Annotated in this window: 53 protein-coding genes and 1 tRNA gene (1 of these 54 cut by a window edge); 39 read left to right on the forward strand and 15 right to left on the reverse strand. The window is 64.8% G+C overall.

Annotated elements, in window-relative coordinates; genetic code table 11:
• Positions 1–349 (forward strand): hypothetical protein (locus KO516_RS06610; RefSeq protein ID WP_216003002.1); only part of this gene is annotated, 349 nt, incomplete at its 5' end.
• Positions 346–5,034, forward strand: coding sequence for an AAA domain-containing protein (locus KO516_RS06615; protein WP_216003003.1), 4,689 nt, complete (start codon positions 346–348; stop codon positions 5,032–5,034). The genes KO516_RS06610 and KO516_RS06615, both read left to right, overlap by 4 nt.
• 138 nt (positions 5,035–5,172) lie before the next feature.
• Here KO516_RS06615 and KO516_RS06620 read toward each other — a convergent pair whose 3' ends face one another.
• From KO516_RS06620 to KO516_RS06625, 3 genes are all read right to left on the reverse strand, one after another.
• Positions 5,173–5,475 (reverse strand): hypothetical protein, encoded by a 303-nt coding sequence (locus tag KO516_RS06620; protein ID WP_216003004.1) that lies wholly within the window; start codon positions 5,473–5,475, stop codon positions 5,173–5,175.
• A gap of 288 nt (positions 5,476–5,763) precedes the next feature.
• Complete coding sequence (locus tag KO516_RS24520) at positions 5,764–5,889, reverse strand: hypothetical protein (protein WP_256444155.1); 126 nt, start codon at positions 5,887–5,889, stop codon at positions 5,764–5,766.
• A 91-nt stretch (positions 5,890–5,980) separates the two neighbouring features.
• A tRNA-Thr gene (locus tag KO516_RS06625) sits at positions 5,981–6,055 on the reverse strand.
• A gap of 114 nt (positions 6,056–6,169) precedes the next feature.
• On the opposite strand from KO516_RS06625, the gene KO516_RS06630 reads away from it, so the two are divergent.
• The 4 genes from KO516_RS06630 (at position 6,170) to hisD (ending at position 9,468) form a co-directional block, all read left to right on the forward strand.
• Positions 6,170–6,331 carry a hypothetical protein gene (locus KO516_RS06630; protein WP_216003005.1) on the forward strand — a complete coding sequence of 54 codons (162 nt, stop codon included), beginning with the start codon at positions 6,170–6,172 and terminating at the stop codon, positions 6,329–6,331.
• The gene (murA, locus tag KO516_RS06635; protein WP_216003006.1) at positions 6,332–7,603 is read left to right on the forward strand and encodes a UDP-N-acetylglucosamine 1-carboxyvinyltransferase; all 1,272 of its coding nucleotides are present in this window, start codon (positions 6,332–6,334) and stop codon (positions 7,601–7,603) included. It begins immediately after the preceding gene.
• Positions 7,600–8,064: a DUF2948 family protein gene (locus KO516_RS06640; protein ID WP_216003007.1), complete on the forward strand. Its 465-nt coding sequence runs from the start codon at positions 7,600–7,602 to the stop codon at positions 8,062–8,064. The genes murA and KO516_RS06640 overlap by 4 nt, the downstream gene beginning before the upstream one ends.
• A 102-nt stretch (positions 8,065–8,166) precedes the next feature.
• Positions 8,167–9,468, forward strand: a complete 1,302-nt coding sequence (gene hisD, locus KO516_RS06645; protein WP_216003008.1) for a histidinol dehydrogenase — start codon at positions 8,167–8,169, stop codon at positions 9,466–9,468.
• Here hisD and KO516_RS06650 read toward each other — a convergent pair.
• The gene (locus tag KO516_RS06650) at positions 9,458–10,123 is read right to left on the reverse strand and encodes an alpha/beta hydrolase (RefSeq protein ID WP_216003009.1); all 666 of its coding nucleotides are present in this window, start codon (positions 10,121–10,123) and stop codon (positions 9,458–9,460) included. The genes hisD and KO516_RS06650 overlap by 11 nt on opposite strands.
• A gap of 11 nt (positions 10,124–10,134) precedes the next feature.
• Positions 10,135–10,257, reverse strand: coding sequence for a hypothetical protein (locus tag KO516_RS24525; RefSeq protein ID WP_256444158.1), 123 nt, complete (start codon positions 10,255–10,257; stop codon positions 10,135–10,137).
• Between the two features lie 168 nt (positions 10,258–10,425).
• Between KO516_RS24525 and KO516_RS06655 the strand changes: the two genes are divergently transcribed.
• The 14 genes from KO516_RS06655 (at position 10,426) to KO516_RS06720 (ending at position 20,665) form a co-directional block, all read left to right on the forward strand.
• On the forward strand, positions 10,426–10,905 hold the full coding sequence (locus KO516_RS06655) for a UPF0262 family protein (RefSeq protein ID WP_216003010.1): 480 nt from the start codon (positions 10,426–10,428) through the stop codon (positions 10,903–10,905).
• 3 nt (positions 10,906–10,908) lie between these two features.
• Positions 10,909–11,355 (forward strand): low molecular weight phosphatase family protein, encoded by a 447-nt coding sequence (locus KO516_RS06660; RefSeq protein WP_216003011.1) that lies wholly within the window; start codon positions 10,909–10,911, stop codon positions 11,353–11,355.
• Positions 11,352–11,750, forward strand: coding sequence for a ketosteroid isomerase-related protein (locus KO516_RS06665; RefSeq protein ID WP_216003012.1), 399 nt, complete (start codon positions 11,352–11,354; stop codon positions 11,748–11,750). Before KO516_RS06660 ends, KO516_RS06665 begins: the two co-directional genes overlap by 4 nt.
• On the forward strand, positions 11,750–12,418 hold the full coding sequence (locus KO516_RS06670; protein WP_216003013.1) for a GNAT family N-acetyltransferase: 669 nt from the start codon (positions 11,750–11,752) through the stop codon (positions 12,416–12,418). Before KO516_RS06665 ends, KO516_RS06670 begins: the two co-directional genes overlap by 1 nt.
• Positions 12,415–13,299, forward strand: a complete 885-nt coding sequence (locus KO516_RS06675) for a carbon-nitrogen hydrolase family protein (protein ID WP_216003014.1) — start codon at positions 12,415–12,417, stop codon at positions 13,297–13,299. The genes KO516_RS06670 and KO516_RS06675 overlap by 4 nt, the downstream gene beginning before the upstream one ends.
• 93 nt (positions 13,300–13,392) lie before the next feature.
• On the forward strand, positions 13,393–13,611 hold the full coding sequence (gene infA / locus KO516_RS06680) for a translation initiation factor IF-1 (protein ID WP_005620785.1): 219 nt from the start codon (positions 13,393–13,395) through the stop codon (positions 13,609–13,611).
• 66 nt (positions 13,612–13,677) lie between these two features.
• Complete coding sequence (locus KO516_RS06685) at positions 13,678–14,253, forward strand: nucleoside triphosphate pyrophosphatase (protein ID WP_216003015.1); 576 nt, start codon at positions 13,678–13,680, stop codon at positions 14,251–14,253.
• Positions 14,250–15,266, forward strand: coding sequence for a ribonuclease E/G (locus tag KO516_RS06690; protein ID WP_216003016.1), 1,017 nt, complete (start codon positions 14,250–14,252; stop codon positions 15,264–15,266). Before KO516_RS06685 ends, KO516_RS06690 begins: the two co-directional genes overlap by 4 nt.
• Positions 15,263–15,451: a DNA gyrase inhibitor YacG gene (locus KO516_RS06695; protein WP_216003017.1), complete on the forward strand. Its 189-nt coding sequence runs from the start codon at positions 15,263–15,265 to the stop codon at positions 15,449–15,451. The genes KO516_RS06690 and KO516_RS06695 overlap by 4 nt, the downstream gene beginning before the upstream one ends.
• Positions 15,448–16,698, forward strand: a complete 1,251-nt coding sequence (locus KO516_RS06700) for an aminotransferase class V-fold PLP-dependent enzyme (RefSeq protein WP_216003018.1) — start codon at positions 15,448–15,450, stop codon at positions 16,696–16,698. The genes KO516_RS06695 and KO516_RS06700 overlap by 4 nt, the downstream gene beginning before the upstream one ends.
• A gap of 148 nt (positions 16,699–16,846) precedes the next feature.
• Complete coding sequence (locus tag KO516_RS06705; RefSeq protein ID WP_216003019.1) at positions 16,847–17,578, forward strand: allophanate hydrolase subunit 1; 732 nt, start codon at positions 16,847–16,849, stop codon at positions 17,576–17,578.
• Complete coding sequence (locus tag KO516_RS06710; RefSeq protein WP_216003020.1) at positions 17,575–18,588, forward strand: biotin-dependent carboxyltransferase family protein; 1,014 nt, start codon at positions 17,575–17,577, stop codon at positions 18,586–18,588. The genes KO516_RS06705 and KO516_RS06710 overlap by 4 nt, the downstream gene beginning before the upstream one ends.
• 9 nt (positions 18,589–18,597) lie before the next feature.
• The gene (locus KO516_RS06715; RefSeq protein ID WP_216003021.1) at positions 18,598–19,365 is read left to right on the forward strand and encodes a LamB/YcsF family protein; all 768 of its coding nucleotides are present in this window, start codon (positions 18,598–18,600) and stop codon (positions 19,363–19,365) included.
• A 364-nt stretch (positions 19,366–19,729) separates the two neighbouring features.
• On the forward strand, positions 19,730–20,665 hold the full coding sequence (locus KO516_RS06720; protein ID WP_216003022.1) for an MYG1 family protein: 936 nt from the start codon (positions 19,730–19,732) through the stop codon (positions 20,663–20,665).
• Between the two features lie 78 nt (positions 20,666–20,743).
• Here the strand turns inward: KO516_RS06720 and KO516_RS06725 are convergent, their stop codons facing one another.
• From KO516_RS06725 to KO516_RS06740, 4 genes are all read right to left on the reverse strand, one after another.
• The gene (locus KO516_RS06725; protein WP_216003023.1) at positions 20,744–22,126 is read right to left on the reverse strand and encodes an aspartate aminotransferase family protein; all 1,383 of its coding nucleotides are present in this window, start codon (positions 22,124–22,126) and stop codon (positions 20,744–20,746) included.
• 95 nt (positions 22,127–22,221) lie between these two features.
• Positions 22,222–23,499, reverse strand: coding sequence for an ArgE/DapE family deacylase (locus tag KO516_RS06730; RefSeq protein WP_216003024.1), 1,278 nt, complete (start codon positions 23,497–23,499; stop codon positions 22,222–22,224).
• On the reverse strand, positions 23,496–24,524 hold the full coding sequence (locus tag KO516_RS06735; RefSeq protein WP_216003025.1) for a histone deacetylase family protein: 1,029 nt from the start codon (positions 24,522–24,524) through the stop codon (positions 23,496–23,498). Before KO516_RS06735 ends, KO516_RS06730 begins: the two co-directional genes overlap by 4 nt.
• Positions 24,521–25,222 carry a GntR family transcriptional regulator gene (locus KO516_RS06740; RefSeq protein ID WP_216003026.1) on the reverse strand — a complete coding sequence of 234 codons (702 nt, stop codon included), beginning with the start codon at positions 25,220–25,222 and terminating at the stop codon, positions 24,521–24,523. Before KO516_RS06740 ends, KO516_RS06735 begins: the two co-directional genes overlap by 4 nt.
• A 127-nt stretch (positions 25,223–25,349) precedes the next feature.
• Here KO516_RS06740 and KO516_RS06745 point away from each other — a divergent pair, with 127 nt between their 5' ends.
• From KO516_RS06745 to KO516_RS06780, 8 genes are all read left to right on the forward strand, one after another.
• Positions 25,350–26,120, forward strand: a complete 771-nt coding sequence (locus tag KO516_RS06745; RefSeq protein ID WP_216003027.1) for a class II aldolase/adducin family protein — start codon at positions 25,350–25,352, stop codon at positions 26,118–26,120.
• A 90-nt stretch (positions 26,121–26,210) separates the two neighbouring features.
• Complete coding sequence (locus tag KO516_RS06750; protein WP_216003028.1) at positions 26,211–27,758, forward strand: ABC transporter substrate-binding protein; 1,548 nt, start codon at positions 26,211–26,213, stop codon at positions 27,756–27,758.
• A gap of 101 nt (positions 27,759–27,859) precedes the next feature.
• On the forward strand, positions 27,860–28,837 hold the full coding sequence (locus KO516_RS06755) for an ABC transporter permease (protein WP_216003029.1): 978 nt from the start codon (positions 27,860–27,862) through the stop codon (positions 28,835–28,837).
• Entirely contained in the window at positions 28,834–29,673 is an 840-nt protein-coding gene (locus KO516_RS06760; protein WP_216003030.1) for an ABC transporter permease, read from the forward strand. Before KO516_RS06755 ends, KO516_RS06760 begins: the two co-directional genes overlap by 4 nt.
• Entirely contained in the window at positions 29,670–31,283 is a 1,614-nt protein-coding gene (locus KO516_RS06765) for an ABC transporter ATP-binding protein (RefSeq protein WP_216003031.1), read from the forward strand. Before KO516_RS06760 ends, KO516_RS06765 begins: the two co-directional genes overlap by 4 nt.
• Positions 31,280–32,197, forward strand: a complete 918-nt coding sequence (locus KO516_RS06770) for a glyoxylate/hydroxypyruvate reductase A (RefSeq protein WP_216003032.1) — start codon at positions 31,280–31,282, stop codon at positions 32,195–32,197. The genes KO516_RS06765 and KO516_RS06770 overlap by 4 nt, the downstream gene beginning before the upstream one ends.
• Positions 32,194–33,585, forward strand: a complete 1,392-nt coding sequence (locus tag KO516_RS06775) for an amidase (RefSeq protein ID WP_216003033.1) — start codon at positions 32,194–32,196, stop codon at positions 33,583–33,585. Before KO516_RS06770 ends, KO516_RS06775 begins: the two co-directional genes overlap by 4 nt.
• Positions 33,586–33,871: 286 nt before the next feature.
• Positions 33,872–35,176 (forward strand): DEAD/DEAH box helicase, encoded by a 1,305-nt coding sequence (locus KO516_RS06780; protein WP_252737449.1) that lies wholly within the window; start codon positions 33,872–33,874, stop codon positions 35,174–35,176.
• Between the two features lie 94 nt (positions 35,177–35,270).
• Here KO516_RS06780 and hisG read toward each other — a convergent pair whose 3' ends face one another.
• Genes hisG through hisS form a run of 3 tightly spaced genes read right to left on the reverse strand, consistent with a single transcriptional unit; the run spans position 35,271 to position 38,508 of the window.
• The gene (hisG, locus tag KO516_RS06785) at positions 35,271–35,963 is read right to left on the reverse strand and encodes an ATP phosphoribosyltransferase (RefSeq protein ID WP_216003034.1); all 693 of its coding nucleotides are present in this window, start codon (positions 35,961–35,963) and stop codon (positions 35,271–35,273) included.
• A complete protein-coding gene (locus tag KO516_RS06790; protein ID WP_216003035.1) occupies positions 35,960–37,045 on the reverse strand; it encodes an ATP phosphoribosyltransferase regulatory subunit in 1,086 nt (361 codons plus the stop codon). Before KO516_RS06790 ends, hisG begins: the two co-directional genes overlap by 4 nt.
• Positions 37,036–38,508, reverse strand: coding sequence for a histidine--tRNA ligase (gene hisS, locus KO516_RS06795; protein ID WP_216003036.1), 1,473 nt, complete (start codon positions 38,506–38,508; stop codon positions 37,036–37,038). The genes KO516_RS06790 and hisS overlap by 10 nt, the downstream gene beginning before the upstream one ends.
• 273 nt (positions 38,509–38,781) lie before the next feature.
• On the opposite strand from hisS, the gene KO516_RS06800 reads away from it, so the two are divergent.
• Complete coding sequence (locus KO516_RS06800) at positions 38,782–38,988, forward strand: SlyX family protein (protein WP_216003037.1); 207 nt, start codon at positions 38,782–38,784, stop codon at positions 38,986–38,988.
• A 12-nt stretch (positions 38,989–39,000) separates the two neighbouring features.
• Here KO516_RS06800 and dnaE read toward each other — a convergent pair whose 3' ends face one another.
• Positions 39,001–42,525, reverse strand: coding sequence for a DNA polymerase III subunit alpha (gene dnaE, locus KO516_RS06805; RefSeq protein ID WP_216003038.1), 3,525 nt, complete (start codon positions 42,523–42,525; stop codon positions 39,001–39,003).
• A 41-nt stretch (positions 42,526–42,566) separates the two neighbouring features.
• Positions 42,567–42,764 carry a hypothetical protein gene (locus KO516_RS06810; protein WP_216003039.1) on the reverse strand — a complete coding sequence of 66 codons (198 nt, stop codon included), beginning with the start codon at positions 42,762–42,764 and terminating at the stop codon, positions 42,567–42,569.
• 262 nt (positions 42,765–43,026) lie between these two features.
• Here KO516_RS06810 and xdhA point away from each other — a divergent pair, with 262 nt between their 5' ends.
• From xdhA to KO516_RS06850, 8 genes are all read left to right on the forward strand, one after another.
• Positions 43,027–44,388 carry a xanthine dehydrogenase small subunit gene (gene xdhA / locus KO516_RS06815; protein WP_216003040.1) on the forward strand — a complete coding sequence of 454 codons (1,362 nt, stop codon included), beginning with the start codon at positions 43,027–43,029 and terminating at the stop codon, positions 44,386–44,388.
• Positions 44,385–46,826, forward strand: coding sequence for a xanthine dehydrogenase molybdopterin binding subunit (gene xdhB / locus KO516_RS06820; RefSeq protein ID WP_216003041.1), 2,442 nt, complete (start codon positions 44,385–44,387; stop codon positions 46,824–46,826). The genes xdhA and xdhB overlap by 4 nt, the downstream gene beginning before the upstream one ends.
• Complete coding sequence (xdhC, locus tag KO516_RS06825) at positions 46,816–47,766, forward strand: xanthine dehydrogenase accessory protein XdhC (RefSeq protein WP_216003042.1); 951 nt, start codon at positions 46,816–46,818, stop codon at positions 47,764–47,766. Before xdhB ends, xdhC begins: the two co-directional genes overlap by 11 nt.
• On the forward strand, positions 47,733–49,253 hold the full coding sequence (locus tag KO516_RS06830) for an ABC transporter ATP-binding protein (RefSeq protein WP_216003043.1): 1,521 nt from the start codon (positions 47,733–47,735) through the stop codon (positions 49,251–49,253). Before xdhC ends, KO516_RS06830 begins: the two co-directional genes overlap by 34 nt.
• Positions 49,254–49,334: 81 nt before the next feature.
• Positions 49,335–50,420 carry an ABC transporter permease gene (locus KO516_RS06835; protein WP_216003044.1) on the forward strand — a complete coding sequence of 362 codons (1,086 nt, stop codon included), beginning with the start codon at positions 49,335–49,337 and terminating at the stop codon, positions 50,418–50,420.
• Positions 50,420–51,328, forward strand: a complete 909-nt coding sequence (locus tag KO516_RS06840) for an ABC transporter permease (protein ID WP_216003045.1) — start codon at positions 50,420–50,422, stop codon at positions 51,326–51,328. Before KO516_RS06835 ends, KO516_RS06840 begins: the two co-directional genes overlap by 1 nt.
• 36 nt (positions 51,329–51,364) lie before the next feature.
• Entirely contained in the window at positions 51,365–52,435 is a 1,071-nt protein-coding gene (locus tag KO516_RS06845) for a BMP family ABC transporter substrate-binding protein (protein ID WP_216003046.1), read from the forward strand.
• Positions 52,436–52,536: 101 nt separating this feature from the next.
• Positions 52,537–53,034 (forward strand): YdcF family protein, encoded by a 498-nt coding sequence (locus KO516_RS06850; RefSeq protein ID WP_216003047.1) that lies wholly within the window; start codon positions 52,537–52,539, stop codon positions 53,032–53,034.
• On the opposite strand, the gene KO516_RS06855 is transcribed toward KO516_RS06850, so the two are convergent.
• Positions 53,031–53,462 carry a DUF1489 family protein gene (locus KO516_RS06855; RefSeq protein ID WP_371742038.1) on the reverse strand — a complete coding sequence of 144 codons (432 nt, stop codon included), beginning with the start codon at positions 53,460–53,462 and terminating at the stop codon, positions 53,031–53,033. The two genes, KO516_RS06850 and KO516_RS06855, sit on opposite strands and share 4 nt — an antisense overlap.
• 136 nt (positions 53,463–53,598) lie before the next feature.
• Between KO516_RS06855 and KO516_RS06860 the strand changes: the two genes are divergently transcribed.
• A complete protein-coding gene (locus KO516_RS06860; RefSeq protein WP_216003049.1) occupies positions 53,599–55,887 on the forward strand; it encodes an adenosylcobalamin-dependent ribonucleoside-diphosphate reductase in 2,289 nt (762 codons plus the stop codon).
• 317 nt (positions 55,888–56,204) lie between these two features.
• Positions 56,205–56,542, forward strand: partial view of a hypothetical protein gene (locus KO516_RS24090; protein WP_252737450.1) — the beginning only. The gene runs 343 nt beyond the window's last position; the window shows 338 of its 681 coding nt (coding positions 1–338); it begins with the start codon at positions 56,205–56,207; its stop codon lies beyond the right edge, outside the window.

Raw genomic sequence — 56,542 nt, forward strand, 5'->3', positions numbered from 1 at the left:
TGGCACACAGATGCCGTCGGGGGCAGTTACAGCATCAAAGCCGCGTGATGGCGGAAAGCGTCTCAGCGGACTCCCCATCATCTTCTCACGGGACCGTTTCCACTGCGCCGCCGGTACGGGTGATTTTCAGATCGGCCTTTGCTGTTGCAAGATCCAACAGTTGGTTTCTGATTGGTTCAGCACAATACTGAATTCACCAAAATTTGCTTTTAACATCAGAATGATCGTCTTCGGGTTGTGTTTGCGGTCAGCTTCAACCAGAACCGCGATTTCAAACCCAACACATCTGTGTCGAAGTCAACCGAACTTAGGGTTTCTTGAAGAATTCAGAGGCCGGGATCTAAAATGAACAAGAAATACACGGTCCAACCGGATGAGGAGCTATCCCCTGACGACCGCCAGAAACTTTCTGGCCTTCTTGGCTTTGCTCAAGGTGTCCTGACCGCGCGCGAGAAGGTCCAGATGACCATGTCAGCAGGGCTTGGTGTCTTTCATGAAGGTGATATGCAGGGACTTCCCGGCCTGCATCTCGATTGCGATGATGGCTCCTGGCTGCGCATCGACAGACAGCGTGAAACCAAACCGCCAGAGCCAGTCGACTACGTCGCCAGCTTCCTGACCGTGGGGCCCACCGATCCCGCCAAGCCGCCGGTCATGAAAAGCGCCATCTCGATCGAGGTTTCGATCGAGGAGGCCTCCGACCTGGAAGAGGCGGGTTTGCTGCGGCCTGAAAACGTAAAGGCGATCATTGCCGATGGTGTCGAGATCGAAAACCACGTCAAGATCGTCCTTCTTGCCGAAGACTGCAAGGAAATGCAGCGGGATTTCCAGCGCTATACCCGTGGCCCTTGGGCTGACTGGGCGCGAAATGAAAAACCGATCCGGAAATCGATCTCCTTTTACAACGACCTCTTCAAGATCCACGCCAGCATCCACACGGCTGAATCCACCCCGCCCGAGCTGGTCTGGGGCATCGGGATCGGCCGATGGGAGCATGCCGGCCAGAGGATCGACATGCCGATCGTGGAACAGCTGGTGGATATCGAGGTCGAAGACGGTGGTGCGATCGCCATCCATCCTCGCGACCTTCCGCCAACCCTCTCGCTGAAGCCCTATCTCGAAATCGAGATCGATGGCTCCCCCAAGCTTCAGCGTGACCTGCAAGATCGTCTTGCCCAGATCATGCAAGGCGACGCGGAGATCTCTCCCTTCACGACCGCACTCGAGCCCATCCTTGATACCGCCGCCTCGAACCTTTCGAGTACAGGTGAGCATATCGACCGGGTTCGCATCGATGCCGGTGAAGCCCTTCCTCGCATCGGCTCCGATCTTAGGATCGCCTCGAGCTGGGCCATCTTTGGCCGGCCGCGATCGCACGAGGCTCGGTCTCAGGATCTCGATGCCCTGCGCAAGCGGATCGCGGATCAGAACATCTCCGTGCCGTCATCCGTCAAGGGCTTCGCAAAGCCGCCTTCCGATGTCGCTCTTGCCGCGGTTTCCGACTGGGGCATCGACAGCACCATTCTGGCCGGGGCAGGGGAAAACACCTGGAACTCCCCGTCCGGTTCCAGAGCATCCGATCGGGAGCCATCCGCCAGCCCTGTGGGCGGGGCGGCTGCAATGCTGAACTCGAGGCGGGTGCATTTCTTCCCTCTCCCCTTCAACGAGGAGCAGGGCAAGATCTCGAGCATGATCGACGACAAGTCGCTCCACGTCGCAACGGTTTCCGGCCCTCCCGGCACCGGGAAAAGCCACAGCATCGCGAATATCATCAGCCATCAGATGGCGACCGGAAAGCGTGTGCTTGTCACCGCCCGGACGCCAGAGGCTATCGCCGCGGTGCGCGAGAAACTTCCCAAGAGCCTCCAGCCCCTCGTCATCGCCTCGGTCGGCACCGACCGCGAGAGCGCACAACAGCTGCAGAATGCTGTCACAGAGCTTTCGAACGAAGTCGTTGGACTGAATATCGACGAAGCTCTCGCCACGAAAGCCATGCTTGAGCGCAAGATCGTCGATTGCGACAACGAGGCTGCGCAGGCGGACCTGAAGCTTGCAGAGATCGCCCGCACCAACCTGGCGCCTCTTGAGTGGCAGGGGAAAACCCATCCCCCGATGGATCTCGTCGAAATCCTCGAAGCCGATGCCGAACAGCATGGCTGGTTCACCGACCGGCCAAAGGATCTCCCGCCTTCGCAGTTGGCAGATCTTCTTCATTACCTCAGGCAGGCTCTGCCCGAGCTCGCTGGCGACATCATCTACGCCGGCGCAGATCTTCCACAGCCGGACGAGTTGCCCGCAACAGCCGACCTGATTGCCGCCCATGATGTGGAGCTTGCCTGGAACTCCCGCGAGGTGGTCGACTACTCCGGCGCAGCTAAAATGGCGCTCGACAGCGCCGGCGCCGAAAGCCAGGCGCGCAACGTTCTCCAGGAACTTGAGGCTTGCGCTGCTGCAATCGAAGAACTGGGTGAACAGGAGCACGATCTCGCAGCTCTCGCCATCCGGAACGAGGCTCCGCTCGACTGCTCCGCGATCGAAAAGATCCGGGACGTCCTCGCCCGGCAAGAAAATCTTGAAGCGATCGCCACTGTTCGTTTCTCGCTCGACGCATGCAGCCTGGAGGATTTTCAGGGCGCGGCGCAACGCGGCGGCGCCGGTCAGAAGCCGGTTGGTTTCTCGCTTTTCGGCGGGGCTCTCAAGCAGGCTGTTGCCAGCGTCCGCGTCAACGGCGAACAGCCCTCAAATGCTGATGACTGGCGCGCAGTCCATGCAGCCTGCCGCCTGAAGAAAAGCAGGGACAGCATCAACAGCGCCCTCATGCCTTTCATCGAGTTCGGTGTCATGGGGTCTGTGCCCCACGAGCCCTGGGCGCTCGCGACATACCTGAAAGACAGGCAGTCAGAAGCAAACCGCGCGCTGGAGATCGCACGACGTCTCGTCCCCATTCGCATAGCGCTGCGTGCTCTCTTCCCTTACGGCCTCGACATCGACGGGCCAATCAAGGCGCTTGATTGCCAGCCTGCGCTCTTCGCCCTGCGCGCCAACCTTCCGGATGCGCACCGCACGCCTCAGGCGCTCACCACCCTCACCGCGATTGCCGGCAAGAAGGCCCTGCCGATTTTCGGTGCCATGCGCGACCTTGCGTCCGCAATCGGCCAACCGGAAACCGATCCTCAGCAGATCGTCACCCTGCGTGGCGAGATCACCAGGGAGATCACGCGCCTCTCCGAGATTGCTTCCCGGCTCAAGCAGCTGGGTGCAGCCCTGAAAGTGCTTTCCGACTGCGGTGCGCCGGAATGGGCCGAGCGCCTGAAAGACGATCCTCTCAACGCACCCTCCCTGATCCCCGACAGATGGCAGGCGGCCTGGAGCTGGGCCATGATGACAACCCGCGTCCAGCACATCATCGAACTCGGCAATGGCGACGAATACCGCAAAGCCAAGGCCGACGCGATGCAGCGGCGACGCAAACACTTCGAAGATCTGATTCGTGTCCGCACCCTGCTGGGCCTCGCCCGGCGCATGACGCCGCGCGTGCGCCAGGCGATGGAAGCCTTCACCCAGGCCATTTCCAAGATCGGAACCGGCAAGGGCAAGAAGGCGCCCCGTTTCATCCGGGCGGCACAGGAAGCGGCACGACAGGCCTCTTCCGCAGCGCCGGTCTGGATCATGCCCGAATACAAGATCCCCGAACAACTACCGCCTGAGTTCGGTGATTTCGACCTGGTCATCCTGGACGAGGCCTCTCAGAGCGACATCACCGCAATCGCGGCGCTGGCACGCGGCAAGAAGATCCTTGTCGTGGGCGACGAGGCACAGGTCTCGCCAAGCGCGGTCGGTATTTCCGTTCAGAAGATCAATGCGCTGCGCGCCGAGTTCCTCGACGGGCTGCCCAATGCCGGGCTGATCGACGAGAACACCTCGATCTTCGAGATGACCAAGCGCATGCACCCCGAGAGCCATGTCATGCTGCGTGAGCATTTTCGCTGCGTGGCGCCGATCATCCAGTTCTCCACCCGCTTTTACAACAATGCCCTGGTCCCGCTCCGGGTGCCGAAGGCCTCCGAGCGCTTCGATCCGCCCTTGGTGGATGTCTACATTCCCGGCGCCGTGCGCCAGGGCAAGACCAACCCCTATGAAGCCCGCTGGATCGTCGACGAGATCGCCAAGATCATCGATGACCCGGCCCATAAGGGGCGCGATATCGGCGTGATCTCCCTGATCGGCGGCGAGCAGGCCGAGAAGATCGGCCGCATGCTGGTCGAAGACGAGCGCATCGGTCCGGAGAAAATCGAGGAGCGCCGGATCATCTATGGCGACGCGCGCACCATGCAGGGGCAGGAGCGTTCCATCGTCTTCCTGTCCATGGTGGCAACCCCTGGCCGGGTGACATCCCAAAGCTCCAAGCCTGACCAGCAACGTATCAACGTGGCCATGAGCCGGGCCCGGGACCGACTTTACCTCGTTCGCTCCGTCGGCCTCGAGGATCTCAAGCCCACCGATATCAAGGCGGACATCCTTCACCACTTCGCCGACCCGATGCCGAATGGCCGGGTCGTTACTGGCACCGAAAGCGCCGACCTCATGGACCGCTGCGACAGCGGCTTCGAGCGCGAAGTGCTGGGCCGGCTCCTCGAGGCGAACTATCGCGTCCGCCCGCAGGTCAAGGCCGGCGGATTCTCCATCGACCTTGTGGTCGAAGGCCACGATGATCGCCGCCTCGCCATCGAACTCGACGGAGATCAATATCACGGGCCCGAAGTCTGGGGCCGGGACATGGCGCGTCAAGCCGCCCTCGAACGCGCCGGTTGGACATTCTGGCGCGTCTTCGGCAGCCAGTGGAATGCCCAGAAGGAGTTCTGGTGGAAGAACCTCGTTGAGACACTCGATCGGATGAAGATCGACCCGATTGGGGCGATCACGATCGACGAGCGCTTCACCGAGACGATTGTCGTCGATATGTTCACCGAAACAGGCGACGCACCCCCGGCCTTCGCGGATCTACCGACCGACGAAGACGCTCACGCTGACTAGGAAGTCGCGGATGCTTCGATGCCGCCGGTGCCAACGCCATCGGTGGCCGCTCTGCGTGACGAGAACGCGACGCCTTCAGAGACGCTGGGCGCTCAGGTCATTATGGCGTCAGCGACACCCGAGGCCTTCGCATCGAGGTCAGGGGGCTGTTACAGTCCGGATGCTGTGGATGACCTCCTTGTCGATGACGGTGATGAAGGTCGTGTCTTTGCTCCGGGCTTCCGCTGTGGGCTTTGGCGCTTGAGTCGGCGTGTAGGTCGGGAACTTTTTCTGAATGCCGGTTTCCGAGTAGTCGCCCTGTGCTCGTGCCAAGTTGACTGTGGATACATCCTCCATCGCCGCTGCGACACGAGCGATCAGACGGGAGCGAGATACCGAATCGACCACGAGGTGATGCCGCGCAAGCACAACATCGGCAAACCCGCCGAAGCGCTCCTCCATTGCGGATTGTTGTGTTGTCGCGGTTGGAATCATCAACTCAGCGTAGGGGCCATGGCGGCCCTCACGGGAATCAGCGTCAAGCTTCGCGACTCGCTTCCAGCGGTCCGGCTCGCCGGGGTTGTCATCGAAGATGTTGAGGAAGTCGGCGAGGATCTCACCGGACAGGGCGACGGCATCCTTGTGCGACAGAGGCTTCGGTCCGGACCTGAGCGCCTCCCAATGCTGCTCAAGCGCCGCTTGGCTTTCGGCCAGTCTTTCGTGCGCAGCGATGCCTTGGCGTGTGGTCAGCTACGCCTGACTGATGCGCTCTGCGACCGGGATGGCAACGGTGGTTTCGCTTGCCTTGCTGGCCACGTCGGTGGGGACGTGAAGCCGGAGGTAAAATGTCGATCCGATCAGGACGGGTTGGGGCATAGCACATCTCATCATGTACCACCTCTATGTACCAGTGAGGCGGCACAAACTCCTGATAAACAGGATTTTTAGTGATTTCAATGCGTTGAAGTGGTGCTGCTGGAGAGAATTGAACTCTCGACCTCTCCCTTACCAAGGGAGTGCTCTACCTCTGAGCTACAGCAGCGCCGTCCACCGTGTGGCCCGTTGTGCCATCTGGTGTGGGCGGGTCTCTAAAGGCAAAGTTCAAAGCGCGCAAGCCCTTCTGGACGGTTTTTTCACGCTGCTTTAAAGAAGGTCCATGAAGCGCAAGACAGCCAGCCCTAAATCAGGGAAACCAGACCGTGAGGCGCGGCTCAAAGCCGCGCTCAAGGCGAATCTTGCCCGGCGCAAGCAGCAGGCGCGGGCGCGGCAGGATGAAAAGCCCCAAGAGGCGCAGAGCAGCGAGAAGGACACAGAATAGATGGATTCCATCGTCGTCACCGGGAACGGCCCGCTTTCAGGCCAGATCCCCATTGCAGGTGCCAAGAACGCCTGCCTGACCCTCATGCCCGCGACGCTGCTGTCGGACGAGCCGCTGACGCTGACCAATGCGCCGCGCCTGTCGGACATCCGCACCATGACCACGCTGCTGCAATCGCTGGGGGCCGAAGTGTCGGGGTTGCAGGACGATCAGGTGCTCGCGATGTCGAGCCACGATCTGACCTCGACTCGCGCCGAATATGACATCGTGCGCAAGATGCGCGCGTCGATTCTGGTGCTTGGCCCGCTGTTGGCGCGTCATGGCGAGGCGCAGGTGTCGCTGCCCGGCGGCTGTGCGATTGGCGCACGCCCCGTCGATCTGCATCTGCGCGCGCTAGAGGCGCTGGGGGCAGAGCTTGACCTGCGCGAGGGCTATGTCCACGCTAAGGCCCCGATCGGCGGGCTGCACGGCGGGATCATCGAATTCCCCTTCGTTTCGGTCGGCGCGACGGAAAACGCGCTGATGGCCGCGACGCTGGCCAAGGGTACCACCGTCATCAAGCGCGCCGCGCGCGAGCCCGAGATCGTCGATCTGGCGCAATGCCTGCGCAAGATGGGCGCGCAGATCGAAGGCGAGGGCACCGACACCATCACCATTCAGGGCGTCGACCGGCTGGGCGGGGCGACTCACCGGGTGGTCACCGACCGCATCGAACTGGGCACCTACATGCTGGCTCCGGCAATCTGCGGCGGCGAGGTCGAATGTCTTGGCGGCACCATCGCGCTGGTCGAAGCCTTCTGCCACAAGCTTGACGAGGCGGGGATCTCGGTCGAGGAAACGCCGAGCGGGCTCAAGGTCGCGCGCAAGACCGGCGACGTGAAGGCGATTGATGTGACCACCGAGCCATTCCCCGGCTTTCCGACCGATCTTCAGGCGCAGATCATGGCGTTGCTGTGCACCGCCGAGGGCACGTCGGTGCTGGAGGAGAAGATCTTCGAGAACCGCTTCATGCACGCGCCAGAGCTGCTCCGCATGGGCGCACGCATCGATGTTCACGGCGGCACCGCTACGGTGACCGGGGTGGACCGGCTGAAGGGCGCGCCGGTGATGGCCACCGATCTGCGCGCCAGCGTGTCGCTGATTCTTGCCGGGCTGGCCGCCGAGGGTGAAACCGTGGTGAGCCGGGTGTATCATCTGGATCGTGGCTATGAACATGTGGTGCGCAAGCTTTCGGGTGTGGGCGCAAAGATCGAACGGGTGAAAGACGCGTGAGTGATGCAAGATTCGAAGACGCTGGCGGCGCGCCGCTGAACCTTGGCGCGATGGACGCCGATGATCTGACCGTGCTGTCGGCGCTGCTTCAGGATGCGGTGCTGACCGCGTCGGACATCGCATGGCAGAAACGCCACCGGCGACTGGCGCTGCTGGTGAACCGGCTGCGGCGCGAGGATGGCATGCATGTCTCGCCCCCCGAACGGGTGCGCGCGATGCTGACGGTCGAAAACGTGCTGGGGGTTTCGGCGCAGGGCGTCACGCCGGGCGACACGGACACGGTGCTGTCGATCCTGTCGGTCAGCTTCGAGCCGGGTGAAGAGGGCAGCGGCCATGTGCTGTTCACCCTCGCCGGAGACGGGGCGTTGAGGGCAAAGGTCGAGGCGCTGGAACTGGGGCTGCGCGACGTCACGCGCCCCTATGCGGCAGTGTCGGGCAAGCTGCCCGATCACGGCGGCTAGCGCTTTTGCCCCGCGCGGCATATGCCGCAAAGATGACGGGGCGGGGTTGCCGGGCTGGCCCTGCCGCCTTAGAGGCTTGCGCAGCTTGCGAAAGGATACGTGATGCCGGTGTTTCTTGACACGTCCGAGCCCGATTTCGAGATTGAATTCGCGCGGCTGCTCACCGCCAAGCGCGAAGACAGCCCCGATGTCGACGACACCGTCGCGGCGATCATCGCCGAGGTGCGCGCGCGTGGCGATGCGGCGCTGCTTGACTATACCGCGCGCTTCGACAGGCTGGAGTTGACGGTAGAGCAGCTGCGCTTTACCCCCGAAGAGATCGCCGCCGAATGCGCCAAGGTCTCTGCCGAGGAACGCGCCGCGCTGGAAAAGGCCGCAGAGCGCATCCGCGCCTATCACGTGCGCCAGATGCCCGATGACGCCCGCTGGACAGACCCGGACGGCGCGACGCTGGGCTGGCGCTGGTCGCCGGTTTCGGCAGCGGGGCTGTATGTGCCGGGCGGGCTGGCAAGCTATCCCTCGTCGGTGCTGATGAATGCGATTCCGGCCAAGGTGGCGGGGGTCGAGCGGCTGTGCATCACCGTGCCGACCCCGGACGGCGTGATCAATCCCGCCGTGCTGTTGGCCGCCCGCATCGCCGGGGTCGACGAGATCTACCGCCTTGGCGGCGCGCAGGCCATCGCCGCGCTGGCCTATGGCACGCAAAGCGTTGCGCCGGTCGACAAGATCACCGGGCCGGGCAACGCTTTCGTGGCGGCGGCCAAGCGGCGGGTATTTGGCAAGGTTGGCATCGACATGATCGCCGGTCCGTCCGAGATTCTGGTGATCGCCGATGCCGACAATGACCCCGAATTCATCGCGCTCGACCTGTTGAGCCAGGCCGAGCATGACGAAAGCGCCCAGTCGATCCTTGTCACCACCGATGCCGCCTTTGGTCAGGCGGTCGCGGCCGAGATCGACCGCCAGCTTCAAGTGCTGGAGCGCTCGGTCATCGCCGGTGCAAGCTGGCGCGATTATGGCGCGGTGATCGTGGTTCGGGATCTGGATGAGGCGGCGGCACTGTCCGACCGCGTCGCGCCAGAGCATCTTGAACTATGCGTCGCCGACCCGGTGGCGCTGTCGGAACAGATCCACCATGCGGGCGCGATTTTTCTGGGGCAATGGACTCCCGAGGCCATTGGCGATTACGTCGGCGGGCCAAACCACGTGCTGCCGACGGCGCGCTCGGCGCGGTTCTCGTCGGGGCTGTCGGTGCTGGATTTCCTCAAGCGTACGACGCTGGCGCAGATGTCGCCGCAGGCGCTGCGCGCCATCGGCCCGGCCGCCGAAACCCTTGCGACGTCGGAAAGCCTTCAGGCCCACGGGCTGAGCGTTACTGCGCGGCTGCGCAAGCTCAACGGCTGATCGCGGCGCTCGTCTGCGCGGCCTCGGGGGTGCCGAGGTCCGGCGCGGGCAGGGCGCTGGCCGGGCCGACCAGCATCAGCATGGCGTCTTCGCAGCGGAAATAGGCGTCATGCACGCTGGCGAGTTCGAAGATGCTCAGCCCCCGCGGCAAGCGCGGGCTGCGCGAGGCGGCAAAGACGCGCGCATGCGTCTCACCAAAGCCGCCGCCTTCCGTGCGCCGCCGCGGTACCGGCACGCGCGAGCTGAGCATGTCCTTGGCGAAGACGATGTCGATCCAGCCCTTCAGGCGGGTCGGGGCCTCGTAGCACTTGGCGATCTCGGCTTCGATCAGCGGCTCCTGCTGGGTCACCAGCCCCAGCATCGACCCCCAAGTGAACAGCACCACGCCGTCATTGCGATCGCCGAATTCCGCCAGCGCATCCACCGCGATGACCCCGCCCAGCGAATGGCCGACCACGTAGATCTCATCGTAGTGCACGGTTGGGTTGGTCTCGAGCTGGTCGAGCAAATCCAGCACCCGCCGGCGGGTCATCGCCCGGATGCCCGCAGGCTGCCCGCTTTGTGGCTCGTCGCGCAGATAGGACTTGAGATAGGCCGAGATGCTGGAAAAACTCTCAAGAAGCCCGGCGCCCCAGACCAGCACCAAGATTGACATCACCGTTTCCGTCAGCAGCTAGTCCCACGCCAGCCATCGGTGTAATGGCTCAGCGCGACGGTTTGCCCGTCACGCTCCTGAGAGCGCATCTTGCGGCCAAAGCCGGGCACCCGCACGAATGCGCGGTTGCTCATGGCGGGTCCCCCTGAAAAGCTGTCATGCGATGAAAACCTGTGGTGTAAATGCGCTGTGAGCTCAGCATGAAACACGCTATGCGGGAATAACCCCGGCGTCGGGCCATCGCGGTTGCGCCGGTAGCGGGGGCGCGCTACCACTTCGCGACCCGCTGAAGGATGCCGCTCATGAGCCACATCTCGCAGATCGTCCTTGACGATGCGAACCTGCCGCCGCCCACGCCCGAGATCGAGCAGGAGCGCAAGGTGGCGATGTTCGACCTTATGGAAGAGAACAGCTTTACGCTGCCAATGCGCGACGAGCGCGAGGTACCCGCCGGGCCCTATACGCTGGCCCTCGCCATCCGCGAAAAGCGCCTCGTTTTCGACGTGGCCAGTGAAAGCGGTGAACCCTGCGCCGAATTCCACCTGTCGCTGTCGCCCTTCCGCGAGGTGGTGCGCGACTATTTTCAGATCTGCAAAAGCTACTTCGATGCGGTCAAGACCGCGACGCCCGGCCAGATCGAAACCATCGACATGGCCCGGCGCGGCATTCACAACGAAGGTGCGCGCATCCTGCAAGAGCGGCTGGAGGGCAAGGCCGATGTCGATGACGCCACCGCGCGCCGCCTCTTCACGCTGATCTGCGTGCTGCATTTCGGAGGCTGACATTTGGCCAGCCTGCCACAATCGGTGCTTTTTTGTTGTGACCACAATGCCGTCCGCTCGCCCATGGCCGAGGGGATCATGAAGAAACTCTATGGTTTTGAAAGCTATGTACAGTCGGTCGGGGTGGTCAACGATCTCGATGTCGACGGTTTTGCCATTTCGGTGTGCCGCGAAATCGGGGTCGAGCTTGATCATCACAAGTCGCGCAGCTTTGAAGAGCTTGAAGAGATGGGAGAGGCGCTGTCGGGGTTCGATCTGATCGTCGCCATGTCGCCCGCCTCGCAGCGCGCGGCGCTGGACCTCACCCGTTTCTACCACTTGACGGTGGAATACTGGCCGATCATGGATCCGACGGGGCTGGGCGAAACCCGCGAGACCAAGCTCAACGCCTATCGCCAGACCCGCGACCAGATCCGAGAGAAACTCAAGAGCCGATGGGGAGCCACATGAGCGCCACCGACACGATCCGCGCCTATTTCGAAGCCTTCAACGCCGGCGACACCGAGGCGATGCTGGCCTGCCTCGACCCGGAGGTGGCCCATCACGTCAACGAGGGGCAGGTGCGCATCGGCAAGGTCAAATTCGCCGAATTTTGCGCCCATATGAGCCATTGCTACGCCGAAAATCTCACCGACATGGTGATCTTCGAAGCCGAGGGCGGCAGCCGCGCCGCCGCCGAATTCACCGTGAACGGCACCTACCTCAAGACCGACGCCGGCCTGCCCGAGGCGCGGGGCCAGACCTACCGTCTGCCCGCCGGATCGTTCTTCAGCCTCAAGGGGGGCAAGATCACCCGCGTGGTGACCTATTACAATCTCGCAGACTGGACCCGTCAGGTTTCTTGATGCGTGTCGAGGTTCTGACAGGCGCCGCGCTGGACGCGGCGCTTGACGACGTAGCCCACCTGCGGATCTCGGTGTTTCGCGCGTTCCCGTATCTCTACGACGGTGATCTCGCCTACGAGAGGCGCTATCTCGAAGCCTATCACGGCACTGAACGGGCGGTTCTGGTCGGGGCCTTCGATGGCACCCGCCTCGTCGGGGCGGCGACCGGCACGCATATGCTGGATCATGCCGAGGAATTCTCCGGGGCCTTCGAGGGTCATGGCATCGACCTGACAACGGTATTCTACTGCGCCGAATCCGTATTGCTGCCAGAGTATCGCGGGCAGGGCGCCGGACATCGGTTCTTTGATCTGCGCGAGGCGCATGGCCGGGGGCTGGGCTGTACCCTGAGCGCGTTTTGCGCGGTGCAGCGCCCGGCGGATCATCCGCTGCGGCTCGCCAGCTACGCCCCGCTCGACCCGTTCTGGCGCAAGCGGGGCTATGCGCCCCTGCCGGATGCGGTTGCGACTTTCCGCTGGAAGGACGTGGGCGAGACGCAGGAAACCGACCACCCCCTGCAATTCTGGATCAGACCTCTCGATCCGCAAACATCTTCTTCTGGCCTTAAATATCCCGGGGTCCGGGGCAGCGCCCCGGCTTCGCTCTCACCAACAGGACTCAAGCCATGAAACTTGCCACCGCCGCCTATCAGATGGATTTCCTCAATAGCTGGGACGATTACGTCGCCAAGCTCACCGAATGGGTGTCCGAGGCGGCCAGCAATGGCGCCGAGCTGATGGTGTTTCCCGAATTTGGCTGCATGGAGCTTGCAACGCTGAAGGGGCGGGCCACGGCGATGGATCTCGAAGCCTCGCTACACGCCGTGAATGAGCTGATCCCGCAGGTCGATGCGCTTCATGCCGAGCTTGCAAAGGCGCATGGCGCCCATATCCTTGCCGCCTCGGCGCCGGTCTTCGATCCGGCCTACGGTCCGCGCCCGGTGAACCGGGCCCGGTTCTTCGCCCCTTCGGGCGACATGGTGGTTCAGGACAAGCAGATCATGACCCGTTTCGAGCGCGAAGACTGGGACGTTGTCCCCGGTTGCCCGTTGCAGCTCTTCGACACCAGTTTTGGGAAGATCGGCATCCTGATCTGCTACGACAGCCAGTATCCGCTTCTGGGCCGGGCGCTGAGCGAGGCGGATATGATCCTCGTGCCCTCGACCACCGAAGCCGCCTATGGATTCAACCGCGTGCGTTCGGGGTGCCGGGCGCGAGCGATCGAACAGCAATGCATCACCGTGATGTCCTCGACCGTCGGGGATTGCGATTGGTCGACCTCCGTCGAAACCAGCCGGGGCAGGGGTGGCGTCTTTGGCCCGCCCGACACCGGCTTCCCCGAGGACGGGATCATCGCGCAGGGGGTCATGGACCGGCCCGGCTGGACCTATGCTGACGTTGATCTTGACGCGGTGGCGCGGGTCCGCAAGGATGGAGTCGTGCTCAACCGCACCCACTGGGACGAGCAGGCCGGACGGGATCACCCCGCCGAATTGCGGAGCCTTTCGTGATTTCGCTATTCTAGCCTTGAAAAGCCGCGCGTTTGGGCGCATATCCTGACGCGTTCCGCGAGCTTTGGCGGAATAGCGACTTCAGGAGACGACATGGCCAAGGAAGACACTCTCGAATTCCCCGGCGTCGTAAAGGAACTCCTGCCCAACGCGACATTCCGGGTCGAACTCGAGAACGGCCATGAAATCATCGCGCACACGGCAGGCAAGATGCGGAAAAACCGCATCCGCGTTCTGGCAGGCGACCGGGTCCAGGTGGAAATGACCCCTTACGATCTGACCAAGGGTCGGATCAACTACCGCTTCAAGTAAGCCTCGCATGGGCCTGAAGACACCGGCAAACTCCGCTTTGCGGACCATGTTCGCGCGGGCCCGCGCATGAAACTGATCCTTGGATCGGGCAGCCCCCGGCGGCGCGAGTTGCTCGCTCAGCTCGGGCTGACCCCGTCGGAGATCCGCCCCCCCGACATCGATGAAACGCCGCGCAGGAACGAGCTGCCGCGCCCTTATTGCGTGCGACTCGCCCGCGAGAAGGCCGAGGCGATCGCCTGCGGCGACGGCGAGTTGGTGCTTTGCGCCGACACCACCGTTGCGCTGGGGCGGCGAATCCTCGGCAAGCCCGAAGATGCCGCCGAGGCGCGCCGTTTCCTCGATCTACTGTCGGGGCGGCGGCACAAGGTGATCACCGCCGTCGCGGTGAAGCGCGGCGATCGGATCTGGCAGCGCGACGTCGTCACCGATGTGCGCATGAAACGCCTGTCGGCGCCCGAGATTGCAAGCTACGTCGCCAGCGGTGACTGGCAGGGCAAGGCGGGCGGCTACGGCATTCAGGGGCCTGCCGGGGCGTTCATTCCGTGGATCTCGGGCAGCTTTCCGGCCGTTGTCGGCCTGCCGCTGGCCGAGACCGCCAATCTTTTGCAGGCAGCGGGATTTCCGCTATACGAGGGGTCATGAAGGGACGCACCATTGCACTTGGCGCGATCGACGGGGCCGAAGCGGCCGCGCTGATCGTCGACGGCCAGCTTCACGACCTGCTTGTCGACAGCGATCATCCTCGCCCGGGCACGATATATCGTGCCGTGGCGCTGCGCCCGATGAAGGGGCAGGGTGGGATGTTCCTTGAAACCCCGGATGGCAACGCGTTTCTGCGGCAGGTCAAGGGGCTTGCGCCGGGCCAGCCGCTGCTGGTTCAGGTCAGCGGTTATGCCGACCCGGGCAAGGCGATTCCGGTCAACACGCGCCTGCTGTTCAAATCACGCTATGCCATCGTCACCCCCGGCGCGCCCGGCATCAATGTCTCGCGCCAGATCCGCGATGACGATCTGCGCGAGACGCTGCTGGAAATCGCCCATGACGTGATGGAAGGCGAGCATGGGCTGATCCTGCGCTCGTCCTGCGCCGAGGCGCATCCGCAGGATATCGCCGAGGATATCGCGGCCATGGTGCAGCTTGCGGCGCAGGTGCTGGCAGATGAGTCCGGTGCGGCCGAGGTGCTGGTCGAGGGCGATAGCCCCCACATCCACGCCTGGCGCGAATGGACCGCCGACGAGATCGATGACAGCGCGGAAAGCTTCGATGCGCATGGCGTGTTCGACATGATCGACGCGCTGCGCGGGCCTCTTGTGCCGCTGGCCGGGGGCGGGTCGATGTATATCGAGCCGACGCGCGCGCTGGTCGCGGTCGATATCAATACCGGTGGCGATACGTCGCCCGCTGCCGGGCTCAAGGCCAATATGGCGGCGCTGCGCGAGCTGCCGCGGCAGCTGCAGCTGCGCGGGCTTGGCGGGCAGGTGCTGGTCGATCCGGCCCCCGCGCCCAAGAAGGACCGCCGCCAGATGGAGCAGGTGCTGCGCGCCGCGCTCAAGCAGGACGCGACCGAAACCATCATCGCAGGCTGGACGCAACTGGGGCTGATCGAGCTTCAGCGCAAGCGCGAGAGGGTTCCACTGACAGAGATCCTGGCATGAGCTGCCCGATCTGCGCCCGCGAAACCGATCCGAAATACCGCCCGTTCTGCGGCAAACGCTGCGCGGATGTGGACCTTGCGAAATGGATGACGGGCAGCTACGCGATTCCGTCAACCGACCCCGACGACGTCGAAGAGGCCATCGAGGCCGCAGAGCGCGCCCGAGACGAGGATACCAGACATTGACCGCCATCACACCCGCACTGCTGGATGACATCCGTGGCAAGTTCGCCCATGTCGATACCTGCCCCTTTACCGGGCCGCGGGTGTTTTTCGAGAACGCCGGCGGGGCGCTGACGCTGAAATCGGTGGTCGAGACCACGGCGAAATTCGCTGCCATCCCAGACAATCAGGGGCGCGACAATGCCGCGTCCCACGCGCTGGTGTCGGTGATCGACAAGGCGCGGGCGGATGCGGCGCTGTTTCTCAATGCGACCGGGGGCAAGATCATCGTCGGCGAAAGCGGCACAGAGCTGCTGTTCCGCCTGATCGCCGATGCCTGTCTTGGCAGCGAGGCGGGCGTGGTGCTTGGCTCGATGATCGAGCATCCGGCCTCACGCAGCGCTGCCGCGCGCTGGTCGCAGGTGGCGGGCAAGCGCCATGTGCTGATCGCGCATGACGATGCCACCGGCACCGTGACGCCAGAGGCCTATGCCGCCGCCGTCACCCCCGATGTAAAGGTGGCGACGATCCTGCACACGTCGCCGGTGACCGGCATGGGCATGGATCTGCCCGGCATTGCGGCGGCGATCCGTGCGGTGGCGCCCGAGGCGCTGATCATCGTCGACGGCATCCAGCATGCCTGCCACGGCGGCATCGACGTGGCGGCGGCAGGGGTCGATGGCTATGTGATGTCTCCGTACAAGGTGTTTTCGCGCCACGGTTATGGGCTGGCATGGGCCTCGGAGCGGCTGAGCGCGCTGCGCCACAACGCCTTGATCGGGGCGCCGGAAGGATCGTGGGAGCTGGGCACGCGCGACACCGGGGCCTATGCGACCTTCTCCGACGTGGTCGGCTATTTCGACTGGCTTGGTGGGCGGGTGTCGGACGCAACCGATCGCCGTGCGCGCATCGAGGCGGCAGGCCGCGCCATCCACGAGCATGAGGCGGCGCTGACCCACGCCATACTGCACGGCACCGGCAACCTGCCGGGGCTGGCGGAAATGCCGGGCGTCGGGATCATCGGCGGGGTGGACAACCCCGCGCGCGAAGGGCTGGTGGGGTTTTATGTCGATGGCAAGGCCTCGGCCGAGATCGTCGCGGCATTGTCTGACGAGGGCATCCGGGTGCACATGCGCAAGGCCGATCACTATTCGGGCAACGTGCTGACGCCGCTGGGCAAGCCCGATTGCGTGCGGGTCTCGCTGTGCCATTACAACACCGAAGGCGAGGTTGCGTCCTTCCTTGCGGCGATGACGCGGATACTGGGGTAAGAAAAGGGGGGCGCTGCCCCTCTGCCGCCGATGGCGGCATTCACCCCGGGATATTTGAAGCCAGAAGAAACCCGGGCGGCGTGACGGTTGCAAGAGCAGTGCCAATCGTTGACGTTCGAACGAGTTTGACGACAGGACGGAGGCGCCGATGCCGCTAGATGATGCTGTTTCCCCTTTGATCCGGACGGTGGGGCTGGACGGGATGCTGGTGAGCTTTGGCGACCGGCTGAGCGAGCCTGCCAATCGCGCCGCCATTGCCTTTCGCGCCGCGCTGGACGCGCAGGGCTGGGAGGGAATCGAGGAGAGCTCGTCTTCGCTGGTGTCCTGTTATGTGCGGTTCGATCCGCTGGTGTTGGCGCATGCGGTGCTGCACGCCCGGCTTGAGGAGCTGATCGCGGCGCAGGACTGGCTGGAGGCGGAACTGCCGCATGGGCGGATGCTGCACCGCATTCCCACGGTCTATGGTGGCACGTCAGGGCCGCAGCTTGCGGAGGCGGCGGCGGCGGCAGGCCTGTCCGAGGCCGAGGCGCTGGAGTCGCTTTCGAGTGCGCGGGTGCGGGTGACGGCGCTTGGGTTTGCGCCCGGACAGCCCTATCTTGGCGAGCTTCCCGAGTGCTGGGATATCCCACGCCAGCAGGCGCTGACGCCGCGCGTTCCGAAGGGGGCGCTGGTGGTGGCGATCCGGCAACTGGTGCTGTTTGGCGTGAGTGCGCCGACCGGCTGGCGGCATGTCGGGCAGACCGGCGCTGAGCTGTTCCGCGAGGGGGCCGAGCGGCCGTTTCTGCTGGCGCCGGGCGATGAGGTGGTGTTTCCGGCGGTGTCTGCCGAGGCGTTGCGCGGCATGGCGAATGGCGGAGTGAGCAGCGAGGTGCTGTCATGAGCCGTGTGCTGATCGTGCATCGTGCCGGCCCGGCGCTGACCTTGCAGGATGCGGGGCGTCCGGGATGGATCACCTACGGGCTGTCGAAGGGCGGTGCGATGGACCGGCTGTCGTTGGCCGAAGGCGCGGCGCTGCTTGGGCAGCGCGAGACGCTGGCGCTTGAGATGGGCGGCATGGGCGGGCTGTTCGAGGCGGCGCAGGACACGCGCATCGCCCTGAGTGGCGCGCCGATGCGGGCCAAGATCGACGGCGCGCCGGTGCTTTGGCACGCGGCGCACCTGCTGCCCAAGGGGGCGAAGCTGGATATCGGGCCTGCGACTTCGGGCGCTTATGGTTACCTGCATGTGGGCGGCGGTTTTGATGGACCCGAGGTGCTGGGGGCGCGCTCGGCGCATCTCACCGGCGGGCTGGGCGCTGCCATCGAGGCGGGCGCGCGCCTGCCGATCGGCCCGGACCGGGGCGGCGAGACCGGGCGCAAGCTGGCGGTTGCCGACCGTTTTTCCGGCGGCACGCTGCGGGTGGTGGAAAGCCTGCAGACCGCGCTGTTCCCGCCAGAGCAGGTGGCGCGGTTTGGCTCCGAAGGGTTTACCCGTGATGGCCGAGCCAATCGCATGGGGGTCAAGCTGAACCCCGATGGCGACGGCTATGGCGCGCTTGGCGGGTTGTCGGTGGTGTCCGAGGTGATCTCGCCGGGGGATATCCAGATGACCGGCGACGGGGCGCCCTTCGTGCTGATGGCGGAATGCCAGACCACTGGCGGCTACCCGCGCCTTGCCACCGTCATTCCTGCCGATCTGCCGCGCATTGCGCAGGCGCCGGCCGGGGCGCGGCTGGCCTTTCGCTTTGTGACGATCGACGAGGCGTTGACCGCCGAAGCCGCCTATCGAAAGCATATCAAGGATTTGCCGCGCAGCGTTCAGCCCATAGTGCGCCACCCCGCCGATGTGCCCGACTTGCTGAGCTATAAGCTGGTCAGCGGCTTTTCCAGCGGCGATCACCACGACCATTAGGAGCACATCATGACTTGCGTCGATCTCAATGCCGACATGGGCGAAAGCTTTGGTCCCTGGAAAATGGGGCAGGACGAAGAGCTGCTGTCGGTGATCACCTCGGCCAATATCGCCTGCGGCATGCATGCCGGCGACTGGGATGTGATGGCTGCAACCCTGCAGAGCGCCGTGACAAACGGCACCGGCATCGGTGCGCATCCCGGCTTTCCCGACCTTCAGGGCTTTGGACGCCGCCGGATGCAGATTTCCGGCGCGTCACTGGGCAATCTGGTCGCCTATCAGCTGGGGGCGGCGCAAGCGATGGCGCGGGCGGCGGGCGGCAAGGTGCGCCATCTCAAGCTGCACGGCGCGCTGGCCAATATGTGCGCCGAGGATGCCGCGTTGGCCCGGGCCGCCTATGAGGGCGCGCTGCGGGTCGATCCCGAAATCATCATCATGGTGCTTGCCGGGACTGCGCAGCAAGAGGCGGTGCAGGCGCTGGGCTGCTCTTGGGCGGGCGAGATCTTTGCGGATCGGGCCTATAATGACGATGCGACGCTGGTGGATCGCTCCTTGCCCGGCGCGGTCATCCATGACCCCGATCAGGCGGCTGAGCGCATGGTCCGGATGGTGCAGGCTGGCGCGATCATCACCGAAAGCGGCAAGCACATTCCGGCGGCGGTCGACACCATCTGCCTGCATGGCGATGGCAAGACCGCGCTGCTGATTGCCCGCGCCGTTCGCAGCGCGCTCGAAGCGGCGGGAGTGACGCTGAAGGTCTTCCCCGGCCGTCGCTAGATCACTTGGCGCCGGCGGGTGGTCTGGTCGGCGATCTCTGTGCGATCAGCCCGCCGACGCCAGCGCTGGCGCGCGGCGTTTCCAGATGCCTGCAAATCTGAAAACAGTGGCCCCTCAATATGCTGTCTCTGTCGGGTCGGGGCCTGCGCGGCGGTAACGTCTTGTTAACCATTGCAGCGTAGCTCTGGTCGGAATGCTCGGGCGTTCGTGAGGATGACAGGCGAAAAATGGTGTATCCCCTGCACATGATATGGCCCCGGCCTGCGCTCCCGGGCGGGGGCCAACCGGCCACGGGTCTTGCGCAGACAGGGCGCGGCGTCTACGGGCAGAGTGACACCTTGCACGACCGGATCATCTTGACCTCATGAATACCACGCATCTTGTTACCCATTCTGGCGGCTTTCACGCCGACGAACTGCTGTCTTCGGTCATCCTGACCCGTCTGTTTCCGGAGGCAACGCTGATCCGCAGCCGCGATCCGAAATGGATCACCGCCGCGCCGGGGCGCATCATCTACGATGTCGGTGGGCAGTATGACCCGGCGCAGGGGGTGTTCGATCATCACCAGCGTCCGACGCCCGCGCGCCCATCCGGGCAACCGTTCAGCTCGTTCGGGCTGGTCTGGACCAGCTATGGGCGCGATTACCTTGCCGCGCTGGGGGTCCCGGCGGGGGACATTGACGCGGTGCATGCCAGCTTCGATGACAGTTTCGTGCTGCCTATCGATCTGATGGACAATGGGGCCGTCGATCCGTCATCGGCCGGCCCGCTGCTGGCGCGGATGACGCTTCCGGTGCTGCTGGAAAGCCTCAAGCCGGTGTTCGACGATGCCGCCCCGGATGCGGACGATCGCGCCTTTGCCGAGGCGCTGCCCATCGCCCGCGCCTTTGTCGAGGCCAGCATCGCGCGCAGCGCGGCCAAGCTGCGGGCCGCGGGGATCGTAGCGGATGCCATCGCCGCGGCGGGGGATGGCGCCGTGCTGGAACTGCCGATGGGCATGCCCTTCCGCTCTGCCATCGAAGAGGCGGGAGCGGACCAGCTTTTGTTCGTGGTGCATCCGCGCAAGGTCGACTGGGCGCTGACCGGCATCCGCATCACCGAGAACACCTTTGAACAGCGGGCCGATCTGCCCGCCGCATGGGCCGGGCTGAGCGACGCCGCGCTCGAAGCCGCCTGCGGCGTGCCGGGGGCAAAATTCTGCCATACCGGGCGTTTCCTCGCCATAGCCAGCAGCCGCGAGGCGGCGCTGCGTATGGCGGCGCTTGCCGTCGAGGACGCGGGCGCGCAGCACAAGGCCTGAGCGCGGCAGCCAGAACGTAAAAAAGGCCCGGACGTTGCCGTCCGGGCCTTTGCATTTGTTCAGATCGTCAGGCGACGATCACAGCATGCCTTCGGCCTTGGCCCAGTCCAGCGCCTTGTCGAGCGCGCGGCCAAACCGGGCGAGGATCTCGGTGATGTCGTCTTCGGTGACGATCAGCGGCGGGCAGAAGGCCACCGTCTCGTAGACGTTGCGCACGATCAGCCCTTCTTCGGCGCACATCGCCACGACCTTGGCCGCCATCGCGCCCGCCGGTTCGAACGAGGTCTTGCTGGCGCGGTCCTTGGCCATTTCCACGCCTGCGATCAGGCCGACGCCACGCACTTCGCCCACCAGCGGGTGATCGGAGAACTTGCGCAGACCCTCTTGAAACATCGGCTCCAGACGGGCGGCGTTGCCCATCAGATCCTTTTCTTCGATGATGTTCAGGTTTTCCAGACCGACGGCGCAGGCGACCGGGTGGCCCGACCCGGTGAAGCCGTGGCCAAACGTGCCCAGCTTGGCGGTGTTGTCGGCGATGGCGTTGTATACCTTGTCGTTCACCACGATCGCAGCAAGCGGCATGTAGGACGAAGTCAGCTGCTTGGAGGTCACGAGGATATCCGGGGTGAAGCCGTATTTCTGGCAGCCAAACGGCGCGCCGGTGCGGCCAAAGCCGTTGATGACCTCGTCGGCCACCAGCAGGATGTCATACTTGGCACAGATCTCGGCGACGCCGGGCCAGTAGCCTTCGGGCGGGGTCATCACGCCGCCAGCGCCCATGACCGGCTCGCCGATGAAACCGGCGATGGTTTCGGGACCTTCGGCGAGGATGGTGTCTTCAAGCTCCTGAAGCAGGCGGGCGGTGAACTCGGCCTCAGTTTCGCCCTCGTTGCCGTATTTCCAGAAATGCGGCGTGGTCAGGTGGGTCACGGGGATCGCGGGCAGATCGAAATCGCGGTGGTTGCCGACAAGCCCGGTCAGCGAGCCCGACGCGATGGTGATGCCGTGATAGCCCTTGTTGCGGGCAAGGAATTTCTTCTTTTCGGGGCGGCCAAGGCCGTTGTTGAGGAACCACGCCATCTTGATGACGGTGTCGTTGGCCTCGGAGCCGGAGTTGGTGAAGAACACCCGGTTGAGCCCTTCGGGGGTCATCTCGACCAGCTTTTCGGCAAGGCGGATCGACGGCTCATGCGCCTTGTGCGCGAAGCTGTGGTAATAGGGCAGCTTCTTGAGCTGCTCATAGGCGGCTTCGGCAAGGCGGGTCTCGGAAAAGCCCACGGCGACAGACCACAGGCCGGCCAGCGCCTCGATGTATTCCTTGCCCTGATCGTCGTAGACGCGCGCGCCATCACCCTTGGTGATGATCATCGGCCCCTTTTCCTCATGGGCGCGCATGTTGGTGTAGGGGTGCATCGAATGTGCAATGTCGGATGCGTGAAGCGAGTTGGGACGCTGGTTCATCTGGGTCTCCTGTTGGGATTGGGGGGCAGAGACTCGGGGTCTCCGTTGCGGGCGAGTCTAGGGGATGAAGCGGGCAAAGGTCACGGAGAATTTGATCATATTTCCTCCAGCCCGCACCACTCGGCGATGAAGAGGGCAATCGCGCCGGTGACGCGCTTGACCGAAGACAGGCTGACGCGTTCGTCAAAACCGTGGATCGCCTCGGAATAGGGGCCGTAAACGAGGCAGGGCGTCTTGCCATAGATCGCAAAGACCCGGCCATCGAGATAGCCCGGCGTGACAAAGCTTTGCAGCGGCTGCGCGTAAGAGGCCAGATGGGCGCGGCCCAGCGTTGCTTCGGCCTCGGAGCCTTCTTCGAGAACATAGCCTTCGGCAAAGAAGCCGTTCCATGTGACTTGCGGCGGGTTGTTGGCGAGAAACGGCACCTTGGCGGCAGCGGCGCGCAGATGGTCTTCAATCTCGCGCGCGGCGTCGGCGGCGGATGTGCCGGGGTAGATCGCGATGCGGCAATCGATTTCGCACCACGCCGGCACCGAAGAGGCCCAGTCGCCGCCGGCGATCTTGCCGACGTTGAAGTTGATCGGGTGTTCGAGCTCTTCGAAATAGCGGTGCTGGCTCTTGCGGGCGTTCCAGTCGGCTTCGAGCGCGCGCAGGGCGCGGATCACCTCGTAAGCCGCTTCGATGGCATTGGCACCGCTGCCGGCCTCGCGCACATGGACAGGGGCACCCTGCACCCGGACGCGGAACCACAGCACGCCGGTATTGGCGCGCACCAGCTTGTCGTCCTCGGGTTCGGGGATGATCGCGGCGTCGGCGTTGTAGCCGCGCAGCAAGGCGGCCAGCGCGCCATTGCCGGTGCATTCCTCTTCGACCACCGATTGCTGGTAGAGCGTGGCGGCAGGGCGATAGCCAAGGCGTTTCAACGCATCGACGGCAAAGACATTGGCCGCGATCCCCGCCTTCATATCGGCGATGCCGCGCCCGTAGAGCCAGTCTCCGTCGCGTTTCGGCTCGAAGGGCGGGGTTGTCCACATATCGAGCGGGCCAGCGGGCACCACATCCATATGGCCGTTCAGTACAAGGCTGCGGCCGGTTTCGTTTTGCGGGCGCAGGGTGCCGACGACATTGATGGCATTGGAGTAATCGACATCAACCGGGGAAAAGCCGGGGTGGTCGCGGATGTCGTCGACCTCGATGGTCCAGCGGTCCATGGCATAGCCGCGTTTCGACAGCTCGCCATGCAGGAAATCCTGCGCGGTGGCTTCCTGCCCGCGCAAGGACGGGTAGCGGCCCAGAGCCTCGGTAAAGGCGATCTGCTCTTCGAAGCCCTCGTCGACCGAGGCAAGGATGCGCTGCGTCAGTTCGGGGGTCATTTTGCGCTGCCCATGAAACCGCTCAGGAACGATACCAGCGACTTGGTCAGATCGGGCGACAGGTAGCCGCCTTCCTGCACGATCACCGTCGGGTAACCGGCGGCGGCGATCATCTCCCCAGCGCGGCGGAAGCCGTCCCATGTGATCTTCATGCCCGCGAGCGGGTCGTTTTCATGCGCGTCCAGACCAAGGCTGAGCAGCAGCGCGCCGGGTTTATGCGCGGCGATGGCATCGAGCGCCTTCGCGATGGTGTCGAGCCAGACGTCGTCGGTGGTGCTGCGCGGCAGCGGCAGGTTGAGGTTGAAGCCAAGCCCCTCGCCAAGGCCGGTCTCATAGCTGTGGCCGACGAACCAGGGGTAATAGCTGGTCGGGTCGGCATGGATCGAAACCGTCATGACATCGCCCCGGTCGTAAAAGATCGACTGGGTGCCGTTGCCGTGGTGCACGTCGATGTCCAGCGTCGCCACCCGGTCATGGCCTTCGCGCAGCCGCGCGGCGCCGATGGCCGAATTGTTGAGCAGGCAGTGCCCGGCGGCGATCTCGGCGCTGGAATGGTGCCCGGCGGGGCGGCACAGCGCATAAGCGGCAGGCGCGCCGTTCAGCACCGCATCGGCGGCGGCGACGGCGCAATCGGCGGCGCGGCGGCTGGCGCGCCAGCTGTGCTGCCCGATGGGGGCCGAGGTGTCGCCCATGTGCCAGCCGGCGCGCCCGGTGATATGCGACGGGTAGGTGGCCACAGATCTGTCGGGGAAGACATTGGGCACCACCTCGGGGCCGGCATCGGGCAGGGCCTGCCACTCGTCCCATGCGGTTTCAAGGAAATCGAGGAAATCGGGGGTGTGCACCGCCTCGAGCGTCTCGTCGGGGGCTTCGAAAGGCTCTTCTGGCGTCAGGCCAAGCTGAGAGAGCCCCGCCAGAAGCAGGCGCGCGCGCTCGGGCAATTCCGCGTTGCGCTGCACCTTGCCGTGGGTCAGGCGGAAGATCGGGTCATGCGCCTCGGTTTCGGGGGCGTAAAAGCATCTCATTTTGGGCTCTCGTCTTCCAGTTTGCGGAATTGCTCGGTCACCAGCGTGCGTGCGACATCGAGGTGGTAGAACATGGCGTCCACGGCATCCTGTTCGCAGCCCGATTGCAAGGCCTCGAGGATCGGAACATGGGTTTCGGCCAGCCTGTGCGCATCTTCATAGAGCTTGCCGATCAGCACGATGGTCAGTTCGGTTTCCAGCGCGATCTGCTCGAAGGTGCGCAAAAAGCGTGGATTGCCCGAGCCGTTGCAGATCAGCCGGTGGAATTGCATGTCGGCCTCGACATGGGTCAGCATGTCGTGCGGCGGGCCGGCCAGACGCCGCAGTTCTTCGATCTGCGCGGCAAGCGCCGGGCCGGTATCGCCCAGCCCTTCGCGGATCAGCCGGCGCACCGCCGCCAGCTCGATCACGATGCGGAACTCGTACAGATTGTCGAGCTCGGTCGCGGTGAACTTGCGCACGAAAAAGCCGCGGTTGGCGTGATAGGTCACAAGGCCGGAGTTTTCCAGCAGCCGCGCCGCTTCGCGCACCGGGGCGCGCGAAGTGCCCAGTTGCTTGGCCACCACCGATTCGCTCAGCCGGGTTCCCGGCGTCAGCTGCCCCGTCACGATGGCCTTGCTGAGCAGCCGGGCCACACGCTCGACCAGCCCCTCGCGGCCGAGGGGGGCAAAGCCGTCCTGCTCTGTGATCTTGTCCATGTCGCGGTCTCGAAAGCCTGAATTTTCAGCCACGCTAGGGGCAAATTGATGTATTGTCGACAATCGACTTGACGAAAGCTGTCAAAATGACCTTCCTTTGCCCAAGACCTCAGCACCGGAGACCGACATGCCCGATGGGATGACCGCCACCAGCACCTCTGACCTGCGCCGCGATCTGGCCGCCGCCTATCGGCTGATCGCGCATTTCGGCATGGACGACGGTATCTATACTCACATCTCGGCGCGGCTTCCGGATGGGCCGGAGGGCGACAAGCGATTCCTGCTCAATCCCTACGGGCTGCGCTTCGACGAGGTGACGCCGGACAATCTGGTGACCGTCGACGAGACCGGCGCGGTGATCGACGACCCTTACGGTGCGGGCGTCAATGAGGCGGGGTTTACCATTCATTCGGCGGTGCACATGGCCCGGCACGATGCGGTCTGCGTGTTGCACACCCATACGGTGGCCGGGGTTGCGGTGTCGTCGGTGCAAGAGGGCCTGCTGCCGCTGAATCAGTGGTCGGCGCAGTTCTTTGGCCAGATCGTCTTTCACGATTACGAAGGCATCGCGCTGAACCTCGAAGAGCGCGCCCGCATCGTTGCCGATCTGGGCGACAAGCGGGTGATGCTGCTGCGCAACCACGGCACGCTGCTGCTGGGCCGCTCGGTCGCCGAGGCCGTGAAATACGCCATCAACCTCGAACGCTCCTGCAAGGCGCAGGTTGCGGCGCTGAGCATGGGGTTGACGCCGGTGGTGCTGCCCGATGACGTGGCCGCACATACCGCCGGGCAATATGCCCGCGCCTATGACAAGATGGAAGAGCAGGGCGGGCGCGACCCGGAATGGGCGGCCCTGCTGCGCCTGCTCGACGCAAAGATCCCCGGCTGGGCCGGGTAGCACCACCCCCGGCAAACTGCCGGGATTTCCCGCGCGCCCGCAGCAAGACGGGCGGCGGCTTGCCGATAACGGACAACAGGGAACCAACCAATGAACAGTTTGAAAGCGACGACCTTTCTGATCGCCGCCGCGCTGGCCGCGCCTCTGGCGGCGCAGCAAGCGGGCGGGCGGCTTGATATCGTGGTGCAGCCCGAACCGCCGGGGCTGATGCTGGGCCTCGTGCAGAACGGCCCGACGCAGCTTGTCGCGGGCGACATCTATGAGGGCCTGCTGCGCTATGACACCGATCTGAACCCGATGCCGGGGCTGGCGGAAAGCTGGGAGGTGGCCGAGGACGGGCTGACCTATACGTTCAAGCTGCACGAGGGCGTCACGTGGCACGACGGCGAACCGTTCACCGCCGAGGACGTGGTGTTCAGCGCCGGAACCTTCCTGCCCGAGACCCACGCCCGCCTGCGCGCCTCGCTGGCCTATGTCGACACCATCACCGCGCTTGATCCGCTGACCGTCGAATTCAAGCTCAAGGAACCTTTCGGCCCGTTCATCAGCGTGTTCGAATCCGGCACCATGCCGATGGTCCCCAAGCATATCTACGAAGGCACCGATTTCGCCGCCAACGAGGCGAACAACACCCCCATCGGCACCGGCCCGTTCAAGTTCGATGAATGGGTCAAGGGCAGCTACATCCATCTCGTCAAGAACGAGGACTATTACGTCGACGGTTTGCCCTATCTCGACGAGGTCTATTACCGGGTGATCCCCGACGCCGCCTCTCGCGCCGTCGCCTTCGAGACTGGCGAAGTCGACGTGCTGCCCGGTGGATCGGTGGAAAACTGGGATGTCGCGCGCCTGACCGAGATGGAGAACGTCTGTTCGACCGGCAAGGGCTGGGAATTCTTCGCGCCCCACGCGTGGATGTGGCTCAACAACCGCGAAGGCCCGACCAGCGACGTGCGCTTCCGTCAGGCCATCATGTACGCAATGGACCGCGAGTTCATGCGTGATGTGGTGTGGAACGGGTTGGGCAAGGTGCCGACCGGGCCGGTGTCTTCGGCGACCAATTTCTATTCCGATGACGTGACGATCTATGACCACGACCCCGACAAGGCCAAGGCGCTGCTCGAAGAGATGGGCTATGACGGCAGCACCATCCGCCTGCTGCCGCTGCCCTACGGCGAGACATGGCAGCGCTGGGCCGAGGCGGTGCGCCAGAACCTCAGCGAGGTCGGCATCAATGTCGAGATCGACAGCACCGACGTTGCGGGCTGGAACGAGAAGACCTCGCAGTGGGACTACGACATGGCCTTCACGTACCTGTATCAGTACGGCGATCCGGCGCTGGGCGTGTCGCGCAACTACACCGCCGATCGCATCGAAAAGGGCAGCCCGTGGAACAACGTCGAAGGCTACGACAACCCCGAGCTTGACGCCAAGTGGTTTGCCGCGGCAACCATGACCTCGGCCGAGGAACGTCAGGCGGCCTATGACGAGATCCAGAAGGAAATCGTTGATGATGTGCCGGTGGCGTGGATGCTCGAACTCGAGTTCCCGACGCTCTATCGCTGCAACGTCCATGATCTTGTGACCACCGGCATCGGTGTGAACGACGGGCCGCGCAACGCCTGGATCGAAGAGTAAAACCTGCGGCCGGGCTGGAAAATCCAAGCTAGGACTTTTCTTCGCGCCCCGTCTTGGGGGCGCGCCCGGCCTTCCCCTAGCAAGAAGAGAAAGCGACCGGCATGTCCGTCTTCGCCATCATCGCCGCGCGCCTTGCCAAGGCCGCGCTGACCCTGCTGTGCATCGCGGTGCTGAATTTCTGTCTGCTGCATGCCGCGCCGGGAGACCCTGCCGTGGTGCTCGCCGGGGAGGCGGGCGCTGCCGACGAGCAGATGATCGAACAGCTGCGCGAGCGCTTCGGGCTGGACCAGCCCTTTGGCGTGCAGCTGTGGAAATATGTCTCGGGGGTGGCCCAGCTGGATCTGGGTTACAGTTTCCGGCAGGGCGCGCCGGTGATCGAGCTGATTGCCGATCGTCTGCCCGCGACGCTGCTGCTGACCGGGGCGGCCTTTGTCATCTCGCTGGTCTGCGGCATCGCGCTGGGCGTGGCCGCCGCTGCCCGCGTTGGCAAGCCGCAGGACAGCCTGCTCACCACCTTTGCGCTGCTGTTCTATGCAACGCCGCTGTACTGGGCCGCGCTGATGGCGGTGTTGGTGTTTTCGGTCTGGCTCGGCTGGCTGCCGGGGTTCGGCTATGAAACCGTAGGCGCAGGATATACCGGCATGGCGCGCATCATCGACATCGCGCAGCATCTGGTGCTGCCGGCGCTGACGCTGGGGCTGTTCTTCATGGCGGTCTACATGCGGATGACGCGGGCCTCGATGCTCGAGGTCTCGACCGCCGATTTCGTCAAGACCGCCCGCGCCAAGGGGCTTTCGGATGCGGTGATCCGCCGCCGTCACATCCTGCGCAACGCCATCCTGCCGGTTGTCACGCTGGCCGGGCTTCAGGCGGGGCAGCTGATCGGCGGCGCGGTGCTGACCGAAACCGTCTTTGCTTGGCCGGGTATCGGGCGGCTGATGTTCGAAAGCCTCGCCGCGCGCGATTACAACACCATCCTCGGGGTGTTTCTTGTCTCTGCCGCCATGGTCATCGCGTTCAACATCGTCACTGACATCGTCTACCGCCTTGTGGACCCCCGCATCGGAGCGCGCGCATGAGCTTCTGGACCCGTTTTCGCAGCAACACCGGCGCGATGATCGGCGTTGTCCTGTTGATCGCCGTCATCGCCGTGGCGCTGTTTGCGCCGCTGATCTTTGAACATTCGCCGTGGCAGATGGTGCAGCGCCCCTTCCTTGCGCCGTTCGCGGTGGACGGGCTGCCGCTGGGCACCGATACGCTGGGCCGCGACGTGGCCTCGCAGCTGGCCTATGGCGCAAGGGTGTCGCTGCTGGTCGGGCTGGTCTCGACACTGGTCGCCTTGCTGATTGGCGTGCCGCTGGGGGCGCTTGCCGGATTTTACGGTGGATACGTCGATGAAGGCGCGATGCGCTTCACCGAGTTTTTCCAGACCATTCCCAACTTTGCCCTCGCCATCGTGCTGGTGGCGATCTTTGAACCCTCGCTGGCCTCGATCACCCTTGCCATCGCCATCGTGTCATGGCCGCCGGTGGCGCGGCTGGTGCGCGCCGAGGTGATGTCGGTGCGCAAGCGCGAATTCGTCGATGCGGCGACGCTGGCGGGGCTGAGCAAGCCGCGCATCCTGATCCGGCAGGTGCTGCCCAATACCGTGTCTCCGATCATCGTCATGGCCTCGCTGATGGTGGCCACGGCGATCCTGCTGGAAAGCTCGCTGAGCTTCCTTGGCCTTGGCGATCCCAACGCCATGAGCTGGGGCTACATGATCGGCGCGGCGCGCACGGTGATCCGGTCCAGCTGGTGGCTGAGCTTCTTTCCGGGCATTGCCATCATCATCACGGTTCTGGCGCTGAACCTGATCGGGGAAGGGCTCAACGATGCGCTGAACCCGCATCTGTCAAGAAAGGGCCGGGCATGAGCACGCTTGCCATCGAGCACCTGACCATCGGTCTTCCCGAAGGCGCCGACCGGCCCTTTGCGGTCGAAGACGTCAGCATGACCATCGACAAGGGCCAGATCCTGTGTGTGGTGGGGGAATCCGGGTCCGGTAAATCCATGACCGCCAACGCGCTGATGGGGCTGCTGCCGCCGGGCGTGACGGTCAAGGCGGGCCGCGCCATGTTTGAATCGCGCGATGTGATCCGCCTGCCGGACGCAGAGAAAATGGCCCTGCGCGGCGCGCAGATCGCGATGATCTTTCAGGAACCGATGACGGCGCTCAACCCGCTGATGCGCATTGGCGATCAGATCGCCGAGGTGTTCGCCGCGCATGATCGTTTCACCCAGGCCGAGCGGCGCAAGAAGGCGCTGGATCTGATCCGCGAGGTGCAGCTGCCCGACCCGGAAAAGATCATCCGCGCCTATCCGTTCCAGCTGTCGGGGGGGCAGCGCCAGCGGGCGATGATCGCCATGGCGCTGGCGCTGGAACCCAAGCTGCTGATCGCCGACGAGCCGACAACGGCGCTGGATGTGACGACGCAGGCGCAGATCCTCAAACTGATCCTCGATCTGCGGGCGCGGCGCGGCATGGCGGTGATGTTCATCACCCATGACTTCGGCGTGGTGGCCGAGATCGCCGATGAGGTGATCGTCATGCGCACCGGCAAGGTGGTCGAACGCGGCCCGGCGCGCGCGGTGCTGCAAGACCCGCAGCACGAGTATACCAAGCGTCTGCTGGAGGCGATCCCGACCGGCAAGCTGCCCCCGGCGCGGGCGCTGTCGGAAACGCCGGCGCTGCAGATCAAGGGGCTGCGCAAGATCTATCGCACCGGCGGCGGCATGTTCCGCGCACCGCGCGAGGTGCGGGCGGTGGATGATGTCTCGCTCAGTGTCGCGCGCGGCGAGGTGCTGGGGCTGGTTGGCGAATCCGGCTCGGGCAAATCGACGCTCGGGCGCACCGCGGTGCGGCTGGTCACCCCCGATGCCGGGCAGGTGCTGGTCGGCGGCGTCGACCTTGCCGCGCTGTCGGATGAGGATCTGCGCCGCCAGCGTCACAAGGTGCAGATGGTGTTTCAGGACCCCTATGCCTCGCTCAACCCGCGCCAGCGCATCATCGGCGCGATCACCGACGGGCCAATCGCCCGAGGCATTCCCCGGCGCGAGGCCGAAAGCCGCGCCAGAGAGCTGCTGGAGATAGTCGGCCTTGGCGCCGATGCCGCCAGCCGCTTTCCGCATGAATTCAGCGGCGGGCAGCGCCAGCGCATCGGCATTGCCCGCGCGCTGGCGATGGACCCGGAACTGATCATCGCCGACGAGGCGGTGTCGGCGCTGGATGTGTCGATTCAGGCGCAGGTGCTGGATCTGCTGCGCGATCTGCGCGAGAAGATGGGGCTGTCGATCCTGTTCATCACCCATGATCTGCGGGTCGCCGCCCAGCTGTGCGATCGTATCGCCGTGATGCAAAAGGGCAGGCTGGTCGAGATCGGCACCGTGCATGAAATCTTCCTCAACCCGACAGAAGACTACACCAGACAGCTTCTCGCCGCAGTGCCCGGCGCGGACTGGGACAATCAGAAAGTTCTCGCATGAGCCGTATCCTTGGCGTTGCCACCTGTTCGCAACTGAAACTGCCCGACCGTTTCATTCCGCTCTTCGACAAGCTGGCGCCCGAGCTTGATCTTCGCGCCCCCGACGACATCGAACGTCCCGAAGACGTGCGCTTCATGCTGACCTTCATCCCGGATGCCGAGGCGTTCCATCGCTATCCCAAGCTCGAGGCGGTGTTCAGCGTCGGCGCGGGGCAGGATGCCATCGACCGATGCCCGTCGCTGCCGCAGGGCCTGCCGGTCTATCGGCTCGAAGACCCGGATCAGGCGCTGCAAATGGCGGGGTTCTGCGCCTTCCATGTGCTTTGGCATCACCGCGAGATGGCGCAGGTGCGCGCCAATCAGGCCAGCGAAGTCTGGGCGCGCAAGCTGACCGGCCTGTCGCCGACGGCGCGGCGCATCGGGGTCATGGGCTTTGGCCTGATGGGCCGGGCGGTGGCCAAGGGGCTGGTGGCGCTTGGCTATTCGGTGGCTGGCTATTCGCGCCGCATGCCCGAGGCAGAGCCGGGCGTGACCCATTACACCGACGGCGAGATGGATGCCTTTCTGGCGCAGAGCGATATTCTCATCAACGTGCTGCCGCTGACGCCGCAGACCCGCGGGCTGATCGACGCCGCCTTCCTTGCCAAGCTGCCGCGCGGCGCGGCGCTGATCCATGTCGGGCGCGGCGGACAGCTGATCGAACCCGATCTGATCACGGCGCTCGACAGCGGCCAGCTGTCGGGTGCCTCGGTCGATGTCTTCGAGACCGAACCGCTGCCCGCAGGCCACCCGTTCTGGGCGCATGAGCGTGTCTTCGTGACGCCGCATGTCGCCTGCATTCCGACCCCCGAAGCAGTGGTGCGCAACGTGCGCCAGCGCATGCTGGCCGAGTTTCAGGAAAAGAAATCCGCATGACTGATCTGAATGCTCTGAGCGCGCGCGAAATCGCCGCGCGCGTCCAATCTGGTGCGCTCAAGGCCACCGACATCGTGGGCGAAACGCTGGACCGCGTGCTCAAGATGAATCCCAAGGTCAACGCCATTGTGCAGAACTGCGGCAGCGATGCGCTGGCCGAGGCCGAGGCACTGGACGCCCGCATCGCCGCCGGCAAGCCGGTGGGCGCACTGGCGGGGGTGCCGGTGACGGTCAAGGTGCTGTCGGATCAGAAAGGCTATGCCAGCACCAATTCGTGCCAGATCTACAGCGACGTGATCGCAACGCAGGACAGCCCGTTCCTGCGCCACATGCGCGAAAAGGATGCCATCGTCATCGGTCGCACCAACACCCCGGCGTTTTCCTACCGCTGGTTCACCACCAACGGGTTCTACGGCGCCACCAAGAACCCGCACAACGATGCGCTGACGGCGGGCGGCTCGTCTGGCGGGGCAGGGGCGGCGGTGGCCACCGGCATGGGGCATATCGGCCATGGCACCGACATTGCCGGGTCGATCCGCTATCCGGCCTATGCCTGCGGCATTCAGGGCCTGCGCCCGACGCCGGGGCGGGTGCCGATGTTCAACCAGTCCGGCCCCGACCGGGCCATCGGGGCGCAGATCATGGCGGTCTCAGGGCCTCTGGCGCGGCGGGTCGACGATTTGCGGCTCGGGCTCGAAGGCATGGCGGGCTATGCGCCCGAAGATGTCTGGAGCGCGCCGGTGCCGCTGGTCGGTCCCGCGTACCGCCGCCGCGTGGCGCTGGTGACCCATCCGGGCGGCATCGACACCGACCCGCGCATCGTTGCCGATCTGCAGCGCGCCGCGCAGATGTTCCGCGATGCGGGCTGGGAGGTCGAGACCCCGGCGCAGATCCCCGAGCTGCGCGAGGCGGTGGAGCTTCAGGTCGATCTGTGGCTGTCGGATGGCCATGAGGCCAAGATGGAAGCGGCGCAGCGCGAAGGCGACGCCGGGGCCATCGCCCTGCTGTCGCATTACGCGGATCGCGCCGCGCGCATCGACGTCGCGGGCTTCGGCGCGCTGTTTTCGCGGCGGGCGGCGCTGATCCGGGCGTGGCGAGGGTTTCTGGCCGATTACCCGGTGGTGTTGATGCCCAATTGCGCCGAGCTGCCGTTCCGGCAGGATCAGGATCTGGAGGGCGACGCGATGATCGCCCATCTGTGGGATGTGATGCTGCCGCAGATTGCCATTCCGGTGCTGGGCGTTCCGGCGATCTCGATCGCCTCGGACGTCATCGACGGCGTGCCCTCGGGGGTGCAGCTGGTCTGCCCGCCGTGGCGCGAGGATATCTGCCTTGAGGCGGGCGAAGTGCTGGAGCGCGGCTTTGGATTTCCCGGCCTCGTGGGCTGATAGCGCTTGACAGATGCGGCGTCAGGCCCCATTTGCGGTTCTGACGCCGCGCTGCCGCGTGAGCTAGCCGCGCCCCTTCGGGATTATTCCCGGGCATGAGCGCATCGGTGTCACCACTCACGGTTCCCCATCACGCAGGGTTCTGGACGCGAATGGCCAGCAGGTCGCGGGAGACGCCCGCGCTGCCAGAGGCTTTGCGCGACACCCTGACCATGCCGCCCCAGATGCGGGGCGGGTGGCGTCATGCCGTGTTCGATGACTCGATGCGGCCCGCAAAGGATAAGATTTGTTCGACTTCGACATGCTCGGCCTCGCGCCGTCCCTTACAGAAGTGCTTCAGAAGAACGGGTTCAAGGAACCCACCCCGATCCAGAACCAGGCGATCCCGCTTGCGCTTGAAGGTCATGACGTGCTGGGCCTTGCCCAGACCGGCACCGGCAAGACGCTGGCCTTTGGCCTGCCGCTGATCGACGGGCTGCTGGCCCAGCCGGGCAAGCCCGCGCCCAAATGCGCCAAGGCGCTGGTGCTGGCCCCGACCCGCGAACTGGTCAACCAGATCGCCGACAGCCTGCGCCAGCTCACCGATGGCTCCAAGCTGCGCGTCGCCACCGTGGTTGGTGGGCAATCCATCAACCGTCAGATCAGCTTCCTTGCGCGCGGCGTCGACATCCTTGTCGCCACCCCCGGCCGCCTGATCGACCTGATGGATCGCGGCGCCGTCGATCTGTCGACCGTGCGCCAGCTGGTGCTGGACGAGGCCGACCAGATGCTCGACCTTGGTTTCATCCACGCGCTGCGCCGGATCGCCCCCAAGCTGGGCACGCCGCGCCAGACCATGCTGTTTTCGGCCACCATGCCCAAGCAGATGGAAGAGCTGTCCGCCGCCTATCTCAACAACCCGCGCAAGGTGCAGGTTTCGCCTCCGGGCAAGGCCGCCGACAAGATCACCCAGTCGGTGCATTTCGTCGACAAGAACGACAAGCCGGCCAAGCTGCGCGAAGTTCTGCGCCGGGACATGGACGCGCTGACGCTGGTGTTCTCGCGCACCAAACACGGCGCAGAGCGCCTGATGAAGGGCCTTGTGGCCGATGGCTTCAACGCCGCGTCGATCCATGGCAACAAGAGCCAAGGCCAGCGCGACCGTGCCATCAAGGCGTTCCGTGATGGCGATATCAACGTGCTGGTCGCCACCGACGTCGCCGCGCGCGGCATCGACATTCCGGGCGTCGCCTATGTGGTGAACTTCGATCTGCCCGAGGTGCCGGACAATTACGTGCACCGCATTGGCCGGACCGCCCGCGCCGGGCGTGAGGGCGAGGCGATTGCCTTCTGCGCACCGGATGAGGGCGATCTGCTGCGCCAGATCCAGAAGCTGATGAAGATCGAGATCCCCGTGGCGTCGGGCGAAGCTCCGGCCGAAGTGACCGGCGGTGGCAGTCAGCGTCGTCGCGGTGGCGGCGGTGGGCGTCGCGGTGGCGGCGGTCAGGGCAAGCCTTCGGGCAAGCCCGCTGGCAAGCACGGTGGCCCTAACCATGGCGCCCCGGCAGCCGTAAAGGCACGCCGCAGCCGTCCGCGCCGCAAGGTCGCCTGAAAATAACAAGGCCGGGCTCTTTCCAGAGCCCGGCCTTTTTTCTGTGACCCTTGCGCCATGGTTGGTTCGGCCAAAGGCGCGCGGCGTTCGCGGCTCAGACCCTCAGCATCTTGGTCAATGTGCGCAGCGCCTCCCGGTCGGCTCCGGCCAGCGGAGCGTTGCGGCTGCGAAACAGCGTTGCCTGACTGCGCAGAACCGGCTCTTCCTCAAGCACCTTGAGATGGTTCGCCCGCAATGTCTCGCCGGTCGAGGTGATGTCGGCCACCGCTTCGGCCGTCAGGTTCTTGACCGTGCCTTCGGTCGCGCCCTGACTGTCGACAAGCTGATAATCGGCGACGCCGCCCTGCCTGAGGAACTCGCGCACCAACCGGTGGTATTTCGTCGCGATCCGCATCCGGAAGCCATGCGCGGCCCGGAATGCCGCTGCCGCCCCATCCAGATCGTCAAGCGTGTTCACATCGATCCAGCAGGCGGGTACGGCGATGATCAGGTCGGCCTGACCAAAGCCCAGCTCGGCCAGCGGCTCGACCTTCTGATCCCATTGTACCAGCTTTTCGCGGATCAGATCGGTGCCGGTCACGCCCAGATGGATGCGCCCCGCCGCCAGTTCGCGCGGGATTTCTCCGGCGGAGAGCAGCACAAGATCGACACCTTCGATGCCCTCGACCGCGCCGGCGTATTCGCGCTCGTTGCCGGTGCGGGCGAGCCCGATGCCGCGCGCGCCAAACCAGTCGAAGGTCTTTTCCATCAGCCGCCCCTTGGAGGGCACCCCAAGCTTGATCGTCATGCCACGCCCTCCAGTTGCAACAGCAGGCCGGGGCGGATCACCCCGCCCACCGCCGGGGCCGCGCGCCCGCCGCCAAGTCGCTGGGTCAGCGCATCATAGCGCCCGCCGGTGGCGATGGGGGGCAGGTCGGGCCGCTGTGCGGGCACGAAGCCAAAGACGAAGCCATCGTAATATTCCATCGAAGAGCGCCCGTAGCTGGCCTCGAACTCCAGCGCGCTAACGTCGATGCCGCGGGCGGCAAGCGCGTTGCAGCGCTGTTCGAACCGGTTCACCGCGGGCACCAGACCGGGCAGGTCGACTGCGATGTCGTGCAGATGCTCCAGCGCAAAGCTGCAGGTTTCGCGCACTGCCAGCAGCGCATCGATCAGCTGAACCTGACTGCGGCACAGCGGGCCTTCGGCAGCATCGGCGCGCAGCGCCGCAACGCGGGCGGCGATTTCCGCCTCAGAGCGCAACCCGATCATTGGCGCAGTCGCCACTGTCTTGGCGTCCTTGAGCAGCGCCTTGCGCGACGGCGGCAGCGGCGCGCGCCCCGAAAAGCGGTCGAGCAGTGCCCGGAACCGGCGCGGCCGCCAGATGTGGCGCATCAGCGCGGCGCGGCGCGGTTCGGAAATCTCAAGCGCCATGACAGCGGCGGTGAGAATGCCGATATCGCCAGTCACCGCGCGCAGATCATAGCCCGCAAGGGCGTCTGCAAACACCGCGAACACCTCGGCATCGGCCTGCGCGGGATCGTCGTCGGCGAACAGCTCATAGCCGACCTGAAAATATTCCGCCGGGCGTTCGGGGTGGTCTTCCTGACGCCGGAACACCTCGCCGCAATAGGTATAGCGCGACGGGGCCGCGCCGGTTTCCATATGCATCTGCACCACGGGCACGGTGAAATCAGGACGCAGCATGACCTCGCCGCGGCTTGGATCCTGCGTCACATAGGTGCGCGCGCGGATGTCCTCGCCGTAGAGGTCCAGCAGCGTTTCCGCCGGTTGCAGGATGGCGCAATCGACATTCTGTGCCCCAAGGTCGAGAAAGCGCTGGCGCAGGCGAACCGCTTCGGCGCGCTCGGCCGCCGTGGTCACGCCCATTGTGCTAGGATCTCCCGGACCTTGGCGACCAGATCGCCGCGCGGGATCTCGTATTGGCTCGGGCGCTCCTTCCACTCTTCAAGCGTCGCATCCTGCGCCAGCTTTGCGCCAAGGATCAGGTCCTTGACCTGCAGCACGCCGCGTTCCCTTTCATCGCCGCCTTCGATGATGGCGACAGGAGAATTGCGCTTGTCGGCATATTTGAGCTGGTTGCCGAAGTTCTTCGGGTTGCCAAGATAGACCTCGGCGCGAATGCCGTTATTGCGCAGCTCGGCGACGATGGCCTGGTAATCGGCCATGCGGGCCTTGTCCATGACGGTCACCACGACGGGGCCTTGCGGGATCGTGCCGATGCGGCCCTTCTCGCGCAGCGCGGCCAGCAGCCGGTCGACGCCGATGCTGACGCCGGTTGCAGGCACAGCCTGCCCGGTGAAGCGCTTCACAAGGTCGTCGTAACGTCCGCCGCCTGCGACAGAGCCGAATTGCCGCTTGCGGCCCTTCTCGTCGAGGATTTCAAAGGTCAGCTCGGCTTCGAACACCGGCCCGGTGTAATAGCCAAGGCCGCGCACAACGCTGGGATCGATCTCGATCCGGTCATTGCCATAGCCTTGCGCCGCCAGAAGCGCGCCGATCTGTTCCAGTTCGTCAACGCCTTCGGCGCCGATGGCGCTGCTGCCGATGGCCGCGCGCAGGTTGGCAACGGTTGCGCCTGCATCGGCCCCTTTCGAGGTCAGGAACGCCAGAACCGGATCGGCCTGCGCATCTGACAGGCCCACGCCGTCGATATAGGCGCCGGAGGCATCGAGCCGCCCCTTGCCAAGCAATGCCCGCACACCCGACTCTCCGACCTTGTCGAACTTGTCGATGGTGCGCAGCACGGCGTCACGCTGTGCCTCGTCGTCAAGACCCATGGTTTCGAGCACACCGTTCAGAACCTTGCGGTTGTTCACCCGCACCAGATAATCGCCGCGCGGAATACCGACCACCTCAAGCGTGTCCGAAAGCATCGCGCAGATCTCGGCGTCGGCCGCCACGGAGGCTGCGCCAACGGTATCCGCATCGCACTGGTAGAACTGGCGGAACCGTCCCGGTCCCGGCTTTTCATTGCGCCAGACCGGCCCCATGGCAAAACGCCGATAGGGCAAGGGCAGCTCGTTGCGATGTTGCGCATAGACCCGCGCCAGCGGCGCGGTCAGATCGTAGCGCAGCGCCATCCAGCTGTCGTCCTCGTCCTGCCATGCGAACACGCCCTCGTTGGGGCGATCCACATCCGGCAGGAATTTGCCAAGCGCCTCGACGGTTTCGACCGCACTCGATTCCAGCGCTTCGAAGCCGTAGCGATGATACACCCCGGCGATGGCACGCAGCATTTCGGCGCGCTCTGTCACCTCCGGGCCGAAATAATCGCGGAACCCCTTCGGCGTCTGGGCCTTGGGGCGGGGGGCTTTTTTGTCTTTCGCCATGATGGGCTCCTTGCGGAATGCGCGCTTCCCTTAGCGGCTTGCGCGTGTGGGGGCAACAGGCGGGCTGTGTGCAATGCCCCGGCGCTGCGCAAAGTTCGGCCGTCCGGCCTGCCTCCGGCGGGGATATTTTGGGGCCAGAAGAAACCGGGGCGCGGCGCAGGGTCTTCTTCTGGCCCTAAATATCCCGGGGGGCCCGAAGGGCGGGGGCAGCGCCCCCTCTGGCGTAGACAACGCCCGCAGGGAAGCCTATCTCCACCAGAAAGGAGCCCGACCATGCCCAACGACACTTCCGCCCTTGAGGAACGTCTTGCCCATCTCGAGCGCACCACCGACGATCTGTCATCGGTCGTGGCGCGGCAGGATCGTGATATTGCGCTGCTGACACGTCGCCTTGCACTTTTGATCGAACGAGAGGCCGATCGACAGGCCGATAGCGCGGGCGGGGTGGTGATGGGCGATGAGCGCCCACCCCATTACTGACCTGTCGCGCGTTCAGAAATCTTCGACTGCCAGCACTCCGTCGAGCGATTTGACCGCGCCCTTGATCTCGGGCGTCACTGGGAATTCGCGCTTGAGATCCATTTCGACCTCGCCGGGCAGGCCTTCGGCGCTCAGGCACAGGCGGATCGGCCCGCGCCCTGCCTTGGGCATCTGCTCGGCGGCGCGGCTCAGGATCGATGCGACATGAGAGAGAGTTCCCGGGGTCTCGATGAAGATCTTCAACCCCGAGGCCCCGGCATCCGCAACCACCGTTTCCACCGGGCCGAAGCTGCGGGCCAGCAGCTTGAGCTGGTCGCTTTCCACCGTCGCTTCGACGGTCACGACAACCTTTGATCCGGTTTCCAGCAGCTCGCGGGATTTCTCCAGCGTTTCGGAAAAGATCGTCACCTCATAGGCGCCGGTCGGGTCCGACAACTGAGCAAAGGCAAAGCGATTGCCGCGCGCCGACTTGCGTTCCTGACGCCCCGCAACCACGCCGGCCAGCTTGGCGATGCAAGCGGTGCCCTGCGCCTTGTTGCGCACCTCTTCCAGTGTCATCACGTCGCGTCGTTTCAGCGCGGGCATGTAATCGTCAAGCGGATGGCCCGACAGGTAGAAGCCGATGGCCTTGAATTCCTCGTTCAGGCGCTCGGCGGGCAGCCAGTCGGGGGCGGGGGTCAGGCGCGGTTCGGGCAGATCGTCGCCCGCATCGCCAAACAGCGACACCTGCGCCGAAGCGCGCTGTTCGTGGATTGCCGCCGAATAGGCGACCAGCGCATCGAGCGAATCGAACATGCGGCGCCGGTTGCGGTCGAGCTGGTCGAACGCCCCGGCGCGGGCCAGCATTTCCAGCGGGCGCTTGCCGATCTTCTTGAGATCGACCCGGCGGGCGAAATCGAAGATGGTGGCAAAGGGCTTTTGGGGGCTGGACGGGTCTTCGGGAATGGATCGGCGGCCCTGGACCACCAGCTGCATCGCCTCGACCCCGACGTTCTTGAGCGCGCCAAGGCCGTACACCAGTTCCTGATTTTCCACGTCGAATGTGGCCATCGACCGGTTCACGCAGGGTGGCACATAGCCCAGTTTCAGCCCATGCTTCAGCTCGTCGAAATAGATCGCCAGCTTGTCGGTCAGGTGGATATCGCAGTTCATGACGCCTGCCATGAATTCGACAGGGTGGTTCGCCTTGAGCCAAGCGGTCTGGTAGCTGACCACCGCATAGGCTGCCGCGTGCGATTTGTTGAAGCCGTAGTTGGCGAATTTTTCCAGAAGGTCGAAGACCTCGGTGGCCTTCTTTTTATCGACCCCGTTTTCCGCCGCGCCCTTTTCGAACTTGGGGCGCTCGGCGTCCATCGCCTCCTTGATCTTCTTGCCCATGGCGCGGCGCAGCAGGTCGGCGCCGCCAAGGCTGTAGCCCGCCATTTCCTGCGCGATCTGCATCACCTGTTCCTGATAGACGATGATGCCTTGGGTTTCGGCAAGGATATGGTCGATCGACGGGTGGACCGAGGTGATTTCGCGCAGGCCGTTCTTGACCTCGCAATAGACCGGGATGTTTTCCATCGGGCCGGGCCGGTACAGCGCCACAAGCGCCACGATGTCTTCGATGCAGGTGGGTTTCATGCGCTTGAGCGCATCCATCATACCCGTCGATTCCACCTGGAACACCGCGACGGTCTTGGCCGCCGCGTAAAGCTTGTAGGTCTTTTCATCATCCAGCGGGATGAGGTTCATCTGGTTTTCGCCGCCCTCGGCTGGCTCGTACAGCTGCGTGCCATCGGCGGCGACATGGATGGGGCGGCCATCCTTGAGGATCAGGTTCACCGCGTTCTGGATCACCGTCAGCGTCTTCAGGCCGAGGAAGTCGAATTTCACCAGCCCCGCCTGTTCCACCCATTTCATGTTGAACTGGGTGGCGGGCATGTCGGAGCGGGGGTCTTTGTACAACGGCACAAGCTGGTCGGTGGGCCGGTCGGCGATGACCACACCCGCGGCGTGGGTGCCCGCCGAGCGCAGCAGCCCTTCGACCTGCTGGCCGTAGGTCAGCAGGCGATCAACCACCTCTTCGTTGCGCGCCTCTTCGGCAAGGCGCGGCTCGTCGCGCAGGGCCTGTTCGATGCTGACAGGTTTGACGCCTTCGACCGGGATCATCTTGGACAGGCGGTCGACCTGTCCATAGGGCATCTGCAGCACGCGGCCCACGTCGCGCACCGCCATTTTCGACAGCAGTGCGCCGAAGGTGATGATTTGCGCCACCTTGTCGTGGCCGTATTTCTCCTGAACGTAGCGGATCACCTCTTCGCGGCGATCCATGCAGAAGTCGATGTCGAAGTCGGGCATCGACACCCGTTCGGGGTTGAGGAAGCGTTCGAACAGCAGCGAATAGCGCAAAGGGTCGAGGTCGGTGATGGTCAGCGCATAGGCCACCAACGACCCGGCGCCCGAGCCACGGCCCGGCCCGACCGGGATGTCGTGGTCCTTGGCCCATTGGATGAAATCGGCAACGATCAGGAAATAGCCGGGAAAGCCCATGCCTTCGATGATGCCCAGCTCGAAATCGAGCCGTTCCTGGTATTCCTCCACGCTGACCGCGTGGGGGATCACCGCAAGGCGGCGTTGCAGGCCCTCGTTGGCCATGCGGCGCAGTTCGGCGACCTCATCATCGGCGAATTTCGGCAGGATCGGGTCGCGGCGATAGGCCATGAAGGCGCAGCGCTTGGCGATCTCGACGGTGTTCTCCAGCGCCTCCGGCAGATCGGCGAACAGCGTCGCCATCTCTTGCGGGGTCTTGAGGTAATGCTGCGGCGTCAGGCGGCGGCGCGGTTCCTGCTGATCGACATAGGCGCCCTCGGCGATGCAGATCATCGCGTCATGCGCCTCGTACATTTCGGGCTTGGGGAAATAGACGTCGTTGGTGGCGACCAGCGGCAGGCCCATTTCATAGGCCATCTCGATATGGCCGCGTTCGGACAGCTTTTCGGCCTGCGGCAGCCCGTCATCGCCGGGGTGGCGTTGCAATTCGACATAAAGCCGATCGCCAAAGAGCCTGTGCAGGCTGGTCAGCAGCACCTGCGCGGCGGCGCGGTGATTGTCGCGCAGCAGCCGCCCCACCGGGCCATCCGGTCCGCCCGACAGACAGATCAGCCCGTCGTGATGGATTTCAAGATCCTCAAGCGTCACATGCGCCAGCTGGCCGTCGCCCCGCATATACAGGCACGAGTTCAGCTTCATCAGGTTTTCGTAGCCGGTCTCGTTCTGCGCCAGCAGGACGATGGGCGCGGGCGGTTTGGGCCGCTCGCCCGGTGCGGGGTTGGTGTAGCGCAGATCGACCTGACAGCCGATGATCGGCTGGATGCCCGCGCCGCTGGCACCGACGGAAAACTCCAGCGCTGCAAAGAGGTTGTTGCTATCCGTGACCGCAATCGCGGGCATTTCCATCGCTTCGCACAGGCCGGGCAGCTTTTTCAGCCGCACCGCCCCTTCGAGCAAGGAATATTCGGTGTGAACGCGCAAGTGTATGAATCGGGGATCTGCCATGAGAGCAGAGTAGGCGCTGCGCCGGGCGGGGGGAAGGGCGCTCAGCTGCCTTCCTCTGCGGCAGGGGCGTCGCGGCCGTGCAGCGCGTCGCGGATCGCGCGCCATGTGTCGGCTTTTTGTGTGCGGCCGCGGGCGTCTTCCTCGGCGATGACGCGGTTCGCTTCGTTCAGCGCAGCGTCAGGGCTGCCTTCGGTCCGGGTGAGCCTGCGCGCCATGCGCGAGATCTGTAGTCGGTTCATCGGGGCATCCTTTGCGGCATGTTGCGAAAGACAATGCGCGGTGGGGGCTGCGGTTCCTGCGCGCCCATGTTCCCGGCGCCCGCCCGCCTGCCGGGTTTGGCGGCGCAGCGCGGGCGGATGCTCGGGAATTGGGCGATTTTCTCTTGCCAAGCGGCGCGTGTGGCTTCTAGCCTTGGCTCAGACAGGGATGGTCCGCGCGCCTTCTACGCCGCATCGGGGGCGCGCATCTTTTGGACAGTGTAAGGCGGCGGGTCTATGACATATGGATATCTGCTTTCTTCTGAACGGGGAAAGAGTGGATCTGCGCGGAGTGTCTCCGACGCGGACCACGCTTGACTGGCTGCGCGAGCGGCGCGGCCTGACCGGTACCAAGGAAGGCTGTAACGAGGGCGATTGCGGTGCCTGCACCGTGATGGTGACTGACGATGATGGCACCAAGGCGCTGAACGCCTGCATCCTGCTGTTGCCGCAGTTGCATGGCAAGGCGCTGCGCACCGTCGAGGGCATCGGGGCGCCCGATGGCGCGCTGCATCCGGTGCAGCAGGCGATGGTCGATAAGCACGGCTCGCAATGCGGCTTCTGTACGCCGGGATTCATCGTGTCGATGGCCAAGGCGCACAAGGTCGGGGACACCGGGTATGACGATGCGCTGGCGGGGAACCTGTGCCGGTGCACCGGCTACGCGCCGATCGTGCGCGCCGCCGAAGCGGCGGCGTTGTCGCCGGTGCCGGACTGGATGGCCGAACCGCCATTGCCCGAGGTGGCCGAACTGCCCTGCGCCCCCGAAAGCGCCGAGGCGCTGGCGGCGCTATATGCCGAGCGACCCGAGGCTGTGCTGGTCGCCGGGGCGACCGACGTTGGCCTGTGGGTCACCAAGCAGCTGCGCGATCTGTCGGGGGTGATCTTTCTGAACCGCTGCGCCGATCTGCAACGGATCGACGTGTCGGACGATGCCATCCGCATCGGCGCTGGGGTCACCATGGACAGGGTGCTCGAGCTGATGCGCGAGGAATACCCGAGCTATGCCGAGATGCTGCGCCGCTATGGGTCGGCGCAGGTGCGCGCGGCGGCGACCATCGGCGGCAACATCGCCAACGGATCGCCGATCGGCGACAACCCCCCGGTGCTGATCGCGCTGGGCGCAACGCTGCATCTGCGCCATCAGGGCGGATCGCGCGACATGCCGATCGAGGAATTCTTTCTGGAATATGGCAAGCAGGACCGCGCCCCCGGTGAGTTCGTCGAGGCGGTGACCATCCCGCGCGGGCAAGACCGGCTGCGGGTCTACAAGCTGTCGAAACGCTTTGATCAGGATATCTCGGCGGTTTGCGGCGCGTTCAACGTGACGGTCGAGGGCGGGCTCGTGACGGGCGCGCGGATCGCATTTGGCGGCATGGCCGGCATTCCCAAGCGGGCGGCGACGGTCGAGGCGGCGTTGATCGGCAAACCATGGACCGACGAGGCGGTGATCGCCGCGTGGGATGGCTGGGAGACGGATTTCACCCCGATGAGCGACATGCGCGCCTCGGCGGATTACCGGCTGCTGGCGGCGCGCAACATGCTGACGCGCCACCTGCTCGAGGATCTGGGCGCGGATACCGATGTACGGAAGGTGCGGGCATGAGCGTTTCGAAACCCCTGCCGCATGAGGCCGCCCCGCTGCATGTCACCGGGCGGGCACGCTATATCGATGACATCCCGGTGCCCGCGGGCTGTCTGCATCTGGCATTCGGGCTGTCGCAGATCGCTTCCGGGCGGATCGCAAAGATTGACCTTGAGGCGGTGCGCGCCGCGCCCGGCGTGGTGCGGGTCTGGGAGGCAAAGGATCTGCCGTCGGAGTGCGATTGCTCGCCCTCGCTGGGGGACGAGCCGATGCTGTCGGGGGCGAGCGTGTGTTACGTCGGGCAGCCGGTGTTTCTGGTGGCCGCGACCTCGCATCTGGCGGCCCGCAAGGCGGTGCGCAAGGCGCAGATCACATGGCAGGAGCGGGACGCACTGCTGAGCGTCGACGAGGCGATGGCGGCCGAGTCGCGGTTCGAAGACGGCCCGCGCATCTGGGAAAAGGGCGACACCGCGGCGGCGCTGGACGACGCGCCGCACCAGCTGCGCGGCACCATCGACATGGGCGGGCAGGAGCATTTCTATCTGGAAGGGCAGGCCGCGCTGGTTCTGCCGCAGGAAAACGGCGACATGCTGGTGCATTCCTCGACCCAGCACCCGACCGAGATTCAGCACAAGGTTGCCCATGCGCTGCATCTGCCGATGCACGCGGTGCGGGTCGAGACGCGCCGCATGGGCGGTGGTTTTGGCGGCAAGGAAAGCCAGGGCAACGCGCTGGCGGTGGCTTGCGCGGTGGTGGCCGCGGCGACGGGGCGTCCGGCCAAGATGCGCTATGACCGCGACGACGACATGATGATCACTGGCAAACGTCATGATTTCCGCATCGATTATGCCGTTGGTTATGACGATGACGGGCGGCTGCTGGCGGTCGACTTCGTGCAGCACACCCGCTGCGGCTGGGCGCAGGATCTATCCTTGCCGGTGGCCGACCGGGCGATGCTGCACGCGGACAATGCCTATCACATCCCGTCGATGCGGATCGAAAGCCACCGGCTGAAGACCAACATGCAAAGCGCCACCGCTTATCGTGGCTTTGGCGGGCCGCAGGGGATGTTGGGGATCGAGCGGGTGCTCGATCATGTCGCCCATGCGCTAGGGCGCGATCCGCTGGCGGTGCGGCGGGCAAATTACTATGCGGATGCGCCGGTGGATGGCGCAGACGGGGGGCTGTCTGCCCCCCAAACGCCTGCGGCGTTTCCCCCCGAGGATATTTCGAGCCAGAAGAAGTTGGCTTCCGCTGAGGGGGATGTTGCCTCGCGCGGGGCGGGCGGGCCGGTGGGGCATGCGCTGGCGGCGCCTGCCGGGGTTCAGACGACGCACTATGGCCAGCCGGTCGAAGATTTTGTGCTGGGGGCGCTGACGGAGCGGTTGGCGCAGTCGTGCGATTATGAGGCGCGGCGGGCGGCGGTGGCGGCGTGGAACGCCAGCAAGCCATTGCTCAAGCGGGGCATTGCGTTGACGCCGGTGAAGTTCGGGATCTCGTTCACGCTGACGCATCTCAACCAGGCGGGGGCGCTGGTGCATGTCTATCAGGACGGGTCGGTTGCGCTGAACCATGGCGGCACCGAGATGGGGCAGGGCCTGTTCCAGAAGGTGGCGCAGGTGGCGGCGGCGCGGTTCGGCATTCCGCTCGGGGCGGTTCGGATCACCGCCACCGACACGGCGAAAGTGCCCAACACCTCGGCGACGGCGGCGTCTTCGGGCTCGGACCTGAACGGCATGGCGGTGAAGGCGGCTTGTGATACCATCCGGGAGCGCATGGCCGAGCATCTGGCCGCGCTGTTTCAGGCGCGGGCATCCGAGGTGATCTTTGCTGATGGGTCGGTGAGGGTTGGCGAGGAGGTCATGAGTTTCGAGGTGGCGGCGAAGCTGTGCTACGAGGGGCGGGTGAGCCTGTCTTCGACCGGTTTCTACAAGACGCCGAAGGTGGAATGGGATCGCATCAAGGGGCAGGGGCGGCCGTTCTTTTATTTCGCCTATGGCGCGGCTTGCAGCGAGGTGGTGCTGGACACGCTGACCGGCGAGTATCGCATCTTGCGGACGGATATTCTGCACGATGCCGGGGCTTCGCTGAACCCGGCCATCGACATCGGCCAGATCGAGGGCGGCTATGTGCAGGGCGCCGGCTGGCTGACCACCGAAGAGCTTGTCTGGGATGATCGGGGCCGTCTGCGTACCCATGCGCCGTCGACCTACAAGATCCCGGCCTGTTCGGACCGGCCCGAGGTGTTCAACGTTGCGCTTTGGGATGGGGCGAACCGGGAGGAGACGATCTATCGTTCGAAGGCGGTTGGAGAGCCGCCGTTCATGTTGGGAATATCGGCTTTTCTTGCGCTTTCCGATGCGGTTGCCAGTTGCGGCACGGCCTATCCGGCGCTAGATGCGCCGGCGACGCCCGAGCGGGTGCTGATGGCGCTGCGGAAGGTGCAGGATGGGGTTTGACCTTGGCGCGTTGAGCGCGGCGGTAGCGGCGCATGGCCGGGTTGCGCGGGTTGTCGTGGCAGAGGTCGCGGGATCGGCCCCGCGCGAGGTGGGCGCGGCGATGCTGGTCTGGCCCGATGAGCGCGGTTTCGGGCAGTCGGGCACCATCGGGGGCGGCGCGCTGGAGCTGATGGCGGCAGAGGCGGCGCTGTCCCGGCAAGGGCTGACGCGGCATCCGCTGGGCCCGCAGCTGGGGCAATGCTGCGGCGGGTCGGTGGTGCTGCTGACCGAGCTTTACGACGCTGCGGCGCTGCAGGCGCTGGAGGGGTGCGAGGTGATCGCGCGCGGGCCGGGCGCACAGCCGCTGGCGGTGGCGCGGGTGTTGGACCGGGCGCGGGCGCAAGGCGTTGCCGTCAAGGCGCAGCTGGTTCAGGGCTGGTTCATCGAACCGGTGGCGCGCCCGTCGCGGCAGCTGTGGGTCTGGGGCGCCGGCCATGTCGGGCGGGCGCTGGTATCGGTGCTGGCACCTTGCCCCGAAATTGCGCTGAACTGGGTTGATACGGCGCCAGAGCGCTTTCCCGAAGTCGTGCCTGAAGGGGTCACCATGGTGCCCGCGGCCGACCCCGCCCGGCTTGTGCCGCATGCGCCGCAGCAGGCCGAACATCTTGTCCTGACCTACAGCCACGAAATCGACTTTGCCCTGTGCCACGCGCTGCTGGGTCATGGCTTTCGCTGGGCCGGGCTGATCGGGTCGGATACCAAATGGGCGCGGTTTTCCAAGCGGCTGCGGACGTTAGGTCATACGGATGCACAGATTGCGCGCATCTGCTGCCCGATCGGGCGGAAATCTCTTGGCAGGCATCCGCAGGCCATTGCCATCGGCGTTGCGGCGTTTCTACTCGATCACGAAACAGAGAGGAGCATGGGGTGGCAGACACACTTCTCAGCATCCGGGGGCTGACCAAGGCCTATCCGGGGGTCGTTGCCAACGACACCGTCTCCTTTGACATCGGCAAGAACGAGATCCACGCCCTGCTGGGCGAGAACGGCGCGGGCAAGTCGACGCTGGTCAAGATGATCTTTGGTCTCGTGAAGCCCGACAAGGGCGAGATGCATCTGAACGGCGAGCCGTATCAGCCGGGCAAGCCATCGGATGCGCGCCGGTCTGGCGTGGCGATGGTGTTCCAGCATTTCTCGCTGTTCGATGCGCTGGACGTGGCCGAGAATGTCGCACTGGGCATGGAGACGCCGCCGCCGATGCGCGATCTGGCGCGGCAGATCCGCGAGGTGTCGGAAACCTACGGGCTGCCGCTTGATCCCTATCGCGTGGTCGGCACGTTGTCGGCGGGCGAGCGCCAGCGGGTAGAGATCATCCGTTGCCTGCTGCAGAACCCGCGACTGCTGATCATGGACGAGCCGACATCGGTGCTTACCCCGCAGGAGGTCGAGATCCTGTTCCGCACCCTCAACAAGCTGAAGGCCGAGGGCACGTCGATCCTGTATATCTCGCACAAGCTCGAAGAGATCCGCACGCTGTGCGACGAGGCGACGATCCTGCGGCTTGGCAAGAATGTCGGCACCTGCACACCGCGCGAGGTGACGGCGCGGCAGATGGCCGAGATGATGGTGGGATCGAGCTTTCTCACCCCCGAGCCGAAGGCGGGGGCCAAGGGCGAGGTCTTGCTGCGCTGCGAGGCGCTGTCGCTGCCCGCGCCGGGGGCGTTCGGAACGCCGCTGCGCGAGATTTCGCTGGAGGTGCGCGCCGGCGAAGTTCTGGGCATTGGCGGTGTGGCCGGCAACGGGCAGGACGAGCTGCTGATGGCGCTGTCGGGCGAGCGGCTCGCGCCGCAGGGCGCCATTTGGTTCAAGGGACGCGATGTCAGCCGCGACGGGCCGTCCCTGCGGCGCGAGGCGGGGCTGCTGACCGGCCCCGAAGAGCGGCTGGGCCATGCCGCCGCGCCCAACATGAGCCTGACCGAGAATGCCGTGCTGACGGCGGGCCAGCGCAAGGGGCTGGTGAAAAACGGCTTCATCAACTGGATCGCGGCGCAGGATTTTGCCGATCACGTCATCGCCAAATTCGATGTGCGCACGCCGGGGGCCTCTGTGGCGGCGCGGGCGCTGTCTGGCGGCAATCTGCAGAAATTCGTGGTCGGGCGCGAGATCGAACAGAACCCCGATGTGTTCGTGGTCAACCAGCCGACATGGGGGGTTGATGCCGCCGCCGCCGCCGCGATCCGGCAGGCGCTGCTGGACCTTGCCGCCAAGGGCGCTGCGATCATCTGTATCAGTCAGGATCTCGACGAGCTTATGGAAATTTCTGACCGGTTCGGCGCGCTGAACGAAGGCCGCCTGTCGGCGACGCGGCCGGTGGCCGATCTGGATGTCGAGAAGATCGGCCTGATGATGGGCGGCGCGCATGACATGGAGGTGGCGCATGACATCTGACATCAGGAGCCAGCGCCTGTTCATCCGAAACATCCCGAAGAGGTTTCGCGCCAAAGGTCTTTGCAGCCAAGAGGTCACGCGATGATGCGGCTTGAAAAACGCCCGCAGCCGTCGGGCTACTGGACGGCGCTGACGCCGATCCTTGCGGTGGTGCTGACGATGCTCGTTGGCGGCGTGATGTTCTGGGCGCTGGGCAAACCTCCGGTCGAGGCGATCCGCACGATCTTCTGGGACCCGCTGTTTCACCCGCAATTCGCGGCCTATTCGCGCCCGCAGCTGCTGGTGAAGGCGGGGCCGCTGATCCTGATCGCCATTGGTCTGTCCATCGGTTTTCGCGCCGGGATCTGGAACATCGGCGCCGAAGGTCAGTACATCATGGGGGCGGTCACCGGCGCTGCCGTGGGACTGGCGTTCTACCCATCGGAGTCGGTGTTGCTGTTCCCGTTGATGGTGATCGCCGGAGCGCTGGGCGGCTGGGCATGGGCAATGATTCCGGCGGTGCTGAAGACGCGGTTCGGGACCAACGAAATTCTGGTGTCTCTGATGCTGGTCTATGTGGCCGAGAACATCCTTGCCTCGGCCTCGGCCAACTGGCTGCGCAGCCCCGAGGGCATGGGTTTTCCCGGATCGCGCAATTTCAAGCAATGGCCTGCCGTCTTCAATGACGAGCTGATCGCCAATACCGGCATGCACTGGGGCGTCGTCACGGCGTTCATCGCGGTGATCGCGGCCTATGTGATGATGGCACGGCACATTGCGGGCTTTAACGTGCGCCTGACCGGAGAGGCCCCGCGCGCGGCGCGGTTTTCTGGCGTCAGCCCGGCGCGGATCGTGTTCCTGTGCCTTGGTCTTTCGGGTGTGCTTGCGGGCATGGCGGGGCTGTTCGAGGTCACCGGCCCGGCGGGGCAGATCAGCATCGACTTTGGCTCTGGCTACGGGTTCACCGCGATCATCGTGGCGTTTCTGGGCCGGCTGAACCCGTTCGGCATCCTTGCCGCCGGGCTGCTGATGGCGCTGACCTATATCGGCGGCGAGCTGGCGCAGCTGATGCTGGGCCTGCCGGGTGCGTCGATCCAGCTGTTTCAGGGGATGCTGTTGTTCTTTCTGCTGGCGACCGATGTGTTCACCAACTACCGCGTGCGGCTCGTGCGCAGAGAGGTCGCCTGATGGATCCCGTGCTTCTTGTCGCCTCGATCATGGTTTCGGCGACGCCAATCCTGCTGGCTGCCCTTGGCGAGATGGTCGTCGAGAAATCCGGGGTGCTGAACCTTGGGGTCGAGGGCATGATGATCACTGGCGCGGTGATGGGGTTTGCCATCGCGGTGTCCTCCGGCTCGCCGCTGCTGGGCTTTGCCGGGGCGGCGGTATCGGGGGCGGTTCTCTCGCTCGCCTTCGGGTTCCTGACGCAATACCTGCTGTCGAATCAGGTGGCGACGGGTCTGGGGCTGACGCTGGTCGGGCTGGGCCTGTCGGCGCTGATCGGATCGAATTACGAAGGCCAGCGCGCGCCGGCGCTTGGCAAGCTGGATATTCCGCTGCTGGGCGACCTCCCGGTGCTGGGGCGGATGCTGTTTTCGCATGACATCATGGTCTATGTCAGCCTTGCACTGGTCGCGGCGGTCTGGGCGTTTCTGAAATTCACCCGCGCCGGGCTGATCCTGCGGGCGGTGGGCGAGGATCACGCCTCGGCCCATGCGCTGGGCTACAAGGTGGTGCGGGTGCGGCTTGCCGCGATCGCCTTTGGCGGCGCCTGCGCCGGGATGGGCGGGGCCTATGTCAGCCTTGTGCGCGTGCCGCAATGGACCGAAGGCATGACGGCGGGGGCGGGCTGGATCGCGCTGGCCATCGTAGTCTTTGCCTCGTGGCGGGCGCTTGGGGTGCTGATCGGGGCCTACCTGTTCGGAGGCGTCACGGTCATTCAGCTGAACCTGCAGGCGGCGGGAACCACGGTGCCGGTCGAGCTCTTGTCGATGTCGCCATACCTGATAACGATCATCGTGCTGGTGATCATCTCGGCGCGCGGGGCGCAGGGTGCGCCCGCATCGCTCGGCCGATCCTTCCACGCCTCGTCCTGAGGCTTTCAAAGCAAGAAACGACAGGGAGACCCCAACATGAAACGCAGAACCCTTCTGGCCTCGGCGGCGGCGCTGAGCCTGATCGCGGGCAGCGCCTTTGCACAGGACAAGCCCAAGGTGGCCTTTGTCTATGTCGGCCCTGCGAACGACGGTGGCTGGTCGCAGCACCACCACGAGGCCGCGATGAAGATGAAGGCGCATTTCGGCGATGCCATCGAGGTGATCGAGCAGGAATCGGTTCCCGAAGGGGCCGATGCCGAGCGCGTGCTGACGCAGATGGCGCTGTCTGGCGCGGATCTGATCTTTACCACCTCGTTCGGTTACATGGACCCGACCATAAACGTCGCGGCCAAGTTCCCGGATGTGAAATTCGAACACGCCACCGGCTACAAGACCGCCGAGAACGTGTCGGTCTATTCGGCGCGTTTCTATGAAGGGCGTGCGGTGACCGGCTATCTGGCCGGCGCGATGACCAAGACCAACAAGATCGGTTACATCGGCTCGTTCCCGATCCCCGAGGTGATCCGCGGCATCAACTCTTCGTACTTGCATGCCAAGAAGGCCAACCCGGATGTCGAGATCGCCGTGGTCTGGCTGTCGACATGGTTCGACCCGGCCAAGGAAGCGGACGCAACGCAAGCGCTGCTCGATCAGGGCGCGGACGTGGTGCTGGCGCATACCGATTCCACCGCGCCGCTGTCGGTGCTGGCAAAGGCCGGGGCCTATGGTTTCGGGCAGGCGGCCGACATGGCGGAATTCAAGCCCGAGCCGCGGCTTTCGTCGATCATCGATGAATGGGCGCCCTATTACATCGAACGGGTGCAGGCGCTGATCGACGGCAGCTGGACCAGCACCAACACGTGGTCGGGCATCGGCGACGGCATGGTCGGCATCGGCGAGTTCACCGGCCCGATCCCCGAAGAGGTGCTGGCGACGGCCACCAAGATGAAGGAAGATATCGCGTCGGGCGCGTATCACCCCTTTACCGGGCCGATCAACAAGCAGGACGGCTCTGCGTGGCTGGCCGAGGGTGAGGTGGCCGATGACGGCACGCTGGCGGGCATGAGCTTTTACGTCGAAGGCGTGTCGGGCGACATTCCGAACTGATCGCCGGTATGGGCGCACGAATGGCACCGTCGGCGCGCAGGCGTCGGCGGTGTTTCTGGTTTGAGGGGCGGGATGCCTCCGGCGGGAGTTTATCTGGCAAGATGAAGGAGCAGCGCGAAAATCTGCCGGTAGCGCTGGTTTTGGGGGCGGCGGTCTGGGCGGGAGGCGTGGCTTCGCCGACGCTGCGGCGGCGGGCGCTGGCGGGGGCGAGGCTTTGGCAGCTGGGCGCGGTGCGGGCGGTGATTGGCTGCGGCGGGATCGGGCGACACGGGCCGTCGGAGGCGGCGGTGATTGTGGAACTGTGCCGCGAGGCGGGGGTGCCGGGCGAGGCGCTGCTATGCGAGGAGCGCTCGGCCACGACGTTGGAGAATCTGTTATACGCGCGGCCGCTGTTGGAGACTCTGGGCACGCGCGAAGTGATCGTGGTGAGCGATCTTTATCATCTGCCGCGCGCCCTGATGGTGGCGCGGCGTGCGGGGCTTGTGGCGCGGGGGCACGCGGTGCCGTTGCGCGGGGCGCATCCTGCGGCGCAGCTGAAGGCGGCGCTGCGCGAGATCCCGGCGCTTGGCTGGTACGCGCTGAGCGGCAAGGGGCGTTAGAGCACGCCGATGTCGGCCAGCGCTCCGGCGAGGCCGGGGGGCAGGGCGTCTTCCTGCAGGCGGCTGGCGGACAGATCGGGGGGCGCGTCTGACGGGGCAAGGTAGCGCCAGCCCTGAAACGGGCGGCGTGGGGCGGGGCTGACGCGTATCAGCCCGGGCTCGAGCACCATGGCACAGCGGGAGACGCCGTCGGTGCCGGTTACCCGGTCGAGACGCAGGATGCGCTGGCGGCATTGCACCAAACCGCCGAACACCCAGTAGATACTGCCGCCGTTCAGAACCTCGGATTCGCGCTTGGGAAACATGCGGGTGACGTGGCGCGGCAAGCCGTCATCGGTCTGCGCCTGCCGAGAATCCTGCCATGCGGCAAGGGCTTCGACGCTTTCGGTTCCGACGCTTAGCTTGATGAGATGAGTGTGTTTTTCCACGGGCGTCCTCGGCGGGTTTCGCATGATATAGTATGCGGGCGTGCAAAAGTTTCAAGAGGTGGTGCGGAACGGGCTGGACGTGGTAAGCTTTGGACTGTTATCAGACCCGCCTGCCACCACCAAGGATTCCGCTGCTATGAGCCGTTTCGCCGCCCCCATCGCCGAACAGATCTGGGATATGAAGTATCGTTTCAAGAACGCCGATGGCGCGCCGATCGACGTGACTGTCGAAGACACCTGGAGGCGAATCGCGCGCGACATGGCCTCGGTCGAGGCCGAGCCCGAGATCTGGGAAGAGCGGTTCTTTGCCGCGCTTGAGGATTTCCGCTATCTGCCAGCCGGCCGGATCACCGCCGGGGCGGGCACGGCGCGTTCGGTGACGTTGTTCAACTGCTTCGTCATGGGCACCGTGCCGGACAGCATGGGCGGCATTTTCGACATGCTCAAAGAGGCCGCGCTGACCATGCAGCAGGGCGGGGGAATCGGCTATGATTTCTCGACCATCCGGCCCAAGGGCGCGCCGGTGGCCGGGGTTGCCGCCGATGCCTCGGGGCCGCTGTCGTTCATGGATGTCTGGGATGCAATGTGCCGCACCATCATGTCGGCCGGATCGCGCCGGGGCGCGATGATGGCGACCATGCGCTGCGATCACCCTGACATCGAACAGTTCATCAGCGCCAAATCTGATTCTGCGCGGCTGCGCATGTTCAACCTGTCGGTGCTGGTGACCGATCCGTTCATGGAAGCGGTCAAAGCGGACGACTCGTGGGATCTGCAATTCGGCGGGCGAGTCTATCACACCGTGCAGGCGCGTGATCTGTGGAACAAGATCATGAAGGCGACCTATGATTATGCCGAGCCGGGCGTGATCTTCATCGACCGGATCAACAAGGCCAACAACCTCAACTACGTCGAGGAAATCTGCGCCACCAACCCCTGCGGCGAGCAGCCCCTGCCGCCATATGGTGCCTGCCTGCTGGGCTCGATCAATCTGGCGCGTCTGGTATCGGCGCCGTTCGAGCCAGAGGCCGAGATCGACGACGCGGCGCTGGAAGAGCTGGTGGCGACGGCGGTTCGGATGATGGACAACGTGGTGGACGCGTCGAAATTCCCGCTGCCCGCGCAGGAAGAAGAGGCTCGCAACAAGCGCCGGATCGGGCTTGGTGTCACCGGGCTTGCCGATGCGCTGCTAATGAAAGGCTTGCAATACGGCACACCGGAGGCAGCGCGTCAGGCCGAGCACTGGCTGCACCGGATCGCTCGCGCCGCGTATCTGGCCTCGGTGGAATTGGCGAAGGAGAAGGGGGCGTTCCCGCTGTTCGACGCCGAGAAATACCTCGCCTCGGGCAATATGATGAACATGGATGACGACGTGCGCGAGGCGATCCGCACCCATGGCATCCGCAATGCGTTGCTGACCTCGATCGCGCCGACCGGGACGATCTCGCTGTACGCGGGCAACGTCTCGTCGGGGATCGAGCCGGTGTTCGCCTATGCCTACACCCGCAAGGTTCTGCAAAAAGACGGCACCCGCACCGAGGAAGAGGTGGTCGATTACGCCGTGCAGATGTGGCGCGACCTGAAGGGCGACGCCCCGTTGCCCGACTATTTCGTCAACGCCCAGACACTGGATCCGCAGGCGCATGTGCGGATGCAGGCGGCGGCGCAGAAATGGGTGGATTCGTCGATTTCCAAGACCATCAACTGCCCCGAGGACATCGATTTCGAGGCGTTCAAGGACGTCTACATGCAAGCCTACGAGACCGGCTGCAAAGGCTGCACCACCTATCGTCCGAATGATGTGACCGGCTCGGTTCTGTCGGTGTCGGAGGAGAAGCCGAAGGCGCCTGAGGTTATGGCGACCTCGAATGCCGAACCCAATGAGCCGCATGGCGATGTGATCTACATGGCCGATCCACTCGACCGGCCGCAGGCTCTGGAAGGGCAAACCTACAAGCTGCGTTGGCCCGATAGTGAGCATGCCATCTATCTGACGATCAACGACATTATCGTGAGCGGCCATCGTCGTCCCTTCGAAGTGTTCATCAACTCGAAGAACATGGAACATTACGCCTGGACGGTGGCGCTGACGCGGATGATCTCGGCAGTGTTCCGGCGTGGCGGGGACGTGTCCTTCGTCGTGGAAGAGCTGAAGGCCGTGTTCGATCCGCGCGGCGGCGCTTGGGTGCAGGGCAAGTACATCCCGTCGATCCTCGCGGCGATCGGCGGCGTGATCGAACGACATTTCCTTGCGACAGGATTTATTGAGGGCGAAGGAATGGGCCTCAAGTCCGATCCGAAGGCGCAGGTGGTAAACCTTGACGCTCCGCGCGGGAAGGCGTGTCCGTCCTGCGGTCAGTTCTCGATGATGATGGTGGAGGGCTGCATGACGTGTAGCAGCTGCGGACACTCAAAGTGTGGGTGAGTGGGCTGTTTGTCTTAGAGATGTATGACCCACCAAATCTTGTCCATTTCCGGGGTGATTTGTCCATTCCGGCACAGGATTAATGACCACCGGCTGCATCGCAGCCGGTGGTTTCTTTTTATATCAAAGGCTTGCGCGTCTGGCGGCTTTTCGGCCTTTGGTACGCCGTAGCAGTGCTCCGCCCTGGTGGGCGCCGTTGACGGCCAGCCGCGCTTTCGGCATCCCTCAGGGCAAATCCGGCCGGGTTCTTTCTTACATTCTCGCTCCAGCAGAAGCTCTGCTTGGGGGCATGGCGCAACGCGCCAGAAAGGACCTCCATGACGAAGATCAAGTTCATCAATGCCCGCTTCGCCGATCCCGACGAGTCCGAGTTCGCCCTTAAGCGCCGCTTCGAGTGGCATCTGCGCAAGCTCCGGGCCCTTCAGGACGGGGTGTCCTCAAAGGTACCGGGAGACTTTGAAGATGAGTTGCGCTGGAACGAGGACCTCATCGCCGTGCGGCTATCGGAAAAGGATCGCAACAAAGTGCTGCGCCGTGCGCGCCGGGTAATGGGCGCACGCGCCAAGGTGTCCGGGCTAAACCATCTCAGTTCGGATGACAGGCGCGTGCTCAAGGCGTTCCGTGGCGGTGCGGATCTGGTCGGCATCGACAGCGA

Source organism: Citreicella sp. C3M06 (assembly GCF_018860705.1).
Classification (GTDB): Bacteria; Pseudomonadota; Alphaproteobacteria; order Rhodobacterales; family Rhodobacteraceae; genus Salipiger.

Excerpts from the sequence above, each read along its gene's own strand:
- KO516_RS06710 (WP_216003020.1), top strand. The coding sequence starts at position 17,575 with ATGAGCCGTGTGCTGATCGTGCATCGTGCCGGCCCGGCGCTGACCTTG.
- KO516_RS06650 (WP_216003009.1), bottom strand. The coding sequence starts at position 10,123 with ATGTCAATCTTGGTGCTGGTCTGGGGCGCCGGGCTTCTTGAGAGTTTT.
- hisS (WP_216003036.1), bottom strand. The coding sequence starts at position 38,508 with ATGGCGAAAGACAAAAAAGCCCCCCGCCCCAAGGCCCAGACGCCGAAG.
- KO516_RS06770 (WP_216003032.1), top strand. The coding sequence starts at position 31,280 with ATGAGCCGTATCCTTGGCGTTGCCACCTGTTCGCAACTGAAACTGCCC.
- KO516_RS06735 (WP_216003025.1), bottom strand. The coding sequence starts at position 24,524 with ATGAGATGCTTTTACGCCCCCGAAACCGAGGCGCATGACCCGATCTTC.
- KO516_RS06840 (WP_216003045.1), top strand. The coding sequence starts at position 50,420 with ATGGATCCCGTGCTTCTTGTCGCCTCGATCATGGTTTCGGCGACGCCA.
- KO516_RS06725 (WP_216003023.1), bottom strand. The coding sequence starts at position 22,126 with ATGAACCAGCGTCCCAACTCGCTTCACGCATCCGACATTGCACATTCG.
- hisG (WP_216003034.1), bottom strand. The coding sequence starts at position 35,963 with ATGACGATCAAGCTTGGGGTGCCCTCCAAGGGGCGGCTGATGGAAAAG.
- murA (WP_216003006.1), top strand. The coding sequence starts at position 6,332 with ATGGATTCCATCGTCGTCACCGGGAACGGCCCGCTTTCAGGCCAGATC.
- KO516_RS06745 (WP_216003027.1), top strand. The coding sequence starts at position 25,350 with ATGCCCGATGGGATGACCGCCACCAGCACCTCTGACCTGCGCCGCGAT.
- KO516_RS24525 (WP_256444158.1), bottom strand. The coding sequence starts at position 10,257 with ATGAGCAACCGCGCATTCGTGCGGGTGCCCGGCTTTGGCCGCAAGATG.
- xdhC (WP_216003042.1), top strand. The coding sequence starts at position 46,816 with ATGGGGTTTGACCTTGGCGCGTTGAGCGCGGCGGTAGCGGCGCATGGC.
- KO516_RS06630 (WP_216003005.1), top strand. The coding sequence starts at position 6,170 with ATGAAGCGCAAGACAGCCAGCCCTAAATCAGGGAAACCAGACCGTGAG.
- KO516_RS06760 (WP_216003030.1), top strand. The coding sequence starts at position 28,834 with ATGAGCTTCTGGACCCGTTTTCGCAGCAACACCGGCGCGATGATCGGC.
- KO516_RS06775 (WP_216003033.1), top strand. The coding sequence starts at position 32,194 with ATGACTGATCTGAATGCTCTGAGCGCGCGCGAAATCGCCGCGCGCGTC.
- KO516_RS06765 (WP_216003031.1), top strand. The coding sequence starts at position 29,670 with ATGAGCACGCTTGCCATCGAGCACCTGACCATCGGTCTTCCCGAAGGC.
- xdhB (WP_216003041.1), top strand. The coding sequence starts at position 44,385 with ATGAGCGTTTCGAAACCCCTGCCGCATGAGGCCGCCCCGCTGCATGTC.
- dnaE (WP_216003038.1), bottom strand. The coding sequence starts at position 42,525 with ATGGCAGATCCCCGATTCATACACTTGCGCGTTCACACCGAATATTCC.
- KO516_RS06675 (WP_216003014.1), top strand. The coding sequence starts at position 12,415 with ATGAAACTTGCCACCGCCGCCTATCAGATGGATTTCCTCAATAGCTGG.
- KO516_RS06755 (WP_216003029.1), top strand. The coding sequence starts at position 27,860 with ATGTCCGTCTTCGCCATCATCGCCGCGCGCCTTGCCAAGGCCGCGCTG.
- KO516_RS06720 (WP_216003022.1), top strand. The coding sequence starts at position 19,730 with ATGAATACCACGCATCTTGTTACCCATTCTGGCGGCTTTCACGCCGAC.
- KO516_RS06800 (WP_216003037.1), top strand. The coding sequence starts at position 38,782 with ATGCCCAACGACACTTCCGCCCTTGAGGAACGTCTTGCCCATCTCGAG.
- KO516_RS06790 (WP_216003035.1), bottom strand. The coding sequence starts at position 37,045 with ATGGGCGTGACCACGGCGGCCGAGCGCGCCGAAGCGGTTCGCCTGCGC.
- KO516_RS06835 (WP_216003044.1), top strand. The coding sequence starts at position 49,335 with ATGATGCGGCTTGAAAAACGCCCGCAGCCGTCGGGCTACTGGACGGCG.
- KO516_RS06665 (WP_216003012.1), top strand. The coding sequence starts at position 11,352 with ATGAGCGCCACCGACACGATCCGCGCCTATTTCGAAGCCTTCAACGCC.
- KO516_RS06655 (WP_216003010.1), top strand. The coding sequence starts at position 10,426 with ATGAGCCACATCTCGCAGATCGTCCTTGACGATGCGAACCTGCCGCCG.
- KO516_RS06715 (WP_216003021.1), top strand. The coding sequence starts at position 18,598 with ATGACTTGCGTCGATCTCAATGCCGACATGGGCGAAAGCTTTGGTCCC.
- KO516_RS06860 (WP_216003049.1), top strand. The coding sequence starts at position 53,599 with ATGAGCCGTTTCGCCGCCCCCATCGCCGAACAGATCTGGGATATGAAG.
- KO516_RS06740 (WP_216003026.1), bottom strand. The coding sequence starts at position 25,222 with ATGGACAAGATCACAGAGCAGGACGGCTTTGCCCCCCTCGGCCGCGAG.
- KO516_RS06690 (WP_216003016.1), top strand. The coding sequence starts at position 14,250 with ATGAAGGGACGCACCATTGCACTTGGCGCGATCGACGGGGCCGAAGCG.
- KO516_RS06685 (WP_216003015.1), top strand. The coding sequence starts at position 13,678 with ATGAAACTGATCCTTGGATCGGGCAGCCCCCGGCGGCGCGAGTTGCTC.
- KO516_RS06810 (WP_216003039.1), bottom strand. The coding sequence starts at position 42,764 with ATGAACCGACTACAGATCTCGCGCATGGCGCGCAGGCTCACCCGGACC.
- KO516_RS24520 (WP_256444155.1), bottom strand. The coding sequence starts at position 5,889 with ATGCCCCAACCCGTCCTGATCGGATCGACATTTTACCTCCGGCTTCAC.
- KO516_RS06845 (WP_216003046.1), top strand. The coding sequence starts at position 51,365 with ATGAAACGCAGAACCCTTCTGGCCTCGGCGGCGGCGCTGAGCCTGATC.
- xdhA (WP_216003040.1), top strand. The coding sequence starts at position 43,027 with ATGGATATCTGCTTTCTTCTGAACGGGGAAAGAGTGGATCTGCGCGGA.
- infA (WP_005620785.1), top strand. The coding sequence starts at position 13,393 with ATGGCCAAGGAAGACACTCTCGAATTCCCCGGCGTCGTAAAGGAACTC.
- KO516_RS06670 (WP_216003013.1), top strand. The coding sequence starts at position 11,750 with ATGCGTGTCGAGGTTCTGACAGGCGCCGCGCTGGACGCGGCGCTTGAC.
- KO516_RS06730 (WP_216003024.1), bottom strand. The coding sequence starts at position 23,499 with ATGACCCCCGAACTGACGCAGCGCATCCTTGCCTCGGTCGACGAGGGC.
- KO516_RS06615 (WP_216003003.1), top strand. The coding sequence starts at position 346 with ATGAACAAGAAATACACGGTCCAACCGGATGAGGAGCTATCCCCTGAC.
- KO516_RS06750 (WP_216003028.1), top strand. The coding sequence starts at position 26,211 with ATGAACAGTTTGAAAGCGACGACCTTTCTGATCGCCGCCGCGCTGGCC.
- KO516_RS06620 (WP_216003004.1), bottom strand. The coding sequence starts at position 5,475 with ATGGAGGAGCGCTTCGGCGGGTTTGCCGATGTTGTGCTTGCGCGGCAT.
- hisD (WP_216003008.1), top strand. The coding sequence starts at position 8,167 with ATGCCGGTGTTTCTTGACACGTCCGAGCCCGATTTCGAGATTGAATTC.
- KO516_RS06705 (WP_216003019.1), top strand. The coding sequence starts at position 16,847 with ATGCCGCTAGATGATGCTGTTTCCCCTTTGATCCGGACGGTGGGGCTG.
- KO516_RS06850 (WP_216003047.1), top strand. The coding sequence starts at position 52,537 with ATGAAGGAGCAGCGCGAAAATCTGCCGGTAGCGCTGGTTTTGGGGGCG.
- KO516_RS06695 (WP_216003017.1), top strand. The coding sequence starts at position 15,263 with ATGAGCTGCCCGATCTGCGCCCGCGAAACCGATCCGAAATACCGCCCG.